The following is a 57,671-nucleotide window of genomic DNA, read 5'->3' on the forward strand; positions in this document are numbered from 1 at the left end:
AAAGATGAAGAAGGAACAAGCAATTGCAGTGGCAAGTGCTTGGAAAACTGGCCCGCATTCACCGCACAAGATTTCGACGTGCCGGAAGGGTTTAACAAAGATAATTTTAGTACGATAACCCGTGAAGATACTGAAGACAAACAAGTGACGTATAAGGGCTATCCGCTTTATTATTTTGTGAAGGATAAGGCAAAAGGTGATGTAAACGGACAGGGCAAGAAAGATGTCTGGTATACCGTGAACAGTGAAACAACCTTCGATAAGGCTGAGGGCGAAAACGCCAGTAGTGAATCAGCTTCCTTACAGATTATGGAAAACGATAAGGTGGGCAACTATTTAGCTGATTCAGAGGGCATGACGCTTTATTACTTTACAAAAGATGAAGAAGGAACAAGCAATTGCAGTGGCAAGTGCTTGGAAAACTGGCCAGCATTCACCACACAAGATTTCGACGTGCCAGAAGGGTTTAACAAAGATAATTTTAGTACGATAACCCGTGAAGATACTGAAGACAAACAAGTGACGTATAAGGGCTATCCGCTTTATTATTTTGTGAAGGATAAGGCAAAAGGCGATGTGAACGGACAGGGTAAGAAAGATGTCTGGTATACCGTAAACAGCGAAACAGCATTTAAGTAAAGGACGGCTTAGAGGAACGATCACCTTATGTGATGGTTCCTTTTCTTCTTCCTAGCTTGTATAATGAGAAAATAACGAAAACATTATAGCAATGCGAATGGAGAGGAGCGCCTGGTCGTTGTGAAAGAGAAAACGGATGCTGAACTGATTAACTTAGTAAATCAAAAATACCGTCCTGCATTGGAAGAGATTTATGAACGATACATAAAACTAATCTATAGTTACGTATATAAATTTAGTAATGGAAACGAAGAAGCCGCCAAAGAGATAGTGCAACTAACTTTCCTAAGACTTTGGACGACGAAAAGTAGTTATGATCCCTCCAAAGGCAAGTTTATTAATTGGTTACTGACAATAGTAAGAAGTGTATGCATTGATCATATCAGGAAAGAGAAAAAGCATGCACTTCCGAATCATCACTATGATACGGATCGAACGCTGGATATGGCTGACCCGGAAGATCAACTAGAAGAAATGCTGCAAGATACGGAAATTTCCAAAGCCAAAAACAGATTATCTGCTACACAAAGAAGATTAATTAATCTGTTATATTGGCAAGGATATTCACTCACAGAAATAGCAGAGATGGAAAACGCACCGGTGGGAACCATTAAAAGCAGGCTGCATCAGTCGCTAAAACAATTAAAGAAACACCTGGAACTGGAGGGGTCATAAATGGAAAGGGAATGTGAAAACCTACTTTCATATATGGCAGGTACACTTAATGAAATAGATAAAGAGAGATTTGAAGCACACTTGAAGCAGTGTGAAGCATGCATGAAGGAATACGAAGAACTTAGCGATTCGTGGGAAGCATTGCAATTCGATTTTGAGGAACAGGAAGTACCGGAAACGCTAAAAGCAGAAGTCTTTGATTTTGTATTTGGTGAGGAGCAAAAAGAGGAGAAAACTACCATAAAAGACAGATTAAAAGTATGGGGTGTTTCGCTGAAGAAACAATTCACTCCTCTATCAGCAAGCCTGGTTATTATTCTGTTCGCCATTACATCTGTATTGACTTATACAAATGTTCAATCAGCAAATGAACAGCCAACCACACCTAATCAACCAGCTGAAATTATGGATTCATTAAATTTGACGTCGGCCAATGGACAGATGAGTAATGCAGGCGGTTATGCGTACATTGTTCAAGAGGAAAAAACAAAAAAACTGGTTGTTCATGTGAATGGATTGCCAAAGTTAAAAGGTTCGCAAATTTATCAGGTTTGGCTGCTAAAAGATGGGGAACGCTTGAATGCTGGTATTTTTAATACGAATGAATCAGGCTCAGGCGTTTTAACGTACGCTTTATCGGAAAAAGAGGTGTTTGACCAAATCGGCATCACTGTGGAACCAGATCGGGATAACACTGAGCCTGAAGGAAAGAAAGTTGTCGGTTCGTGAAAGGCGAAGACTCATGCGCTTTTATGTTTAGCCGGTAATCCAAATCCTTTGATTAACAATATCAACAGGGAACATACAGGGAAGAACAGCTGAAGAGTGTTTCGTTTAAAATGCAGTGTGATGCGATGCGCACTGCATTTTTCCTTTTATCAAGGTCTGGATTCTGTTTCCCAGAAAATAAGCGCTCCTATTGCCGATGAGTTACTGAACAAAGCGGAATTTCCCAGCAAAAGGCACTCATAGGGTCGATGAGTTACCGAATAAAGCGAAAATTACCTGCAATAAGCACTCATACCACTGTTGAATTACCTACCAAATCTAAACTAACTTGGAAAGGGTCCTTCATAGCACTAAGGAGTTACCGTACAAAAAGGGACTTCCTTAAATATAGTTGACATTTGATTTGATTCTACATAACATGAACACATGCTGATATATGCATCTAATAGGTATATACTTTGGAATAGGAAACGAAAAGGGAGGGTATTTTATGGAAGAAAGCAAAAAAGGTACAAACGCTGACATAAACGCAGACTTAGATGAAGAGACGCTGTTTGTTGTTTCCCAAACCTTTAAAGCGCTTGGTGATCCGACAAGAATTCGAATTCTCCATTTACTTTTTCATAATGAATATGCCGTCAATGGAATTGCAGAGAAACTGAACCTTAGACAATCCACTGTTTCCCATCAGTTGCGGTTCTTGAAAAATTTACGATTAGTTAAACACCGCAGGGAAGGCACCACGTTGTATTATTCGCATGACGATGAGCATGTGATGGATATGTTAAAACAAACAATAGACCATGCTTGTCATAGTTAATATGTGACAATAAACGAAAAAAGAAATCATTTGTTTCTTCAATATGAGTATATGAGCATACACAACCAGAAACAAATGCGTTGAGGAGGTAACAAAATGGGACACGATCACGACCACGACCACTCCCATCATGCCAATAAGAAAGCGTTAATGATAAGTTTTATTATTATTACGGGTTATATGGTGATCGAAGCGATAGGAGGATTTATTACCAATAGTCTCGCTTTGTTATCGGATGCCGGTCATATGTTAAGCGATTCCGTATCACTGGGTGTTGGTCTTTTAGCCTTTACGGTAGGGGAAAAAGTAGCTGATTACAGTAAAACATATGGCTACAAACGATTTGAAATATTGGCAGCCGTGTTTAATGGCGTGACCCTTGTGCTCATTTCGCTATACATTTTTTATGAGGCTTACAAACGCTTTTTAAATCCGCCTGAAGTCGCCTCGACCGGAATGTTAGTGATCGGGTTTATTGGATTATTGGTCAATATTGTTGTCGCATGGATGCTGCATCGAGGCGATACAGAAGAAAACTTGAATTTAAGAGCAGCCTTCCTGCATGTTTTAGGTGATTTGCTCGGTTCAGTCGGGGCCATTACCGCTGCCTTATTAATTATGTTCTTTAACTGGGGATTTGCTGACCCGCTAGCCAGTGTTATTGTCGCAATTCTTGTATTAATAAGTGGTTGGCGAGTGACGAAAGAAGCGGTACATGTGCTGATGGAAGGAACTCCGAAAAATGTGGACTTGGACGATATTATCCATACGGTGGAAAATACAAATGGCATCAGAAGCATCCATGATTTGCACGTCTGGTCCATTACAAGCGGGGAAAATGCACTTTCCTGTCATGCCGTCGTCGATGGTGATTTGTCCATCCAGGAAAGTCAAAAACTATTACAAACGATTGAACATGATTTGGAACATAAAGGCATCGGCCATGTAACCATTCAGATGGAGAACCAAGAACATCCCCATGATGACTCGCTAATGTGTCAGAATGATCAAAACGCATCCGCTCACGACCATGACCATTAGCATTGAATAAATCAAAAAAGGTAAGCATGCCTGTAATGATGTGCTTAACTTTTTCTTATTACGACGTACGACGTTCGCTGTCTTCTCGGTTATTTCTCAAAAACATATAGAACGATGCACTGAAAATAACGATGTATCCAATGACACTCCAAATATCTGGAATCTGTCCGAATAGGAAAATGCTGATAAGCGCCGAATACACGACCGTTGAGTAGAAGAAAATCGAAATTTCCTTTGCCGGTGCATACTTGTAGGCAACCGTGATCCCGAATTGCCCCACCGTGGCAAAAATCCCCGCTGCGAGCAGATAAACCCACTGTTGCCAATGCATTGGTTCATAAAAAATGATGACAAACGGCAGCAATACCATGGTCGTGAAAAAAGAAAAATAAAATACAACGGTATAATATTGCTCCTTGTCGCCGAGTACCCTCAGGACCGTATACGCTCCTGCAGCGAAAACCGCTGAAAAGATCCCGGCAATATAAGGAATGGTTTGGAGGGAAAATTCCGGCTTAATAATGAAAAGCGTTCCAATAAAAGCTATCACGATTGCAACGGTTTGAAACAGTCGTGCACGTTCTTTTAAAAAAATGGCTGCAAAAACGATGGTTAAAAACGGGCTCATTTTATTCAACATGTCGGCATCGGATAAAACAAGATGATCGATGGCATAGAAATATAATACAATTCCGGCCGCGCCCAAGGACGAACGCAGCAGGAGATATGTTTGATTTTCCTTTTTGCCAAACAAGCGTTCCTTGTAGTGTAAAACAAACCCAAATGCAATCATCATTGAGACCGCGTTGCGGAACAACGTTTTTTGGACGGTTGGAATATCCCCGGAAAGTTTAACAAATGCTGCCATAAGGGAAAATCCAAATGCCGATACCAATAATAATATGATGCCTTTATTCCGGTTGTTCATATGATCCTCCCATTACGTCTTTTGTTGTGTCATCTCTTATCATAGTCCGTTGTTGTGTGCTATAGTTTGTTGGTGATGTTCCTGGTTGACAAGAAACGGAACGATCATTGGCACAGTGATAATAATGATGACAAGCCTTGATACTTGTATCGCAGCAACAATACTGGCATCGAGATCCAAAAGCGCTGCTACTGAAGCCATTTGCGCCGCACCAGCTGGAACAATAGCAAGCAAACTTGTTGTGAAATCCAATGGTGTCATCAAATAAAAAATAAAGGTTGTGATAAAAGTCAATACAAAAAAGGCCGTCAATATTCCCAAACTGGTCCAGCCGATACGTTTAAATTCTGCTACGGACTCCCGGTCAAAACGAGCACCGATAATGACCCCCAGCATAGCCATTCCTCCGCCAACCATGACGTCAGGCATTGAAGGTAATGGAACAGCGAAAGAATGGACTAAAAACCCGAGCATGATAGAATAGATAAACGAAGCAACCGGTATTTTCCATTTAATCGCGAGTGCTAGTGCTGTCATAACAATCAACGTATATGCTACAAGGGCCCCCCACATGGGTATGGTGTTCCCTTCTGTTGCTTCCAGGCCGCTGTTCTTGACCACCTGTGTATCTAGCAGAGGTGAAATATACCCGGCGATAATGGGGATAGTAGTCACCAGCATCATGATCCGAACACTTTGAAAGGCAGCAACAATACTCAGTTTTGCTTTGTACTCTCTGCTCAGGGCAATCATAACGGACGCTCCTGCTGGTAAACAGCAAAACAAGGCGGTTATCGCATCAAGGTTGGAGAACCGATGCAGAAATTTAGCCAAAAAAAAGCAAGCAACAAAAAGTGTCACAAGGCTTACAAGCTGTGGCAACAAAAAGCCGGCCACGTCCTTAAACATGTCAATCTTGATGGATAAACTGATACTGACGCCGATAATGGCAAGGGCTGTGTCAAAGAGAAGCGGCGGAAACGTTATGTCAGCTATGAAAAGACGGTAAATAGCTCCGACAGCAATGGCTCCTAATAGCCAACCAGCAGGTACGTGTAAAAGTTCGAACAGATAGCCATTTAAAAAGCCGACCAAGATTACTACAACGTTTTGCATAAAAAATCACCTTGTTGTCTGATATACGTTCAATGACTGAGCAGATAATACGAAAAAGTATAGCACATAACCATGGTACTGGACGAATAATTAATTGCCAAGAAAGAAGGTCACGCCCTGCTGGTTGAAAAGAAACAAATTCAAAAGCTGTTTCATATAATCATAAAAAAGAGGTGATAAATATGTTGGAAAAAGATGAACGTATGTTTGCGATGCTGATCTATTTGATCAGTATATTCTTCCCCGTTCTTGGTCCATTACTGATTTGGTTGTTTAAACGCGATGAATCCGATTTTGTTGATTATCATGGAAAAGAATATTTTAATTTCTTAATATCGTTTACGGTTTATTCCATCATTAGCGGTATTCTGGTTCTATTAGTAATTGGCTTTATATTACTACCTATTATAATCATTTTAGCATTTGTATTTACCATCATCGCATTACTTAAAGCTAATAATGGTGTTCGCTACCGCATACCACTTGTGTTTCGGATTATTAAATGAAGCAAAAGAGCATTTTTAAGCGTTCACTTGCAGCTGTGCTAATACGTATTATTCATCATCTATGCATGTTTCGTTTCAATTCTATGTATAGGAAGTCCCCGGCCATTGAATGCTGCCGGGGAAGGCTACTTGTTTTTTAATAGCCACCACGGGTGAATTCCGGCCTTCTAACATTTAAACGCTTCATCTTATTACGTTGTGCCGCTTGGGTCATCGTGATCCGATCGGAAGGCTGACAGATCTTTATTATGTCGCAGCAGGTCGATGAATATTTGCAGGGCCTTCGTTTGGAACGGGGAAGTTGTAATAATGGAAAATTGTCTCCGGAAAGGCAATCCTGATACTGGAACAACGGTCAGATCATCATGTTGCAGTTCTTTTTGGATAGCCCATTGGGATAATAAACTGATTCCTAACCCAGCTTCAACAGCTTCCTTGATCGGCTGGGTACTGCCAATGTTCATAATCTTGTCGGGTGCAATGTCATTTTGTTGAAATACACTATCTGCTGCCTCTCTAGTTCCGGATCCATATTCTCGAAGTACCCACGTTGTTTTTTCCAGATCTTTCATTGATATGACATCATTCCTCACCATCAACGGATGATTCGGTGCCGCAACAACAACCATATCATCCTCTGCAAATGGTTCTATCTGCATGTGCTCTTCATCTTTTAAGTGCCCCTCGACAATGCCTACATCCAGTTGATGCCGCTTGACTGCATCAGCTATTTCAGTTGTGTTGCCAATGATAACGGTAGGGCTTATATTCGGGTATGCCTCGTTCAATTTCGCAATAATATGCGGGAGCACGTATTCGCCAAACGTATAGCTTGCCCCAATTGAGAGTGGCCCGCTGGCTTTGTTAGTTAAATCATCTACTAAATTTTGCATTCTCGTGTACAATCCGATGATTTCTTTGGCATGATGATACACCATTTCCCCAGCTTTATTGAGCTGTACATATTTGCTTGTCCGCTCCAGCAGGCGTACTCCCATAGTCTCTTCAAAAAGTCGAATGTACTGACTCACCGCGGGTTGTGTCATATGCAATGTTTCTGCTGCTCTGGAAAAATTCTGCTTTTCTGCCACTGTGACAAAAACATGTAAATGTTGGTCCATATTATCTTCACCACAATTTATCATTTTCTTTCGTTTATTATATCATGTTTTATAACTAATAAGCATAAAATGCATGACCAGGATTTATCGGTTAACGAATTAAGGGGTAGATATTTAAAATATTGTCGGATTTTGAAAAAGATTGTTCCATTTGTTGTCGATTTCTTTTATAATATATTTAAAAGGAAAATGGGAGACTGATAGAAAATGAAGCGAATTTACCTCGGGATATCAGTTTTTGTTCTTCTTCTCCTGCTCATTGTTGCGATTATACCGCTTTCCTCCAAGGCAACGGACAGTGAAAAAACATTACAAGCAAACCCGAACACCGAAAGACAGACGACCGTAACCTCTATAGACACGGAAAAGAAAATGCAGCGTTTCACCTATGATGCCGGTTTGGACTTTACATATCCTGATGCAGTCAGAGGTGTTTATGTCACTGGTCCATCAGCAGGCGGGCAGCGATTTGATACTCTCCTGAATTTGGTTGAGAATTCAAAGCTGAATGCTATGGTGATTGATATTAAAGAGGATCATGGCAATTTGACCATCAGTGTCCCGGATGATTCGCCTTATAAGGATATAGCCACTAACTATATAGATGAACCCAGAAAAATGCTTGAAGTGCTGGAGGAAAAAGGCATTTATCCGATTGCACGAATCGTTGTTTTTAAAGATTCTGTTCTGGCCGAAAAGCGGCCGGATCTATCATTCACTGAAAACGGACACGTATGGACGAATAATAAAGGAGACTCATTTGTTAATCCCTTTCAAAAAGAAGTATGGGAATATAACCTTGGCATAGCCAAAAAAGCGGCCGAACTTGGGTTTCAGGAAATTCAGTTTGATTATGTCCGTTTTCCCGAAGGTTTTGAACACTATGATGATGAACTGAATTACAACAAAGGCGATTACAAAAACGAAAATTTAAGTAATGAGAAACGCCGAGTGAAAGCTGTTACCGATTTTGTCCAGTATGCCCAAAAGGAGCTGGATTATTACGACATTGATGTCGCTGTCGATATTTTTGGTTATACGGCGACAGTTAAGCGTGCTCCTGGAATCGGACAAAATTTCCCTAAGATAGCCAGCAATGTGGATGTTATCTCTTCCATGATTTACCCGAGTCACTGGACATCTTACTTTGGCATTGACTTCCCTGACAAGGAACCTTACAAGACCGTCGCAGAATATGCTAAAGTTGAAAACGATATGCTCGATGAATTGGATAATCCGCCGACATCACGGCCATGGTTGCAGGATTTTGAGGCGCCGTGGCTGTACAGCGGTGCACCAACGCAGTACGGGAAAGCAGAAGTGGAAGCACAGATTAAAGCGTTGAATGAAAAAGGCATCAATGAATTTCTGATTTGGAATGCCGGCAACGTATACACGGAAAATGTGGATTATACACCACTCGATTGATATCGTTGGTTCATTTGCATGCAGGTAGTGGTCCATCAACAACTTCCGGAAAGGCCAAAATCAGTAAAAACCAGATATCTTTGAATAAATGCTGGTTTTTCCATTCATACTAATATTATATCACGTTTATCACGCATTAAAGGGCTGTTGTAATCCCCGCCTTAGCTCATTAATAAGGTGACATGAACGTTCGCTTTTATTGGGTGGGGGACAGCGACAACATTTTTCATCCATTTTCATTCTTGTGACGTTTAATGAAAAAATGTTCAGGGTATATAATAATGGCTATTAACGTGGTTCAATGCGAACATTTTGTGAACACATGAATAATTTTTACCAACTTTTTTAATATAGCCTCTACCTTTTGATTGACAATTGTAGTATAATTTTATATATAGACAATTTAAACTTATTTTAATGTAATAATAAGTTGGTAACAGTTCATGAAATGACTATATACTTATGAGAATGAGGAGTGAAGTTACATGGTAACACTTTATACCTCACCCAGCTGTACATCTTGCAGAAAAGCTAAAGCATGGCTGGAAGAGCATGATATACCATTTGAAGAGCGCAATATCTTTTCGGAACCATTAACACTTGATGAAATTAAGGAAGTACTTCGCATGACAGAAGACGGCACCGATGAGATTATATCAACACGCTCAAAAGTATTTCAAAAACTGGATGTTCATATAGATCAATTGCCTATGAAAGACTTATTTCGGTTGATTCAGCAGAATCCTGGATTGCTGCGCCGGCCGATTATTTTGGATAAGAAACGACTGCAGGTTGGCTATAATGAAGATGAAATCCGTCGCTTTTTGCCGAGAACAGTCAGAACCTTCCAATTGCGTGAAGCTCAGCGTCTCGTCAACTAATTATGCTGGTTTCCATTATAAACATCAAAAACGTAGATCCTTTTATCAACTGAGATCTGCGTTTTTCCTATATAAAAGCCTGTATACCACCTATTATGTTGTCTAAATCGATTTTTGAAAAATGGGATGGTCCATTTTTCTTTGAACTAGTGACAACAGAAGAAAAATGGGTTAAAATTAGAAATTAACCATTAAAATAGGCAAATAAATTTTCAAGAATTCCAAGTTCGTAATATAATAAAATTACAAGTCCTTGAATGGTTATGAATATGCTTTACAGGGAAATTATAAACAGACATAAAAATGCTGTCTCTTCCACCATTTGGATTTGACTTTAAGAGTCCGGATTCTTTATATGAAGGGGGAGAAAAAGGATGGAAATAGAACGGATTAATGAGAATACGGTGAAATTTTATATTTCATACGTTGATATGGAGGATCGCGGATTCCAACGTGAGGAAATCTGGTATAATCGTGAACGAGGCGAACAGCTATTTTGGCAAATGATGGAAGAACTTAATTATAAAGAAGACTTTACAGTTGATGGCCCATTATGGATTCAGGTTCAGGCATTGGAAAAAGGATTGGAGATTGTTGTGACAAAAGCACAAATCTCCAATGATGGTGAAAATATTGAGCTCCCAACGGAAAATGGTAAGACTGTCGATATCTCGGTTGATGAAAGCCTTGATGACATGGTTGACGACAAATTCGAATCGGATAAACAAGCAAACACAGTAAAAGATGAGAATGACGATGGCATGTTATCGCTGATTGTTCGTTTTACCGATTTTGAAGATATCATTCAACTGAGCCATTACCTTGATACCAGTGAAACAACATTAGAAAATACCTTATTCCATTACAATGATGCTTATTATCTGTATATTGGTTTTCCGGAAGAGGATGATGACAGGCAGGAAGACTTGCTTAGTCAGATTTTTGAATTCGGCAATGACTCGGATACAACCATTCATTTTCTTGAAGAATATGGAAAGCGAGTTATGCAGGAAAATGTGTTTGACCAAATCCGGACCTACTTCCCTGCAACGATTAGACGCTCTGAATAAGGGTGTCTTTTTTTTGGTTTTTAGACTATTTTTAGATCATTTGTACAGAAACAAAAGCGTAACCAGCACTGGTTACGCTTTTGTTTTGGGAAAAGAAGGTGCAATAAATCATTATGCATTCTGTTCATCCCGCAATGTAACTTAATTTAAGTTTTACTTTATGGTGACCATTGGTTATTCACGATCGCGACCAGCTTTCGTTTCCCATTATAGTTTTGAAATACAAGTGTTAGACTCCGCCAGTCCATTTCGGTGTCTGCTGACCCGTCATTGTAAAATTCAACCGTTTCTGCACTGGGGTACATGTCGAGAATCGTATTCCGTGTGTTTCCGCGCTGTTTGATTTCGTTGATGCTTATAGTATCAGCGGAATCAGGCGTGAACAGCTGCGGACGGACGTATTCCTCGATGTAATCATTGGGCGTCATTTCAATTGGGCTTCCCTTGCCAGCTTTTATCCCCCATGTATAGGTATCTTCCTGATCGAGCAAACCGGGAATATCGTGTTTGGGGATCGTGACGTCATCGGCAGAAACAGAAACGTGTGGTGAAAACCGCAGTCCTTTTTCAGGATGTACAAAAGACATGAGCTTGTTCATATTTTTTTGCATCAGCAAATCAATAATTCGGTAAGCTTGTTTCCGAGTAGATAATTGTTTGCCAGTTGCATATTTTTCCGTGAAAAAGACATCTGTAAACGCCTTCAGCTCACCATCGCCTGTCCGGTAATAGGTTCCATTAATGTTGATAGCTGCTTCATCGCCGAATTGGATATCGGCCATTTTGTCGCCCTCATTATCATAAAGTGTAATCGATTGTGACAATGCCTTACTTCTTGTATCTGTCTCCACCAGCTCTATTGATTCCGTTGCTTCGTGGAATGCTTGCAGGATTTGATTGCTGTCTGAAACGTAGTCATTTGTCCCATCTGTTCCGGCAATTTTGGCGATATCACCGCTGATGATTTCTGAAAAAGATTGCATAGTCATTCGCTGCTGGCTGTTGATGAATGTTATGGCCAGCAGAAAGACAATGAAGCAGGCTGCAGCAGTACCAGCAATGGCCGAGTATCTTCGGAATGTGCCTGGCTTTTTATCATTCATAATGGTTTGTTTGATTTCCTGATGTTTATCCTGGCTTACACTTGGCTTTGGCATGGACGAAAGATGATGATCCACCCAACTGTTATTTTGCTTTGTCATGGGTATCCCACCCCCTTAAGGTATTATTCAGTGCAATGCGGGCGCGGTGTTGGGTTAATCGGACCTTGTTTTCACTCCATTTAAGAATATCGGCCGTTTCATTAATGGACAATTCCTTAATGCCTCGTAATATAAGCACATCCTGATAATTGGCTTTAAGTGTCCGTATTGCCTGATAGATTATACGGTATTCTTCCTTCTCAGCAAATATGGATTGCGGTGATTGATTTGTCTCTGGTTCTTTAGTCTTCTCAAGCGGAATATGGTCTTTCCATTTCCGTGCTTTTTGCCTTCTTATTTCATCGATTGCTACATTTCGTGCAACACTGAACAGCCACGTCTTCGGGCCGGACTTTTTCTGATAGCTGTGAAATCGTTTCAATGCTTTAATGAACACTTCCTGGAGCAAGTCCTCGGCCTCATGGGGACCGACGCGGTAAATTAAAAAATGGTAAATATCATTGCCATATTCATCAAACCAAACAGCCACCGTCTGTCGTTCATCCATGTGCATCACCTCCAATAACCGCTGTTGATTAGACGAATGCATTTAAAAAATATTTCAATGTATCGTGACATAAAAAAGGAATTAATCCAATTTTGGCGAATAAATACCGTGGAGGTGATTTTTCGATGCTGCAAGCGAAAATAAAAGATGGAACGTTTGTGACATTAGCAACCAAGACGAGACAGGAAATATCGTTACTAAGAACGAGGGAGACATTTTTTTGCCCGGTATGCAGTCAGCCAGTTATTGCCAAAGCAGGGACAAAAGTTATTCCGCATTTTGCCCACGAAGCAAAAACAGACTGCCCATCACAGGAAGGCGGAGAAGGGTCCTACCATGAAAAGGGAAAATTGCTGCTGTATCAGTGGTTGAAAAAACAAGGGCTCGACGTCCGACTCGAATTTTATATTTCGGAAATAATGCAGCGACCGGATATACTGCTACAGCTGAACCATAGGATGATTGCGATAGAATATCAATGTGCCCGAATTCCAACGGAGCTCATTGCTGAACGAAGCCGCGGCTACTACCGAGCGGGAATCATACCTATTTGGATTTTAGGAGCCAATACGTTCCGCAGACATGGCCGACAACAATTAAAAGTGGACTCGTTCCACCTTCCATTCATTCATCAATTTTCTGCTGAATTTCCGCGCACGCTATATTTCTTCTGTCCGGAAACCCACCAAGTGCTATTTTTTCAAGATATTTATTTTACAACATTACGTACAATCACAGGTAACCTATCTATCCGCAAATTAGAGAAAATGATTTTCACGGATTTATTTCCTGTTTTCCGATTCACCCAACAAGAACTTTTTCATATTTGGCAGCAAAAAAAGCGAACATTTCGTCTGTATACGCCGGGGCGTTTGTACGGCAGGGAGATGGTATGGCAGCAATGGCTGTATACGAGACGCGCCAACAGGCAAACGCTTCCGTCACCGATTTATTTGCCGATATCTTCCCAGCACTTGATGAAAACACCACCTTGGGATTGGCAAAGTCGTCTTTTTTTAGATATCATCACACCACTTGAGGCTGGCTCAGCGTTTTCATATCAAATCTGCATTCATATGCTTCGCAACCATTTTCATGCACCGTCGTTATTTCCACTTATGCTTGAATCAGAAAATCCGATTCGTGAATACTTTTATCTGCTCGAAATTTTGCAGCTGATTCGTAAAACGTCTGCAGACCATTATATCAAACAGAATGAATGGTCTTTTTATGACCATATAGAGGAGGCGTTGGATGGTGATGCTCGTATGATTGAGCAGATTATGAAGCAAAATGGTGGCATGATTCATGGATGATTCGTCATACTAAAGAAATGGAAGGATTTTTTGGAAAGTATATTGAATAAGTGAAAAGAAAACGAATGACAGGAGGAATAAATAGTGGTCAAAACAGCAAAAGAACTGCCAAATCGAAATGAGATTCCGGAGGAGCGCAAATGGAAACTGGAAGATATTTTTAAAACGGATGACGACTGGGAAGAGGAACGGAAGGCACTTGAAAACGATCTGCCATCTATTACCGCCTATCAAGGCAGTATTGCCGATTCAGCACAGAATCTCTATGATGTTCTTGTGTTGCAGGATCAGCTGGCTGAGCGCCTTGGGAGATTGTTTACATATGCCCACATGCGCAATGACGAAGATACCACGAATTCGACGTATCAAGCGCTGAATGAAAAAGCAGAAAGCCTTCTGACTCAGGCATCCAGTTCGATGAGTTTTATCGTTCCGGAGATTCTAGCAATGGATGATGCTAAGGTGCAGGAATTTGTTAAGGAAAAAGACGAATTATCATTTTACAACAAGGTTCTGAATGACATTAGCCGTCAGCGCCCACACGTATTAAGCGAAAAGGAAGAAGCATTGTTAGCAGAAGCGTCTGAGCCGATGGGAAGCGCATCTAATACGTTCAGCATGCTGAATAATGCTGATTTGACGTTTCCAACGATAACGAATGAAGATGGGGAAGAAGTGGATTTGACACATGGCCGCTACATCGGATTTCTTCAGTCTAAAGACCGCAATGTACGTAAAGCCGCGTTCCAGGCGATGTATGAGACGTATGGCAAATTCATCAACACATTCGCCTCCACATTGACAGGAACCGTCAAAGCCGATAATTTTGAAGCTAAAGTACGAAATTACGATTCCGCGCGTCAAGCCGCACTGGACAGCAATCATATTCCAGAGCAGGTTTATGACAATCTGGTGGAAGCCGTCAACGAAAAATTGCCGCTCATGCATCGATATATCCGCCTCCGCAAACAAGTGCTCGGTCTGGATGAATTGCATATGTATGATATATACACACCACTAGTCAAAGATGCCGACATGCATATTCCATATGAAGAGGCACAAGAGCATGTGCTGGAAGCCTTGAAACCGTTAGGCGATGATTATGTCAATATCCTGAAAAAAGGGTTTTCAAGCCGCTGGATTGATGTGGAGGAGAATAAAGGCAAACGAAGCGGTGCTTATTCATCCGGTGCATATGGGACACATCCATACATTCTGCTTAACTGGCAAGATAAGCTGGAAGATTTGTTCACACTGTCTCATGAACTTGGCCATTCCTTGCACAGTTACTATACACACCAGTCACAGGCTTTCCGTTATGGAAATTACTCCATTTTTGTAGCTGAGGTAGCATCAACGACAAATGAAGCGTTGTTGAACGACTATTTGCTGAACCAAGTGGACGATGAAAAGCAGAAGTTGTATTTGCTAAATCATTTTCTGGAGGGGTTCCGTGGCACGGTGTTCCGCCAGACGATGTTCGCCGAATTTGAACATGATATTCATAAACGGGCGCAAAACGGGGAAGCGTTGACAGCCGATAAACTGACGGAGATTTATTATAACCTGAACAAGAAATACTTTGGCGATGATATTGTTTGCGATGAAGAAATCGGTAAGGAATGGGCCAGGATCCCGCATTTTTACATGAACTATTACGTTTATCAGTATGCGACCGGCTATTCCGCTGCGACAGCGCTTGCCAGCCGGATTCTTAGCGGGGAACAAGGTGCGGTTGAAGACTACCTGAACTTCCTGAAAGCCGGTAGCAGTGATTATCCGATTGACATTCTGAAAAAAGCTGGTGTTGATATGACATCGAAAGACCCGATTTTAGCGGCCTTTGATGTGTTTGAAGAAAAACTGAATGAAATGGAAGACCTTCTATTAAAATAAAACAGTTGAAAAACAGGCTGTCACTCTGAGTGGTGACAGCCTGTTTTGTGACGTATGTGCTTTTGTTCAACCACGGAATCTTCCGCGGTAGGCGTTCCGATGGGTAAAGAAATAAACTGTCAGATAGATGGATAAGAACAGTGCCGGTAATGTGACAAAAAGTGGTATCAGTTGCATAAGCCCGAATAAGTTTAGGAATGCAACGACTAAAGTTAGCAGTAAAAAGAAAAATGGGAGTATGTCCCGCATAGAATCACCTCTCCCTATATATGTCAGTTACTGAGACGCCTTGGAAAAACCTATGGTCAACCGGTAGGTACAACGAACAAATGGTCCATATGTTTTATGATCAGTGTATGTGACAAACTTGTTTCTTAGAAGTGTGACATTTTTGTGAAAGTGTGAACAAATGGTTGTGAAAAGCAATGGCACTTGTTATGATAATAATGTGAGATAAGTCACAAACAAAACCCCTTTGTTTTGATTATGAAACTTTCTCCCATCCCCCTTTGTTTGTTTAGAGATGGAAAAAAGATGTGCGCAGCCCCGCACATCTTTTTTTATTTGCATTCCATAGGGTTATACAGTTGCTATTCTCCAATGTATTCCCAGTATGCATCATATTTCACAGGTGTTTTTTTAATGGCTTGCTGCAGTTTTAATTTTTTTAATTCCTTTTCGGTCTTGGCTTTGGTCCAATCGTAAACAACAGAAATTTCTTTTGTGCCGACAACTTGATAATAGCGGATAAATCGTTCGAGTGGAGGTTTGCATGATGGAACGGGTTCCCGTTGTAAAATTTGTTTCAATATCATAACATAGATGTCGTAAGGGTAAAGGCCGGAAATTTTAATACCCTGCTCCTCAGTATCCTGATTAAAAAATACGATTGTTGGAATGTAGTCCACTTCCATTTCCTGCGTCAACTTCAGGTCGGATTGAAATGCTTTTTTGGCTGTATCCGAGTAAAGATCGTCCCGGAATTCCTGGATATCTAGCCGAGCATTTTCAGCGCATTTCAGGAGTACGGTTTCATCGGATATATCCTGTTTTTTTAGGAATGCACTCTCTTGTACTTTTCGCAAAAACATTTTCCCTGCTTTTTTCCCTTGCAATTCCGCCGCTTTAATAGCGAGGGACGCGATCCATGGAGAACGTATGGGGTTATCAATCCATATATCACCGTCACAAGGCATGCCCGTGCGTGAAGCTGTTTTTTCCCATATTTCCTTCAAACGTTTTGGTTTATCAAATACATCTTTATTCAAGGTGTTTAGTTGTCCGCTTAAAATAGGTTGCAGTCTGAAAAAGCGACCATATTCAGTGGACAGTTTTTTAAGATAGGGTTCCAATGACCAGCATTCCGGACAAAGCGGATCAATAAAAACATAAACTTCCACTGGTTTTTGCATGAAATCGATGTAGTTATACGTTGACGATGTGTCTGTGTTATTGAAACGGGCAAGCTCAGGCTGATTCCAACGCACATCGATTCTCCTTTCTTGCCATGTATTCAAAAAGTGTCTGCGCCTATATACGGCATTGCTTGTGCATGCCGGTCTTTGTCTGACTGCTTTCAGAAATATAATTCGTTAATCTGGTGTGTTCATCATGTGTTGTGCCAGCATGGTTAACTTTTCAAATATAGCTGAACGATATGGTTCGTCTATGCCTGATTCAGTAAGTGCTGCGTCCATGCAACTAAGCCATGCATCCCGACGTTCCGGGGTGATTTCAAAAGGGAGGTGCCGTCGTTTCATCATGGGATGGCCTCGGTCTTCTGTATACCACCTTGGCCCGCCGAAAAGTTGTGTCAGAAACAGTCGTTGTTTTCTAGCTGTTTCTGTCAGGTCATCCGGGAAAATAGGCGTCAGTTTTGGGTGGTTTCCGACATGTTGATAAAATGCAGTCACTAATGTATCCACCACGTTAAAGCCACCAATAGCTTCGTAAATGGTTCCGGTTTTTGTCATTGCGTATTCACTCCCCCGGGTGGTTGTATATATTCTAGCAACGTAGTATGGGAAGCGCAACTAATCCGATTGTTCGTCCGATGCTGCCGTAAAGAAACGGCGGATTTTATTCGGTGTATTTCGCTGTTCAATCTGATAGTCATCAAGCAACTGCTGCATTGTGTTCAGGCCGGCTTGTTCAGATTCGGCTTCCAATTCAAGTTCATAGTCCGTCGTTTGAAGATACGTGTTCACATCCAGTACGAGCAATACATCCCCGTATACCAGTTCACGGCGATAGGTTGTCAGACTGCCGTAATACAAAAGGTCAGCAGCAGCTATTCCTTTATCAGCTATTTGTTTCAGTATTCCGTCAGCATTGGTGGGGTTTCCGGACAACCAGCTGTCTGCCTGTTGCTTGGTCAAATGGTCATGGGTTTCCAGTAATCCCGTGGTATGCGGTTCTTTCAGGGTCATCGTATAATCGCCGTTTTTTTCACGAATGCGCAGGGCACATCCCTGTTCTTTTAACGAAAAATTCGCTGTTTCAAAATAATGATTTGTTTGTGTCTGTCCCTCTTTCGGGAAAGGAAGGGTATTTAATAGTTGATCGAATTCATCCGCGGTGAGCATGTTTTTATATTCAATTTCAATTTCTTGTGTCATCAGTATGCCTCCATTTGTTCAGGACAATCAGCAACGGCCTTGTGAAGCCCAATGCTATTGATTTATTATGGCGAATGATACACAATTATGCAAAGAAAAACCTGTTCATGTGTTATTATGAGAATAGGAAGAGACGAGACAGGTGGTGAAAACATGAATTGGGAGGCTGTGCTTGCTCCTTATGCCCAAGCAGTAGAAGAACTAAAAATAAAATTGAAAGGAATCCGTAAACAATATGAGTATGAATCCAAACATTCTCCCATTGAATTCATAACCGGCCGTGTCAAACCGGTAAAAAGTATCCTGGAAAAAACAGAACTGAGAAATATTCCTTTGGACGGGGTCGAGGAACTTCCGGACATAGCAGGGGTGCGTGTTGTCTGTCCTTTCGTAGATGATATTTATGCCATTGTTAACATGATTCGTTCCCGTAAAGATTTGACCATCGCTGAAGAAAAAGATTATATCACCCATAAGAAAGCTAGTGGCTACCGGTCTTATCACATCATCATTGAGTACCCTGTTGAAACGATTCATGGAGTGAAAATGGTTTTGGCGGAGGTGCAAATCCGTACCCTCGCTATGAATTTCTGGGCGACAAATGAGCATTCGCTGAATTATAAATATAAAGGCCAAATTCCTTCTGCTATACAATCACGTCTGCAGCGTGCGGCAGAAGCAGCTTTCAGGCTGGATGAAGAAATGTCAGCTATTAAAAATGAGGTTTTGGAAGCAAAACGGATATTCCATCGAAAGTAGGGGGGCGGATTGTGAAATTTGCAATCGTATCAAAAGGTGATGAACGATCGAATAAAATACAAGCGACAATGAAGCAATATTTGACGGATTTTAAATTGGAATACAATGAAACAAATCCGGATCTGGTCATTTCCGTTGGAGGTGACGGAACCTTTCTGGAGGCTTTTCATAAATATATTCATTGCCTCGAATCAACAGCGTTTATCGGTGTTCATACCGGCCATTTAGGTTTTTATGCCGACTGGGTCCCGAGCGAGGTGGAAAAGTTGATTATTGAAATCGCTAAAACGCCTTTCCAGATTGTTGAGTATCCACTTCTGGAAGTTACCATCCGTGGAAAAGATGGTAAAGAAGAAGATCGGTTTTTAGCCATGAATGAAGCCACTATTAAAACAGCCGAGGGGTCTGTCGTTTTTGATGTGGAGATCAAGGGATCCCACTTTGAGACATTCCGGGGAGATGGGTTATGCATATCTACCCCATCCGGAAGCACGGCCTACAACAAAGCGTTGGGCGGAGGCATTATCCATCCGTCGATTGAAGCCATCCAGTTGACAGAAATGGCGTCGATCAACAACCGGGTTTTTCGAACGATTGGATCGCCACTTATATTGCCGAAGCACCATACATGCATGCTGAAACCGCTCGGGAATGAACGGACATTTCTCATTGCACTTGATCATTTCAGCAAAAACTATGCGAACGTAAAATCGATTCAATGCCGGGTTGCCACTGAACGTGTTCGTTTTGCACGCTTCCGACGATTCCCATTCTGGGACCGGGTCCGTGATTCGTTTGTAGCGGACGAAGGGGAATAAAATGAAGAGGCAGGTGCACGCGCATTGCATTGGGTTATCACAAAACAACATGACGGACAGGCCGTTGGTCATTATTTGCAGCACGAGTTATCATTTTCGAAAAGGCTGATCAAGCACATTATTCATGGCGGCGGTGATATCCGGGTCAATCAACAAAGGCAGACGCTGCGCTGCACGCTGCATGAAGGAGATGCTTTGACCGTCACGTTCCCGGCTGAACGAAAAGGTTCCCACATGGTACCGGAAACAATGCCGCTTGATATCGTCTATGAAGATGATGCCGTTCTCATTCTTCATAAACCGGCGGGGATCGCCTCTATACCATCGCGATTGCACTCATCTGGAACAATTGCCAACGGTGTGCTGGCCCATTATGAGAAGCAAGGTCTTCCGTATACGTTTCATGTTGTGACCAGACTGGACCGGCAGACGTCTGGTTTGATGCTGATTGCGAAGCATCGCTGGAGCCATTCAATGTTGTCGCATATGCAAAAAAAGGGATCTATATGGCGGGCATATTATGCTGTTATTGAAGGAAATCCGGAACAAGAAAAAGGTTCCATATGCAAACCAATTGGGCGCAAGAAAGACTCTATTATAGAACGAACGGTTACAACGGATGGCAAACATGCCGAAACGCATTATGAAGTGGTGGACACTTCATCCAGCCATACGCTTGTGGATGTTCGTCTGGAAACAGGGCGGACCCATCAAATACGTGTTCATTTTTCTCATATGGGTCATCCATTGGCAGGGGATGACTTGTATGGCGGATCGACAGACCGGGTTATCCGGCAGGCACTGCATTGCCATCAACTGCAGTTTGACCACCCGATCACAGGGGCACCGATGTGTTTTACCGCAGCCATTCCTTCTGATATTAGCCAGCTGATGCAGACAACATAACATACTGAAAAAGCCACACGATAATGGCGTGTGGCTTTTTCAGGAGGTCTACGGTTGTTCGCCGGTTGATATTTTCATAATTCGGTTGATAAATCTCAAATTTGGTCGATAAATAAGAAGTCCGGTTGATATCCCTACAATCCGGTCTATAAAATCCCTGATTCGGTTGATATTCTCATAATCTGGTCGATAAATTCTAAATCCCGGTTGATATTCTTGTCACCTCTTGCCTCATTAATCATACCACTTGGTTTCTTCAAACATATATTCTTTCGTACGTGAGTGAACATTGAGTACAATCCCGATTGCCAGCAAATATGATAGGGTCGAGCTTCCGCCATAGCTCAAAAATGGAAGCGGGATACCAGTGATCGGAAGCAGCTGAACGGACATGCCGATGTTTTGAAAAATTTGATACGCAAACATGGCAATGATTCCTGTGACAAGGTAACTCCCATAACGGTCATTACTTTGCAGTGCAATATGAATTAGCCGGTAAATCAGTAGGAAAAAAAGAGTGATGACGATGCTTGAGCCGATAAATCCAAACTGCTCCGCAATGGAGGTGAATATCATATCGGTATGTTGTTCAGGTACGTCTACTTCCATGTCACTGATGCCTTTGCCGATCAGTTGGCCGGATCCGATAGCAAGCATAGCTTTAATTAGTTGATAGCCGTCATCCTGGTTTTTATCTGGGTTAAGCCAACCAGTAAATCGGCCGGTCACATGGTCAAATCCCGATTTATCCAGAAATGCACTTACAGCGTCCGGGAAAAATATCCACGCCGCAAATCCTAGCAATCCTGCAGCAATAGCCGCAAGAAAAAGGGCGAACAGAATGTGCCACCGGATGCCGGAGACGAGTATCATGCTGGCGGTGATTGCCCCAAGAACGAGAAATGTGCCAAAATCCGGCTGCGTCATTATAAAAAACATAGGAGGTGCGGCCAGCGCACTGATTTTCAAAAGAAGCAACACATCCGTTTTCATCGTCTTGTCGCTATATTTTTGGTTATGCTTGAAAATGATATGAGCAAGCATCATTATAAGAATGATCTTCATAAATTCACTGGGCTGGACTGTCCCTATAACCGGAATTTGGAACCAGGATACGGATCCCTTTACTTCAGGGACAATGCCGGGTGGAAATTTCAAAAATAACATCACTAGTGACAGCACACCAATGCTGTATAAAACCCAGGTAATTTGGTGGAAGCGATCATAGTCGATCAGCATAATGGCTGTAATGACGACACTGCCACCGACATACCATTTAGTCTGTTGTAACCAAAAATGGATTTCATCAAACTTTGGCGGCAAATTGGGCTCCATCAAATATAGTGTGGATATACTGATAAGACAAAGAAGGATTAAAATGGATAGTAACGTATAGTCTATATTAAGAGTTGATCTATTTTTCATGGGTTTTTAACCTTACTTTCTGCGTAGTCTCGTTTGCTTTTAAACGTTTGGTACAGGGGTTCCTGTTCGGTAAGTAGAGGTAAATTGATTTCCCCAGTATCTTCAGTTTACATGATACAACTCAATAATTTAAGTGCTGTGTTGAAAAATGATTAACGTTTAAGGAAATTTACATGAAATGGTATAATGTGGCCGTGAGGAAGGAAGGACGTGATGTTGTTGGAAAACACAGATGTGAACAAAAGTCAATGGGAGGATCTTCATACATATATTGACAATGATGAAATGGAACCGTTCCGTGACGAATTTCTGTCGATGCATCCATATGATCAATCCCTGTTTTTTGAAAAGCAACAGGAATATGTCCGACAGCATATTTATACATACTTGTCTCCAAATGAAACAGCCGATATCATGGAACATATTGAACTGGTGGATATCAAACCGTTCATAACAGAAATGGATCCGCGATTTGCTGCGATGGTTATTGGGGAAATGGCAACGGATGATGCGGTCGATATTCTGAATGAACTGGACAAAGATGTCGTTGTCAGTTTGTTGACGATGATGGATGCAAAGGACGCTGATGAGATCAAAGAGCTGCTGCATTACGAGGAGAAAACTGCCGGCAGTATCATGACGACAGAGTTTGTCGCTGTTCATCAGACAAAAACGGTTAAAGATACGATGAATTTCCTCAAAGCAGAAGCGCCGGATGCTGAAACTATTTACTATTTATACGTCATTGATGCGGATAAACATTTGGTCGGGGTCGTTTCACTGAGAGACTTAATTGTCGCAGAAGAGGATGTTCGCATTTCTGATGTGATGAATGAAAATGTATTTGCTGTATCGGTTGGAAAAGATCAGGAAGAGGTATCGCAAATGATGCGTGATTATGACTTTCTGGCTTTGCCTGTCGTTGATTTTCAACATCATTTACTCGGAATTATAACATTTGATGATATTTTGGACGTGATGGACGAAGAAGCAACTGACGACTATTCCAAGTTGGCTGGTGTGACCGATACAGATCGTCCTCAGGATGGAGCTTTTGCTGCAGCAAAAAAACGTCTTCCATGGCTCGTCATTCTATCATTTTTAGGCATGCTGACAGCAAGTTTGATTAACCAATTTGAGAAAACACTTGATCAGATGGCCGTTCTGGCTATTTTTATTCCGCTGATTGCCGGAATGAGTGGCAATACGGGAACACAAGCTCTTGCGGTTGCTGTGCGGGGACTGGCGACAGGAAATTTCAGCAAAGAAGGGAAATGGAAACTTATTCTGCGTGAGGCTTCAACAGGGATGATCACCGGTGCTGTCTGTGGAACGGTCATTACGGCTATCGTTTATGTATGGCAGGGAGATTTTTTCCTTGGATTATTGGTGGGTGTATCCATTATGGCGACATTGATTGTAGCCACATTATCCGGGGCCTTGGTGCCTATTTTTATGGATAAGCTTCAAATTGATCCGGCGGTTGCATCAGGACCATTCATTACGACGATCAACGATATCATTTCCATTCTAATATATTTTGGCCTGGCAACGGCATTCATGCAACTTCTCATATAGAAAATCCTGGGATTTATAGGCAAACACACATTCATAAGCCCATTCATACACTAACGTAACGAATGGATACAAAGGAGTGTGTGGAAATGGGAAACAAAAAAAGTGCCAACAGTCCATTGTTGTATATTCAACAGCCGACGACCCGAACACCGGAAGCACCGATGCAAAGCAGTTATAAAACACCAAAAAAGTCAGATACAAAAAACCAATCCATGACAACGAAAAGTTCTGTCAAACGATCAGGCGGCCGGAATTCCTTTTTTGAGCAAGAAAAGGTTGAAAATAAACATCCGGCTGATACTGCAGGGCCGGCTGATCCACAAGCGAACGATGATGATAACATAGAGGAAAAAGATGCATCCCACAATGACACAACAAGCGAACACCGGAAGCAATTTAAAGATATGTCGCTTCAGGAGCGCGTTGAATATTTTCTGAACAGACCGGCACACGTTCCTCCAATGCGCTGTGAAATTAAGACGAATGAACGACGTTATCGCGGAATCATAACCGATTATCAGGACGAAACCGTCTACGTGCGCGTAGGAAGGCGTTCCACCCCGACTGCTATTTCATTTAGTGAGATTCATGATATACAAATGGTTGGGTTTTAACGACATCCGTCCATCCATTAAGAAAAAAGGTGCTCCGGGTTGACCGGAGCACCTTTATGATAGGTCGTTAAAATGCGTTTATTGCTGGCAGGCATGTGACATGGCAGAAGCAATTTGAATCAACGGTGATGCAAATGCCGGTTGCACGTAGATTACTGGTATCCTGGTCAACCGGATTATCCGGATTTCTGCTCGTGTCACCCGGGTCACGAAGCAATTCTACGACAGCACAGCAGTCATCATCCACCCGTTTGACCCGGAAGTAGAAGCTGGCCATCATGTCACCAATGTTATCCGGGTTGGCACCGAATCCTTTGAATGGTTCACAGTTGTCTTCACAGTACAGGATAACAGGCACGGTGTCCAGCCCGTTTCCTTGATCGGTGTCACCAAGCAGATCGTTTATTGATTTTTCACAGCTGGTGGTGCAGCAATTCTCAACGACATCGTTTTGCGCGTTAGCAATTTCCTTTAGAATATCACAGACGCAGTTGCCTGTTTCATGATATTTTCCACAACCCATGAATAAATACCCCTTTCATTAGGTGATTGACGTAGTGTCCCTAACAGGGTATGTGCTGATACGAATAAAGTGTGGGCAGGCGTCATGATGGATAAATATTATTTTTACAGATAGAGCCAAAATTAAAAGGGTGGAATAATTATGTTGTGATCCTGGTATAAAAGAAAGGAGAAAACTGTTTCATTGAATGGGCAGTCTTCTCCGGCAATTGTTCCAAAATGGGGACGTCACTTATCGTTGTCTCTTATATTATATGTCATGGCAAACAGATGCTGTTGATCCGGCTGCCATTCCGCATAAGATACATCGTCAACGGCGGAGATGTTTTGCAGGTGTAATGTTTGGACAAGCCATTCTTCAGTCAGTTTAGCTTCTTTCAGGTTATCCCAAACAATTTCGCCATCGCTGATTAATGTTTTGGCGATTTTTACTGGTGCGGGCGGGACGTTTAGATCTGATTTGGTCGGGGTCTGATAATCCGATTTTTTCAAAACGGACACCTTCCCATCCGTCTCCAGCACTGCGTATTCCACTTCTTCCAAAGAAAATACATCTTTTTCCCGCAGTAAATGTTGTAGTTGATCGATATCCAATCGATTTTTTTTCAGTTCATCATACATAAGTTGCCCCTTATAAATAGCCATTGATGGCTTTCCTTCAAGAAACCCCCTGCTTCCTTTGTAGCGCTGGGAAATTTTTTCGATAATGTACAATAATAATCCCCATAATACAATGACAAACGTCATCTCGGTAATTCCGGCCTTTTTTTCAAACAATGCATTCCCGACAAATTCACCGAGAATAATGGCAGAAATGAAATCAAACGGCGTCAGTGCGTTAAGCTGTGATTTCCCGAGAAATTTCACAAGAAAAAATAGGGCAATGAACCCAAATACGGTATCTATAAACATAAAAAAATACTCGTTCAATGCATTTTCCCCCTTTTGATACAGTCCTTAGCATAACCAAAACAGGGATAACAATGCATTGTGTGAAAAATAATGTAATCAATTAGGGCATCAGTCAAGGGCGTTTTGTCGTATATGGCTGATCCACGCACTCCTATGAATGCGTAATAAAAAAGATATCCCCTTTGCTTTAAAGGGATACCTCTGTCACGCTAATGATTTGGTCATGGTCACATGAGGAATGCCTGCATCCATGAACTCATCTGATACCACTTCATAGCCAAGCCGTTTATATAAGGAGACGGCTCGAATCTGAGCATTTAAGGTCGCTGTTTGGAATCCTTTTTGTTTAATGGTGTCTTCCATGGCCCGAATGATTTGCGAACCGTGCGATTTGCCACGCTGATGCTGAACAACACAAATGCGTTCCAGCTTTCCGTAGCTATCGGTGAAGCGTACACGGGATGCAGCAATCGGTTCATTATCTTCATAGCCGACTAAATGGATAGCTTTGTTGTCGTATTCATCCATTTCCAACTCCAAAGGAACGCGTTGTTCTTCAATGAATACGATGGAGCGAACGCTATACGCATCTTCTTGTTCTTTAGCTGTCGCAGCTTGTTTAATGTTCATACATATTCCTTCCCGAATACAAAGGTTTCGTATACAGTCCAAATGCCATTGTCCAGTTGATAAACAAGGTTGAATCGGTCAATGGTATCCCGTATTTGAATATCTTTCATACTGATGCTGCCGTAAACGTCGGAGTACTCATCATCAGTCAATTCTTGTGCAATGGTAATGTGCGGCACAAATGAGTAGGTCCGTTCACCGGGGAATTTTTCCGTATGCATGTTATCGGATAGATCATATAATTGTTGAGTCGGCTCCACTTTTAAATAAATGGTATTGGTAACCGGTGCAAACGTACTTACTTTATTGATGCTGATAGCAATTGGATCTGTCTGATTGGCGATGTGTTTCAGCTCTGTCACTAGTTCCTCAATTTTTTGATCGTTTGCTTCAAATTCCTCTTTTAGCGTCAAATGCGGCGGAACTAGAGCATAATGCGGGTCATAGCGTTTTCTGTAGGAATTAATTTCATCTTGAACAGGTTTGGTTGGAAAAGCAACAATACCATATTTCATACAAAGCCTCCTTATATTAATGGTTATTCGGTAGAAACAATATAGCTTTTATTATAACAAAAAAAGGCTTGCATTAGAAAGTGAAACGGTTGAGAGTTTTGTGAATTCAATTAAAAAGGGCTGCGAAAGCGTGTTTCAAATCGTCTTGCCAATATTTCCATGTATGGTTTCCATGTTCTAGCTCGTGATAAACACTTGGCAATCCTTTTTTCTTGATGTGTTCGTGCAATTGGCGGTTTGGTGTAAGAAAATCAGCCTGTCCGCCATCGGTCGTATGAACCGTCGTTTCATCGGTTCCAATGGTATGATAAGTGGAAACAGGATGCAGTGTTTGGGCTTTCGTTACTGTGTCAAGGACGGTGTCATCGACATAAGGAGACTGCATAATGACATTACCAAACGTTTTCGGATATTTCAGAGCAGTCATTAAAGCCAGTGTCCCCGCCAGCGAATCACCAATCAAGGCACGGGAATGCCCCACTTGGCTGGAGGGAAGCCGCTCGTCCAGAAAGGGCACAACTTCTTGTACAAGAAATGACATGTACGCCTTCTGCTGACTGCCATTTGGATGGTACTTTTGTTGTCGGTCATACTTGTCCTGATAATGGATACCAATAAGAATAGTGTTTTCCATGTCTCCATTCTCATGCAACCGGTCACTCAGTGTTGCAGCCCGTCCAAGCTGATAATAATCATCACCATCTTGCATGATGGCAAGGCGATATGTATCAAGAGAGGAAACACTTTCCGGTACATATATTTTTAACAACATGGTTTCTTCTAAATAATGACTGTCCAATCGTTCGTCCATCATTTTTCCTTTGCGTCCGATGATAGTCACCTCATTACTGTTATTTTTTTCTTTTTCATTGTATCATGTTTGTCGCTAAGTCGTTAATGTGGGCAGATTTGTTGTTTTTGGAAATGATTTTTAAGGATAGTTCTCAGCTCTGTTATCAAAACTATGGATTGGGGACTTATCTTTTAAAAAGGAGTGCTGGAGAATGAACAATGTAATGACATCAGTCATGGCTGTTGGTGCTGCAGGGGCAGCCATTTATGGTATTCGCAAAGGGATGCAGAATGGAACATTTCAGCGTATGCCGCAATCGATTTCCAATATGATGAATAACAACCAGATGCAAAACAATGCTAAACAGCAGTCAGCTGGGGGGAATATGCCCACTCAGCAATTTACAAGCCAAATGAAAAACAGCACTACGGGATCACAGAACAAACAGCAACAAATGGGTTACCAAATGACATCCCAGTAAGTAGGAAGAGATGGCTTTTTGTAGCCATCTCTTCATTTACCTATAATTCATGTCCTAGGTGTATATACTATTTGAAAAACCACACATGCAGGTGAGTTGGCTCATGTTGTTATTTATCGGGAAAATCATTATCCTTTATTTTTTTACAATCAGCATTATCAGGCTAATGGGGAAGTCTGCATTTGCTCAATTAACAGCACATGATCTCGCAGGGATATTTTTTGTTATTTCCATAGCCGCCGGTCCAGTTGTTACAGAAAGCTTTTTAAAAACAATTGTCGGTCTTACCCTGGTTGGCTTGATACATGTCGGGTTTTCCAAGTTGATGTTGGTCAATTGGATTAATCGAATTTTTATCGGTAAACCCACGATTGTCATTAAGCATGGCAAATTGATTAAAGCCAATTTGAAATGGTCCACATTATCACTGGCGGAAATTTTGTCAGAAGTACGCGAAAAAGGCTATCCGGACATTACATTAATTGAACATGCGTTAATTGAACCAAATGGTGCTATCAGTGTCATACCCAAACAGAATTCCGCACCCGTAACCCCTGCACAAATGGGGATGAAAATGGATTATCAAGGGGTTCCGATTTCCGTGGTCGTTGAAGGACGTATCCAGCACAAAAATCTGTCTCTTGCCAATCTTGATGAACAGACTCTTAGGAACAAGCTCGATCAAGAGGGATATCCGGATTTGCAAAATATTTTTTACGCTGCTGTCCGTGATCATGATCATTCGCTTACGATTGATACAGGGGACGGAGAACGTGTATAACGATGCGTCGCTTTTTTAGCTGTGTAAAAAAGGAGGACAAAATATATTGACATATGCTAATGAATGGGGTATAGTAATACTTGTCGATAAAAAATTAATCAAAACGATTCCGTAGCTCAGCTGGGAGAGCGCATGCTTGACAGGCATGAGGTCGGTGGTTCGAGCCCACTCGGAATCATAATTGGCATCATATCAACGTTTAAAAGGTTATATAAGTAGTATTTTGTTATCTGGTTGCAGATATAATTGCTACTATTCAAATTAGTCACTTCACATCTAAAGATGGGAGGTGGCTTTTTTTTGTTGTTAAAGTTTGCTCTACAAGAGTTTATTGAAGATAGGGAATTTCAAAATTTATCGGAAACGACGCTAACAAGTTACAAGGATACATTTAAACAATTTGAAGAATTTTGCACATCTAAAGAAATTGTCAATGTCAATGATGTAACGACAAACACCATCAAAAGTTATATCAATCATTGCCGTAAATTAGGAAATAATACAACTAGCACAAACAGCAAACTTAGGCGGTTGAAGGCGTTATTCAATCATCTAGTAAATGAAGAAGTAATAAAAACAAATCCTGCTTCTAAATTATCGTCATCAAAAGAGGATATAAAAATTGAAGTATTTAGTGATAATCAGGTTAAACAAATGCTTAACTATTATAGACGTATCAAGAAACGTGAGAAGTCATTTTTTGCGTATAGGGATTACACAATAATTGTTGTATTACTGTCTACTGGTCTTAGGCAAACGGAACTTACCCATTTGAAATGGGCAAACATTGACTTTAACTATTACACCTTGAAGGTATTTGGTAAATCAAGAAAAATTGAAACAATACCGTTGACCGAGAAGTTAGTTAAAGAATTGGCAAGTTACAAAGTGTATTGTGAGCAGACGTTTGGCAAGGACAATTTAAACGATTATGTATTTACCAATCGTCAAAATAAACCACTATCTGCTAATGCTGTACAGAATGTATTTAAGCGATTATCCAAAATAATGAACTTTAAAGATGTTAGATTAAGTAGTCACACATTCAGACACACGTTCTGTCAAAGATGTATTCAGTCAGGAATGAGTACGTTTGCTGTCCAAAAATTAATGCGCCATTCGTCAATTTCAACGACTGAACGTTATGCGGCTATGTGGGGCAATGATTTAGCGGAACAGAATGATAAATACAATCCATTAAATAATTTAGAGGTGTAAAGGAGAGAATCAAATGGAAGTACAAAATGAAAATGGCAGAATCAAAGTGGAAGCAAGTTATGATGAAATGGCAAACATCATCTATGCGCTAGATATGTTTAATGCAACCAATGACAATCAAACAACAAAAGATTTAGCATTCCAATTACACAATCCAATGGTTGTTAAAAAATAAGCCAAAATAAATAGGGCTAATGTTGTTCACAGCAACACTAACCCCTTAAAACTAAATAGAAACTACCTAAAACCTGTAACCTTATAATACCAAAAAAAACAGGGTATTACAAGGCGTATTTAGTAATGTCTTTTTTAGGTTGTTTCTTTGGTGGACTTGCCAACTTACACCAATCAAAAATAAACTGGAAAGGTATAGGACTGAGCCGATGCAATTAAATCAGTATAGGTGACAATGAACGGTTTCTCTATTACGTTCGTCACTGAAGGGTGAAAGCCACCTTAAAACGCTGATTGTTAGGACAGTTTGAGGTAAATGTACCTGCAAGATATTCCATAAGTACCTTTTAGGGAAACCACTAGGGCAAATTGACGTGAGTAGGAATATTGAGATTATTAATCTCACAACAATAGAGTTTATATACGGATACCATATCGTGATATACGATAATAATTATTAAAGTTGTCTTGTCTTTTGTTCATCTGATAATTATTTTTTATCTTTTGAACATAGGCAAGGCAACTTTTTGGCCGTTGTCCATTCGTTCAACCGATAATAGCCAAAACCCAATTCTGAATCAAGGGAGAAATACTCTTTGCAAATTTTGGTAAAATGGAAAAATTTGTGGTACAATAATATTATAATAAATTAAATGGTTGGAGGTTATTGAATCATGTGGACATTGTTTGTGGTTTTATCAGTGGTTATAATTTTGTTTTTAGTATTTTTAACAGATTATTTACCTAAACATCAAGCCAGAATTGTAAAAATATCAAGTATAATTGGTGTGCCAATTTGTATGTTGCTTTTTGTTTCGATTATTCCATCAAATGATTATGATAGTGATAATTACTACGATACAGAAGATCCTGAAGATATGACAGAAGAACAGTTTGAAGATTTCATGGAATGGAAATTGGAAAAAGATAATAACGAAAATAAAATGTTTGAATAATTGTTTAAGTCACCTAAAAGGTGGCTTATTTTTATGTTTATTTTAAGAAGGAGCGGTGGTGTTAAAAATCATTATACTAATCATAGTATACAGAATATTCTTGACAATTGATTTAATCGGTAGTATTATAGAATTAGGTCAAAGATAGTCAAAGTCAAAATCAAAACAGATTAAAGGAGAGATTTAAGAATGGAATTTAATAATGAGTTGGCAATGTTGGAAGTACCAAAGATCAATGAGGTTGTTGAAAAATTTAGTAACGGTGACATTAATTGGACACAACAACAGTTTGAAAGTTTCCTAGAAGGAATCAAAGTTGACCAAGTAGCAAAGAATTTTCAGGATGATTACTTATATCATGATGTTGTAGGGAATATGTTTAGTGTGGATGAATGGGAAGATATGGATTCACAAGAAGTGTACGATGAACTTAAACTTAACTATCCAGAGTGGTTAGAAGGAATATTAGTAGATGTAGGGTATGAAGAAGAAGCAAATGAACTATCCAAAGAAATTGAACAAAATATGATGACACTTATTTAAAGGTTAGGGATTATACCCTTTCCTTTTTTATGTTGAGGAATTTTTGATGTTTAAGACCGAAAAACTAGCGAAATAGAATGGTATTTATCTTAATAGAATAGAATAACGTTCGATTCTGGTAAATCTTTGTAATCCTTGTGTGTCAATTGATTTGAAGTTTGTATATTTTTGCCATAACAGCAAAAACATTGATTTAAAAATAATATTTATAAAAATTGAACCGTCTCTAAGGGAGAAAAAGCGAGAAAATGGAAATCCTTTAAAGCCCACCATATCAACATTTATTTAAAAATGGTAATTATATAAGTTACATAAACGTTGCCATTACTGTATTTTGTTGAGGTTAAAAAATAACACCATATAGGAGAATAATGTTCGATTCTTAAAAATCTTTGTATCCTTTGTCTGCCAACTGATTTGAAGTTTGGATATTTTTACCATAACAGCAAAAACACTGATATGACAACATTGTTTCTAAAAATTGGATTGCCTCTAAGGGAGACAAATGTGAAGTGATAGAAATCGTGAGAAGTACCATTACATCAACATTGATAAAAGTCAACATACTTTCATTGTTGTCGTGGCAGTGTTTAGTAGTTATGCCATGAAGGAAGATGTGGACAATAAGTGATATTTATCTTATTAGGTGCTATCACAAAAATAATTGCCACGATAAGCGTACTTCAACCACTGTCATATTAGTATTCTTACAGTGCCCAAGTAGAGGGGAAGCATGTAACGACTTTTAACCTGATATTTTTCTTAATAGGTGTATATGATGTTGTAACGATTTAGAAAAATAGAAAAATCCCAAACCCCTTGACATACAAGGGATACAGCGTTTATTGGTATAAGAGTTAATAATGGAAGGGAAGCAAAATGTTAGTATTAGCATTTAGAAGATACCTAAAAATACTTTATACAAGGTACTTTTAGATGTTACCAGTACACATGTATATATGGAGAGAAGATGAAAACCTAACGCAATAGACCCTTATTTATCTTAGTAGGGTGTAAGCATGTAGCGAAATGGAAAAATCCTAAACTTATTGACACACAAGGGTTATAGAAGTTGCTAGTATAAGAGTTAATAATGGAAGGGAAATAATATTGATATATGTTATAGGATAAGTCACTCTATATAGATAGGGTATCTGCTTTAAATATTTAAGGTAATTACACGAAAAAAGTGGTAAAAAATATTCCAAAAGTGCATATAAGGGATGGGGAACTTTAAATATTTAAAAGAGATTAGTACAATCTCTAGCATATTTAAGCATTAATAATACCTAGTTTTACCAGTTTATTTATTACGTCAGAACTTCATGTTTTGACTTCCGTTTTTTGATGGGTAGTCGGTTATCGGCTACCTTTTTTTCTGTTTTTTTATTCATAAATATGAGTATTTTAAAAATTTTTTATTCATAAATATGAACGAGTATATATAATCACTTTTATCTTTAATTGGGGGTGATTGCATGGAATTTTTGACACAAATACCGATTGAAACATGGATGTCACAAGGCGTATTCGCTGTTTTATTTGTATTTTTATTGTTAGATACAAGGAAAGAAGCAAAAAAACGTGAAGATAAATTAAACGAGCAAATTAATAATCAGAATCAGGTACAAGGCAAGATAGTACAGACGTTGGAAAGGTTAGAAACAAAAATATCAAGTTTGACGAACAATAAGGGGGATAAGTAGTTATGGCAGAGATTACAGCAGATGCTTATACGTTACTAAAAAAGCATATAGTAGAAAACTGGACAAGAGTTATATTATTTGATGACAAAGACAATAATATTGTTACCATAGACAGTACCGATAGTCGTTTTAGTTGGATTCATGCAACGAAACAAATGACATTGGGATACGATAGCGTGGGTAATCCAATGAAAGAAGATGTACCAGATTCGCAAACACTGAAATTAGAAATTGTTTTAACAGGTTCAGACAGCGACGTTAGTTTAGATACAACATTTGCCAAAATTGAATTGAATGAAATAACTGGTTCATCCTATGAAAATCCAAGTGACAAAGTTGTATCAACTGAAACATTCACTAACTTCACGATTTCCAAAGATGGCGACAAATTGACTGTGACCCACGAAATTGAAGTACCCCAAGTTAAGTAAAGGGGGGTGTAGTAAATGGCAACCTTAATAAAAACACCCCAAGATTTAGATAATATAAGAAATGATTTATCGGGTACATATGAGTTAGCAAATGACATTGATATGAGTGGCTTTGGTGACTTAACACCATTAAGTAATATAGATAATCGTTTCACTGGTTCTTTTGATGGTAAAGGGCATGTTATTCGTAATCTAACTATTAATAGTACCACAGATTATGTTGGTCTATTCGGTATAGACAATGGTTCAACTATTAAAAATGTTGGATTGTTGAATGTAATTGTATCAAATACAGGCAGTCATACAGGTGCGTTAATTGGTCGATTATACGGAACAGTTGACAAATGCTATTCAAAAGGAACAGTTGATGGTGCTGATAATACAGGTGGTCTAATTGGTTCTGCATATGGTGGAATTACAAATGACAGTTATTCTCATGCAAATGTGACAGGTAATAAATATGTTGGTGGATTCATTGGTCATGGCGGTGCTGGTTATTCAAACGCAGAATTATATAGATGTTATTCAATGGGAACAGTATCAGGAACAAGTGATGTTGGTGCATTTATAGGTTATTATGATGGTACAACCATGAAGAACGCCTATTATAATTCAGATGTTTATTCCACAGACCCTAAAGCAACAGGATTGACAACAACACAGATAGGTCAAAAGTCATCTTATACAGATTGGGATTTCACAAATACATGGTTGATGGATGGAGAACCTTATCTACGAGTTTTAGGTAAACCAACAACACCATCTAAAGAAGAAAGCAGAACCACTATATCATACACCAATCCAATTTATTCCAGTATTAGTATTGACTTACCACCACAATCTGAAAATGTAACGGTAAATACATTCGTAAGTAAGGTCACAGCCAACACAAACGTTGCACAAATAACAAATAAAAATGTCTCGACCTATGTATCCTCAATCCATTCTAAAGCCACACAGGACGCTGTATCACCAAATACAGATACTCGTAATGTAACAGGATATATTAGCCCAATTCAATCAAATGTCATTACAGATACCTTTTCACTAAATAAGGGTAATCTTAATGTAACAAGTTATATAAATCCGATTCAAGCAAATGTCAATGCTGTATTCAATCGAGGGGAAATATCGGTTAATAGAAACGTATCAAGCCATATCAATCCAATAGTAACTGATGTAATCACACCAATAGACAGTTTACCTATGATTGGTCATATCAGTATAATTAAGAATTTTTCAAATACTGAAATACATACCAATCCAACCAATACAACTTTTGTTGTAAATCCATCGTATAGCGAGGTGGTGAAGTGATATATCAAGGTGACACAGTACGGTTAAAATGTAACTTTAAGTCGTTGAATGGTCAAGCAATAGACCCTAGTAATCCTACTTTGACATTGTATGACGATACGCAAAAACAAATTAAACAGATTACATTAGATGACACCAATAAGCAAGATAAAGGTGTCTATTTTTATGACTACACTGTACCCGATGACAAACAAGAAGTGATATTCGAGTTTCGAGGGGAACATAATAAAAATCCAGTTGTAGTCAGGGATAGTATTGATATTGGGTTTGTTTAGTTTAAATGTCCTTTAAATGTAGATGTTTGTTGGCTCGTTTACATTAAAGGTATTTTAAAAGTTAAATTAAAAAAGGAGAGATTTACAAATGGCAGAAGAAAATCCAGAACAACAAGAACAACAAGGACAAGGCAATCAGGAACAGGAGCAAGAGCAAGTGGAAACAGTCAATAAGGCAGATTATGACAAGGTTGTAGCAGAACGTGATGACTTGTTGCAGTACAAGCCACATGAGCCATCGGAAGAAGAACAACAATTCCAACAGCAGAAACAAGAGTTGTTCGACGAAAAGGTTAATTTGCAGTTGGAAAAGAATGGGCTATCTAATTTTAAAGATGTAATCAAGGTAAATGATGAAGATGAATTGAATAATACAATTAAGTCATTAAATAAAATTGTCAAACAAGTCAAGTTGGATTCGGGCTATGTGCCTGAACAACATGCCAAAGATGATGAGTATTCAAAATTTGAAAAAAATGGTAACACAGAAGGTATGATTGGAACTAAGTTAGCAAAATTGTTCAAGTAATGGGAAATATTTCCCAAAATATATAAAACTATAACTAAAACTAATAGAAAAGGATGATTAATATATGTTTACGAATAGTAACTTTACACCGGCAGAACAGGTGTCACTTAGTAATGAGATTGCAAAGGTAGGCGTACAATCTACACCATTTACAAGTATGTTGATGCAGAAAGGTAACATTGAAAGGGCAAATTCTACGATTTATAGTTTCATTGAAAAGGTTCTCGATAATACGGACGATATTACACAAGAAGAAGGCGCAGATGCTACTAATTTTTATTCAAGTAATCGGAAAGAACTTAACAATATTATGGAAATCTTTAGTAAAGGCGTATCTATCAGTGGTTCAGCACAAGCAATGAAACAAGGTCAACTATCCCAAGAGGTAAATGACCGTCTTACCGAACTCAAGATTGCTATGGAAAAGAAGTTAATTACGGGCAAAAAGCAGGATGGCTCTACTGGCAAGCGTAAAATGTCTGGTCTGATTGAGTTTGCCGATTCCAGTAACGCTGTATCTACAACTGGAAATATTAAGGAACAAACAATCAAAGATGCCATGCAGAAGTTGTGGAATAAAGATTTGATGGAAGGCGAATATTATGCACTAGTAAACGCAGACGTAAAAGAAAATATTGACAAGATTTACGAAAATAATTACAATTACGTCCACCAAACCACAAATTTTGGGGCATTGGCTAATTCAGTGAATACCAACTACGGTACGGTACACTTCCTTTTAAGTAAGCATGTACCTGCTAACAAGGCAGTATTCTTTAATTCTGCCTATACTGATTTGGCATATCTTCGTGAGCCATCTTTTCAACCATTGGCTAAAAATGGTGATAGTAACCGTGCATTGGTTGTTGCTGAATCTACACTTAAAGTTGCAAGTCCGAAAGCCGTATCCGTTGTAACAACTAACACCAAAGCATAGTAATCACATAAATATTAGAGGGTATCCGATTGGGTATCCTCTTTTTAATTTAATTATCGTGGTATCTACCACGTTAAAAAGTGTAAATCCAAAAAAGGAGAAAAGAAAATGGAAGAAAAGGAGTTGTATCTATTAAAGCGTAGACGCAAAGGAATCGGTCAGAAGTACCTATCACAAGAATTATCTTGTAACCAATCTCTAATAAGTAAATTCGAGAAAGATAAATGTACAATGTCCGATTACAGGATAAGGAAATACAAAGAGATAATAGATAATTAATTTTTACAAATAATCAAAAAACGGAGGTGAAAATGTGAAGGATACAACATAATTGTCCACTTCTTTGACCGTTTTAGTAAATCAATCGCAATGCTAAAACATTATGGTCTTAGAGTGGCAGGAAGAAAAATGTTCCCAAAATGAGGAAAATGAATAACCCCCCTATATTAGGGGGATAGCCGAATAATTGGAAGTGGAAGATTAGTTTCTTTCACATGTAACAGATGAAAAAAGAATTAAGAGATAAGATGCCTGAATGGTGTTTTGCGCCCGAGCGCAATTATTCAACAGTTTTAACAAATGATATAGATAGTTTAGTAGGTTGTGCCATTGAACATGAAGTAAATGGCAATCAGATAAATTATTTTTATGACTTTGACAATATATATAAACAAGACAAAAATGTCCGAAAGCCATCACTAGGGATTGATTTAGCATTGACATATGGTAAATGTTGGGATAATCATGTCACACGCATACAACATGATAGCCATGTCAATCCGCAATCGGCAAATGTAAATTCAATCCTAAATATATCAGGTAACAATTATTTTGATAAATATGCAGGAAGTACCGCATTATTAATGTGGTCTTTTTACGGATTGCCATTGCCACCAACAAAATTAGGCAAGATGTTGTTATTATCTATTGATAGTGCATTCTTAGGACACTATGACGACAAATTCAAAGACGTACATAACAAATATTTAAGGTTATTAGGATTTGAAGAATTGATAACCATTCTCAATGAAACAGATAAGCAAGATTATTATGATTTGATACGTAAATATAAGTTAAATTCAGACATTAAAATTAATGAAGATGGCTATTTACAGACAGAACTTCCATTTGAAGTGCTGTCAGAGGGCTTAAATTTGCAATTAGATTTACCTAGTCGACCATTCCATTTGCAAAATGAATATGAGAGCAAATATGGTACGGTGACTGGCAACGAATCAGGTAAGTTGAAGCCGAATGTAGTCAGTTTCGCATTGACGAATCGAAAATTTTACAAATACACAGTAAAAATATAAAGGGGAAATTTGAAGATGACTATTAGAAATGAAGATTTATTTTATTGTTATTCTAAAAATTTGAGTGACCATATTTATCATTATACAGGTGGTCACAACGGTGGAATTGTTCCATTGACAGTGGCAATCAATCCAAAGAGTGGGAACACATTCTCACTTTATGCGAAGTCACCTGAATTACAAAAGGCGTTAGACGCTTACAAGAATCAAAATGAGTAATTCCCATTGCAAAATTTTGTGTGTATAGGTATGACATTAGTAGTTATAATATACACCGTTGCAGAATCTTGTATATTTAGGGATAACTTAAAAGCAATCATATCAAGGGTTTTGGGAATTTGGCATATAAAAGTGTGTAAAATTTCTACTTTTCCCTTGACTCCATTGCAGAATTATGTATAATGAGGGATAGGAAAGTAGTTATCCATTGCAGAATTATGTGTACACAGGGATTTATATGTAAAAGTATAAAAAAGTATCTAAATCCCTTTTATGGCAATGGTTTTGGCTATTCAGGTTAAAGAACCCCATTGCAGAATTTTGTATTTTTAGGGGTAACAGAAGGAAATCCACTGCAAAAAAATGTACACATAGGGATATAATTAATTTTAAGTAATAATATTAATAAATTTAAAGTAATATTTCGCGGTGTAAATTTACCATTTAACCGCTTTAACTTTTAACTCTTAAAGATTAAGTTCAAAGTCAAGTTCAAGTTCAAATTCATTCTTGTACATTGATTATTTGTTATTAGTTACATATCTATAAATTTAAAAAGAAGGAGAATCCGTAAAATGAAATTTGATAATTATGCATTACCGAGTATTAAAATCAAATCAAATTGGTTTGATGGGAAAGATAATATGTTTAAGAAAATTGGTAAAGAAGAAGGTTTAAATTTATACTTACAATTATTTAGGTTTAGGTTACATCAAGGTAAATATGATGAACATGTGTTTCGTGTAACAATTGGTGAGTTAAAAGAGTTTACAAAGATGAATTGTAAAACTAAGTTGAGAAATAATCAAGTATTCGATTTGTTAAAGAAAATGTCTAGGGCAGGTATTATTGAATTACATAAACCTGTACGGTGGAATTATTTAGTTGATGAAAATGATAAAATTAAACCTGATACATTAATTGTGTTAAAAGCAATAGATGTTCCGCATACTTATAAAGGTGCTGATAAAAATGGCGTTAGTATTGACAGTCCGACGACGGACAATGATTACTATATAACGATTAATTTTAATACAATTGATTATATATATAACGACCTTTCTTTAACGTCTAAAGAGGTATCTGTTTATTTGTTAATGTTGAAGTTGTCTAATAACAGTGAACACAAAGCGAATATCAATATTAATAAAATAGAAAATTGGTTAGGTTACAGCGACGATACAATAACTAATATACTTATTACTTTAAATGAGAATTATTTACTTGCAACCCATACCAAAAAAAATGGTAAAAAGATTAATTTTGAACATGTTCCGTTGCGTTCATATAGTCGAATTGAAACGTTTAAGAGGGATGCAGATGAAATTATTCAAAAGTTTTTAAAACGCTATGGCAAAGCCGAGAATAAGGAATACAATCCATTTGATGATATTGAAGAAGATATTGATTCGGAAAATTGGGGTTCAAGTCCTAATGGATACGATCAAGAAACAGGTGAAATTAAATTTGATTTAACTCAGTCCTAGATAATGTCTAGGGCTTTTTTTATATACAACTAATCTAAAAAGGGGAATCGATTAATGGAAAATCAGAACGTATTTAAGTTGAAGCAAGATCAAAAAAGTTTAAATGAAAAAGTGGATAATATTGAAAACATGTTAATGCAGAATATCGAGCAAACGGCCATTGTCAATGACGAATGTAAACAAATAAGTAAACAAATTAAAGAAATCAGTAACAAGTTGGAATCAGTGGTAGGTGAGAATCATGAATGAGTTGGAAAAATATTTAAAAAGTATAAATTGGAAGAAAGAGCAATATTTTCGTTGGAAGTTCAACCTGTTTTACGATAAAAGCAAACCTGAAAAAACAGAAGAAGAATTGATGAAGAAAACAGAAGTCCGTACCATGAATAGTTTCTATAATTGGGAAAAAAGTTCCGAGTATAAAGCATTATTAAATCTGTATATGGATTATCGTGCAACGCAGGATTTTGAAGAAATTTATGATTTGATTAGTCAACGTGCTAAAGAACAAGGGAACGAAAAAGATATTAAACTATTCTTGCAGTTAAAGAAGGAAATAAAAGATAACAGAAAAATTGTTAAAGAGATATTCGAGAAACAGGATGATGATGATGAGGTCGAGGATGACGACTTAGAAATATAGAATCGAAAAAGGTGATTAAATGGCAGTAACTAAAAAGCAAAAATTACAAAAGATATTTAATTCGTTTGAGTTGTTTGCTAAGAATTTTATTTACATTGTAAATACGCAAAATCAGGAACAACAGATGACGTTAAACCTTGCACAGCAGGAAATAAATGATTTGATGAAGGATAACCGTTATCTCATTATTAATAAAGCCAGACGTGCCGGAATAAGTACCATGATGTTGGCTAAAGCAATTTTTCAGGCGTGTACACAGCCAAACAGTAACATTTTGATCGTGTCTTATGAGGGTGACAGTGCAAAGGCACTTTTTAACCAGTTAAAATTTATGAATGACAATCTGCCGAGGGATAAATATCCTAATTTGTTTCCTGAAACGAAAAGGGATAATAAACAAGAATTACTTTTAACTAATGGTAGTAGAGTTGTAAGTACGGTAGCAGGGTACAAGGATATTGGACGTGGAATGTCAATTAGTTGGGCGCACTTGTCGGAATATGCCTTTTACAGCAATCAGAAAGAACAGTTATTGTCCATTGAGCAAGCATTGATAGATAAAGGAAGAATTTCCATAGAAACAACCAGTAACGGTATATCGAACCATTATTATAGGTTGTATAATCAAGCCAAACGTGGCAATTCAAAGTACAAGAATTATTTCATTCCATGGTTTCACCCTTTCTATCGTGAAAGTAAAAAAGGGGAATATGACGAAGCAGAAGCATGGTATAAAGCACAAACTGGCGACAGATTACGTTACAAGGATTTGAATGAAGAACAAAGGCGATTATATGAGCAAAATGCCAATTTAAGGCAGTTAATGTGGCGAGAATATAAGTTACAGGACATGAAATTGGAAGATTTCTTCCAAGAATATCCAAGTAATGACATGGAATCGTTTATTAGTACAAATAAATCGGTGTTTGACCAAAATAAGGTATTAGAACGACTTAAATATGTTATGCCAGATATTCCATTGAATGAATTAAGTGATGTTCCTGGTAGTTTGCAAAGATACATAGGCAAAGAGTTAAAGATATTTCATGAATACAATCCTAAGAAATATTACTATGCAGGCGTGGACGTATCGCATGGTGGTGGCGGTGATTCAAGCACATGTACAATCATAGATGACGAAGGTGTGGAATGTGCAAGTTTTGGATCAAATAAATTGCCCGTGTACCAGTTTGCTGATGTATTACATGAATTGTTGATGTGGTATGGACAGCCATTTACAGCGATTGAACGTAATAACGTTGGTATAGTCCTATTAGAGAAGATGCGTGAAGAATACCATTACCAGAATCTATATAAGGAAAAACTATTCGACCAGAAGGGTAAACGTAAGAGCCAGTTAGGTTTTACCCAAACTGTTTCGTCAAAACCAGTTCTTTTAGAGAAATTTAAGGAAAACTTTGAACGTGGATATATCCTATTGAATGATGTGGAAAGTTTAGAGCAAATGCAGATATATCAGAATTTAGGTGGACAGAAAATGGGGAATAAACAAGGCGAGCAGAATCATGATGATAAGGTTATCAGTTGTTCATTGGCTAATTTGGCTAAAGACCAAAACAAGTGGTATATATAAAGCCGACATTTTTTCGGTATTAGAAAGGGATGATAAGGTGGAGTTACAAGAATATATCCGTAACCGATATGATGGACAGTTTAAAAAGTTCATGCAAGAAGAAGTTAATTCTGTTCCTGCACAACAGCACATACGGGAAATTGTTGATATTAAAGAGTATCTAGGCAAGAATCAGCATAAGATTAATACACGTCCTAATGAAATGTTTAATGGTAAACAGATAGAAGTAGAACGTGTTACATTAAACTATGCTAAACAAATTATTAATTTTAGTGTTAATTTTCTGTTAGGTAAGAATCCAGTCCAATTGGCGGGCAAAGAGAATGTTATTAATGAATTGAATAAGGTGTACAAGAAAGGCAAATACCACAAGATTGATTATCGTGTGTTGAGTGACATTGTGCGCTACGGGGAATCGTTTGAATATGTTTATGTTAAAGATGGGAATATATTCAGTCAGACAATAGATCCCAGTGAAGCATATCCAGTGTATGACCCTGAAACTAATGAAATGCTTTCTTTTGTTCAATACTATCATAGTGACTATACAGATTATTATATTGTGTTTACTGATGATATTGTGGCTAAGTACAGTAACATAGGTGGCGAGGATATACGATTGATTGAACAGCGTCCTAATAATACTGGCTTGCCTATTCATTATAAGACAGAAAATGAAATGGATAGCACACGTGGACACGCAGAGATAAATGACTTCATTGATATTATTGACAGTATGGAGCATTTACTTAGTAAAGCAGTCGATGGCTATTACAGACATATCATGGGAACTCCGGTTCTTACTGGTCAATCGTTGACTAATGCAGAATTGCCGAAGCATGGTGCTGCAGGAGCGCATGGCTTACGATTAGATGATGATGGTGACTTTAAATATGTAACGAATCCATTCGATCATCAAGCATTTAAGGAATTGTATGGAACGTTGAAGAATGCTTTAGGTGATATTGCCAGTATGCCTAATGTGTTATTGAATGGTAGTAGTACAATTAGTAATGTTGGTGACGTGGCTATTGAGAGTATATTTTATTTAAGTTTAATTAAGGCAAACATGAATAGTAAAATACTAACAGATGGCTTTGAACAGCGTATAGAGAAAATGAGGAATGTATTGGCTATGCAGGGTATTGAGTTTAGTGATGATGATTTTGAGGAAACTAATTTTGTATTTAGTCCAGATATGCCGAAAGACGATAGCCAGATGATTGAGAATATTGAGAAGTTGAAAGAGATTGGTGTAATTAGTACGGAGAGTGCGTTGGATAATGTAAGTTTCTTGGATAAGGTAAGTGAGATGGAGAGATTGGCTAGTCAAGGTGCAGATGATGGTGTAGGAAATACGGATGATGATAATGGTGATGGCTAATATTTGCAGGGATACATGTGGCGTTCTGTTGTAGTAGATAATACTATGTGTAGAGTTGTATAAGAATGTTAATGTGATAGGAAATAATTGGGAAATAAAAATGTCAGAAATTTTTCGCTGTTACAATAGTAATTGAAAGTAATTATCAATTATACATAATAAATGATACAAGAGCCAGATACACACTTTAGCAAATTAAAGTAAGGATATAATGAAGTATCGGACATAATATACAAAATTATATACATGTCTAATTACATAAAATATTCTAACAATTTATATAAGCATTGATATGATAGGATTATGTGTGTTGCATAAAACTATGTATAATCGATAATTATGCTATTTCCTTTCATAACTGTCATATCAGTAATTATATTTTATTATTATTTACATAATGTGTATTATGTAAACCTATTATTGTATATTTATAAGTTTTATATAAGAATAATTATAGATGTGTAGGATTATATAACGAACCGACCCCCGAATTATTGTTCTGTTCCATAGCAAACCAAATGTTGTACGCACGGGGGTGAAAAAATAAAGGGATTCCACCAATTTATTTATAACACTTTTTTCCATGTTCTTTCTTTGGTAATATTTAAACAAAGGAATTATTTCCTTGTAAATTTAGGAACTATATTTATTACAAAAGGGGGAATATGGAAAATGAGTAAAAATAACAAAGTAGCCAACGGTTTATACTTAATTGGGGTATTTGTAATGATAGCAGGATTTCTAGGTGGATTAATTTTAGGTGATACGGAAATAGAAGGTCTATATGGAAGTTATTCAGAATTTACTTGGTCAATATTTATTGGTTCTACCATTTCAGGAATTTTATCAGGAGCAATATTTATTGGTTTAAGTGAAATCATTGATTTGTTACAAGAAACGGTTAGCAATTCAAAAGTTGAAAATCAAAATGATAACGTATCGTGAAATAATCACATCTTTAAATATCCTAATTAGCAGGAATTATGGCCTATACTTAAATCAAAAAGGGGAATATGGATTATGAAGAAAGTTTTACTGGTTTTAATGGTTGGGCTTACTATTGTCTTAGTTGGTTGTAATGATGAAGCAAAGGCAGATGAACATGTGAGTCAAGCAGATGAATATAGGGAAAATGGAAAATTAGATGATGCTATTTCATTATATCAAAAGGCATTAGACCTAAAAGAAGATGAAACAACTAGAAAAAAACTTAATGAGACAGAAACGGAAAAAGAAACGGTTGAAGGTATGCAAACTGTGTTAAATACATTTGATGAAGTAAATACATACTATTTACAAGATAATGAAAACATTAGTCCTAAAAAAATTGAAGAAGCGGTGGATAAACTTCGTACTGCTGTTGGCAAAGTGGAAAAGTTAGATGCCACAAAAGAAACTGAAATTAGTACATTTCTCAAGGATTTCAAAGAAACTTCAGGTATTTCCGTGATCAGAGAATATGTAGAAAGTAATTTTACTGATGATGGAGACACAATGGAAACTATGGGATTCTTAGATGAAGATGTTCAAGAGGTAAACGAACTTAATGCTTCATTTTTTAGTACAATGGGAAATTACATTGAAGATATAGCGGATACGGAATTACCTAGCAAATATCAATAACAATCCTTACTATCCTATCCGTTCAAGGTATTTTTTATCAAAATGAGCAGGAAATTATATCCCTTTGTCGAATTAAGTAGACAAAGGGGGTGTGATGAATGAGTTTTTCTGAAGATGAGATTATAACAGAAATGAGTTCAGGGAAAGTATATACTGAAAAAGAGGTATTGTCATTTATAGAATTTCATAATGGCAATGTTATTATCACTGATGTGAGGCAGTTACATGAAAATGGAGATAAGAAATTTAAAGTTACCAATATAGTTGAAGGTTATCTCCATTATAGGGAAGATAGTCGTCCAACACCAAATTATAATAAATATTATATTATGAATAGGACTTATGAGTGAAATTTTATTAAGAAACTGTTAAGACATCCAATAGGGTGTCTTTTTTATTATCCAAAATTAAAAGGAAGGTGATTGTATGAATAACATCCAACGCTTGGAAATGGAGACGAAATCTATATCCTTAAATCAATCGGAATTAATCGTATATTTACAAGAAAATAATCTACAACCACATACAGAGTACAACGCCCAATCTGCAACAAATAAACGTAATATTTTCAAATCAGCACTATCCGTCTTAGAGTCCGTAGCCAATTCACCTGATACACTCAAAAATATTAAGCATGAAGATATGTCTGTTTCAGATTTTGCCACTAATATTCAAAACAGAATAGACCAACTCGATCACAAAATTAGAACACTTAAAACGGATGAACAAGCCCAATTTAACTCTAATACATTCATGTTATTCGATAAATAAGATGGCAAATTGAATTATGTATATCCCAAAAGGGTATGATTTTTAAACTTAAATAAGAAAGTAGGTGATTATTTGTTAGAAGAATCCTTTGCACAATTACTAAATCAATTTGCTGTACCAGTAAAACTGAACGATGAAACGAATACACGAAAAGCCATTATAAGTTCTCAAAATGTGTCTGATTCAATTCCAAACTTTGATGATAAAACAATCCATAGTAATTTTAAAATACAACGTGGCGATATTATCCACTTTAACAATGTGAAATATCTTATTATTACTGATGTTCAAGCCAAACGCACATACGAATATAAGGCAACTATGCGTCCTATGACCAATACATTTGAATTTACATATACCACAGAAGGCGAGTATCATTATGATCGTTTAGGCAACAAAGTATGGGACGTTGAACCAAAGGAAGTTACCGAACCTGTATCATGTATTGCACATCAAGAAGGAAGCCCCACAATAGAAGGTAGTCAGATACGTTTACCAGAAGAACGGATAGAGGTAATCATGCCTGATGACAATGCCAGTAGCCAGATCAAAATGGATTCCAAACATACAATCAAAAATAGTAATTATAAAGTCGTCAATATTAATTTACTTCAATCAGGTCTACGCATATTCACTATGGAATGGACAACTAAATAGAATAGCCGCTTTACAAATCACTGCAATCGGTGTACTAATGAAATTAGTTAAATAAATTAGTGAAGTGGCTAACGATTTTAAACAATTGATATACTAATATATATGTTGATTCCGTTTATTTTACTACCTTGACAGGCATGAGGTCGGTGGTTCGAGCCCACTCGGAATCATTAATAATCAGGCGTTATACCTTATGAAAAGAGGTTTAATGCCTATTTTTTATCCTGCGACTCTACACAGATTTCACATTTATGATCTTCACAATAAAACGCTTTTATTGCTGTGTGCATTGTTTTCGTTTTCAAGGAAACCCTGTTAAAGGGTGATGACGATGAAAGCAAATGAATCTGAAACAAAGACGTTTGATCGGGCTCTGGATGAGATCCTTCATTTGTATAATAATTTGGAGAATGATGAGCCGCTTGTTCAATTTGAAGCCGATGTGGAAGAACATATCGAACGAGCCAAAGCGACATATGGCAACGATGTGGTTTATGAAAAAATCAATACTGTGATTCGAGCGATGCTATCTTGGTTGGATCTGGACGATACGCACTCTGGTAAAAATGGGGGAGAGGAAATGGAGGCTTCTGAGACATTCCGAGAAGATAAGGGCGCGGATTGATTGTTTCTGCCTAAAGTGTTACTTTCCCGCCATACGTCTGCAAACGCGTCTAAACAACATTATAATTCAAAAGGATAAACCTTCCGCCGGTTTAACCGATATTTTTCGGTGAACGGGCGGATTTTTATTTGTTCCCGAGCTTGGTTCAACAAGTGCCCCCTATATAAAAGGCAATATCCGGTTTTGTTTATGGATGAGGGCGCCATTGTTGAGGAAGGCCAACCGGAACAGCTATTTTTTCTTATCCGCAATCAAACCGAACATCGGAATTTTTAAATAAAATTCTATAAATCACTGATTTTTTGCAAACACTGTCATAGCACCGTTTGAAACGGAGATGATTATCATCTGATTACTAATGAATGGGTTTACGATTCAATATTTGAAAGCATTTTTGATGTATGCCATGTTTAATAAGTGAGAGAAGGAGTGAACCCATTTAATCATGTTATATGCCATTTAAAACAAATTGCGTTATCAAACATTTCTGTTTATTATTAATCTAACATTGATTTTTCAATAACTTTGGAGGTGGAATCATCTTAAACAGCGGTAATAGTGTCATGACTAAACCTAAGAAGACTGAAACAGGTTTGCATTTTCGCAGGCCGGCAAAAGATGATGGATCAGGTGTTTGGGAACTGGTGAAGCGTACGGGTGTTCTCGATTTGAATTCATCCTACAGTTATCTTATGTGGTGTGAAATTTTTTCGGACACATCTGTTGTGGTAGAAAGGGAAGAGCAAATCGTTGGATTCATTTCGGGTTTCATTCATCCGGATCAACCGGATACACTTTTTGTCTGGCAAGTGGCTGTTGATGAATCGGAACGCGGTCAGGGACTCGCGACGAGAATGTTGTACCAATTGCTGAACCGTGAAAACTGTGAGGATATTCATTCGGTGGAAGCAACCGTATCACCATCCAATTCGGCGTCACAGCAGCTGTTTCTCGGTCTTGCAAGAAAAATGCTTACCAAATGTGTTATTCATGACTATTTTACATCCGATGACTTTCCTGGAGAAGGTCATGAAGATGAGCATTTGTTTAAGATTGGACCAATACAAAAAGAAAAAATTTTAGCGGAAGGGTGACATTTTGACGATAACAGTATTGAATAACCATGATAAAATGAAAACCTTTGAAGAAATGGAATCGTCTGTACGGAGCTATAGTCGGGGTTGGCCGGTCGTATTCGAAAAGGCTAAGGGCTACACCCTTTGGGATACCGACGGGAATGCATATATTGATTTCTTTGCTGGTGCCGGTGCACTGAATTATGGGCACAATAACGACACCATGCAGGAAAAAATGATTGATTACATCCGGCGCGACGGCATCATCCATAGTCTTGACATGGGGTCGACGACACGGGAGTCATTTTTGGAACGCTTCCGGGATGTGATTCTTAAACCGCGTAATCTTGATTATAAAGTCATGTTCCCCGGGCCAACCGGAACGAATACAGTGGAAAGCGCATTGAAGATTGCCCGGAAAGTGACTGGACGTGACAGTGTTATCAGTTTCACCAATGCATTTCATGGTATGACGATCGGTTCTCTTTCTGTGACTGGGAATTCATTTAAACGTCATGGGGCAGGTGTTCCACTTCATCATTCGGTTTCCATGCCATTTGATGATTACGTGGAGGACCAGGATACCATCGCTTTTCTGGAGCGGTTTTTAGAAGATAACGGAAGTGGTGTAGAGCTGCCGGCAGCCATTATTCTGGAAACTGTCCAGGGAGAAGGTGGCATCAATGCGGCTGGAATGAATTGGCTCAAAAAGGTAGCCGACCTCTGCAAACGCTGGGACATTCTGCTTATAGTGGATGACGTTCAGGCGGGTTGTGGTAGAACTGGTACGTTCTTTAGCTTTGAACCAGCAGGGATCGAACCGGATATCGTCTGCCTTTCCAAATCTATCGGCGGTGTCGGATTACCAATGGCGATCACATTGATTAAACCGGAATACGATCAATGGGATCCTGGTGAACATAATGGAACCTTTCGCGGAAATAACCTTGCCTTTCTGGCGGCACAAGAGGCATTGACCTATTGGGAAACCGATGAATTCAGTCAAGCTATTCAGGAAAAAGGCAAGCTGCTCGGTCATACCATTCAAGGCCTAGTTGACAAATATCCCGCTCTTGACGCAGAAGCCCGTGGAAGAGGCCTGATGCAAGGCATCGCAGTCGGTAAACCCGAATTGACCGATACCATTTGTGGAGAGGCATTTCAACGCGGGCTGATTGTGGAAACGTCCGGACCGGAAGATGAGGTTATTAAATTCCTCCCACCACTGAATATAGATAAAAAAGGGCTCGAACAAGGACTTTCAATACTCGAAGACAGCATAAAAGCTGTTCTGGATAAATAAACGATTTAAAGTAATAGAGAGGTGCTGGAATATGATCGTAAAATCACTGGAAGACCTTATGGGAACAGAAGATGAAACGTCTGATGAAAACTGGAGCAGCCGCAGATTTATCTTAAAAAAAGATAACGTCGGCTTCAGTTTGAATGATACTATTATAGGTGCAGGCACCGATAATTATTTCTGGTATAAAAATCATATAGAAGCGGTCTATTGCATTGAAGGCGAAGGTACAATAGAAAAACTGGAGACCGGTGATGTATACGATATTAAACCCGGTACCATGTATCTGCTGGATGAACATGATAAGCACCGCTTGCAGGCTAGGACGCAAATGCGTATGGTGTGTGTCTTTAATCCACCACTTGTTGGGACGGAGACACATAATGAAGAAGGGTATTACCCACTTCTAACAGAATAGAAGATAGCCATTTTACCCCTCGAATGTTGCTCATCGTTCGGGGGGATTTTTTCAAGAATTTCGTGGGCCATCTGTTGACTTACTATGGTTTGGGGGGTTGATCATTGAATCTCGATCATTTAAGAGTGTTTCACGTTTTGGCAAGTAACAATAACTTTTCCAAAACATCGAATGTTCTCCATATGTCTCAATCGAGTGTAAGTAAGCAGATTCGGCATTTGGAAAACGAATTAAATACGAAACTGTTTGACAGAACAACAAAAAAAGTTCAGCTGACGTCTGAGGGAAAAATTTTGTTGGAATCCGCCGAAAGAATATTTAAAGAAATAAATCATGCAAGAAATAAGTTAGCATCGCTTTGGGAGACGGTTCACGGAGACTTATTCATCGGTGCCAGCTTAACTTTGGGTGAACATATTCTGCCCTATATATTAGGAGACTATCAACAACAATATCCGAATGTCCATTTAGATATGAAAGTGGATAATTCGGAACATATTATTGAAAAACTGAGAAATAAACAAATCCACCTTGCGTTTATTCAATCGTCCTCGTATTATCCGGAATTTACGCAACAGCTTTTTTTGGAAGATGAACTCGTTATTATTGCTCCTCATAAATTTATCTATCCAGAGTTTGATTCTATCGATGACTATATTACGCCACAAATGCTTTTAACATTACCAATGATTATCAGAGAAGAGGGTTCAGGCACAAGACAAGTAATAGAAGAACAATTACGAAACAATCGGCTTGCCCCCAATCAACTGAATGTCCTATTGGAGATGGAAAATACGGAATCGATTAAAGCTGCTGTTGAATCGGGCTTAGGTATCTCTATTATTTCAAAGGTTTCGGTTCAAAAAGAATTACGTTTGAACACGCTTCGAAAGTTGTCCGTTAATGGTCTCCACTTAAAGAGAAACTTTTATTCGGTCTATGACGACCAAAATCTATCATTGCCATCCAATTCCTTCCTTTCATTTATTCATAATTATTATAACTGAATAGACCATTTATCAAGAAACCTCCAATATATGGGGGTTTTAATGTGTTTATAAAAAATATTGATTCAAATGTGTCATAAATCAAATTATTTATCAGAATATGAGAAATTATCGCAAAACATTGACTTCTTACCCCCTTACTGATTAAATTAAATTAGTGAAATCACATTTTCGCGAAGATGATGGTCACTCTCTTATTCATACAATCCAAATCATTTTATGGAAGGTACAACAATGTTAGGGGAGGATAAACATGCAAATGGATAAAAAGATTCAAACGGATGAGGAGGCCGCTTCTGCAACCATTTCAATGATGATTGACAAGGCACGGGCAGCAATGGATCAGATATATGATTATAGTCAGGAACAAGTTGATGAGCTGGTCCAGGCTGTAGCGTGGGCCATTTATAAACCCGGTAATACCGAGGAGCTGGCACAGATTGCTCTTCAGGATACTGGTCTTGGTCGCTATGATGATAAAGTCACGAAGAAAAGACGTAAAACGATGGGAACGCTTTACGATTTAAAAGATGAAAAATCGGTCGGAATCATTAATCAGGATGAAGCCACGGGGATTACGGAAATTGCCAAACCTGTTGGCGTTGTTGGAGCTGTCGTACCGTCAACAAATCCAGGTGCTACCCCAGCAAATATCGCTATGATGGCTTTGAAGGGGCGTAATGCTATTATCATTGCACCTTCACCCAAAGGTCTGTCAACAGCTCAATTGCTTCTGACGTATATTCATCAGGAATTGGAAAAAATAGGTGCACCGCTAGATCTCGTTCAAGTATTACCTGAGCCTGTAAATAAAGCGAAAACAATTGGATTGATGAAACAATCGGACTTTTTGACCGTCACCGGTTCAAGAAACAATGTGCGGTTGGGACAGACAAGTGGCACTCCGAATGTTTGTGTCAGCGAAGGAAATGTTGTATCGATTGTTGATGCAACGGCAGATATTCAAAGTGCGGCCCACAAAATATTTCTAAGTAAAACATTTGATAACGCTACCAGCTGTTCCAATGATAATTCGGTAGTTATTGAGGCGTCGGTTTATGATGACATGATCCGTGCTTTGCAAAAAGAAGGCGGTTATCTTTGCAATCAGTCGGAAAAAGACGATCTGCAAGCTGCGATTTGGACGGATGGAAAGCGGAATTCCAGGACTGTTGCCAAAGATGCGGATGTGATTGCTCAAGCTGCCGGCTTGCAAAATAAGGAAGCAAATGAAGCAACATTTTTTATGGTTGAAGAAACAGGTGTAGGCGCGGATTATCCGTTTTCAGGCGAAAAATTGGCGGTTGTTTTAACGGTCTATAAAGCCAATGATTTTACGGATGCCATTGACATTACCAAAAATATTTTAAACTATCATGGTCGTGGACACTCGTGCGGACTTCATACATCTGATAAAGCACATGTTGAAAGAATTGGCTTGGAAATGGATGTGAGTAGGTTGTTGATCAATCAGGTGCAGGTGTCCGGAAATGGTGGAAGCTTTGATAATGGCCTGAACTTTACACTTTCCATGGGAGGTGGAACATGGGCAGGTAATAACACGTGTGATAATTTATCTTATAAACATTTTCTCAATACAACAAAGGTTTCGGAAGTTATTCCTGAAGTAGTACCGACGGAGGAAGAATTGTGGGGAACATACTGGGAAAAATATGGGCGTGACTAAGGAGTTGAAACTATGAAATTATTTGAGCATCAAGCAAAAGCGTTATTTGAAGGCGCTAACATTCCTGTTCCGAATCGTGCTGTAATAAAAAACAGATCTGAACTTGATGATGCGATAAGTCAAGTTGGTTTGCCGTGCGTGATTAAGGCGCAGGTATTACATGGTGGAAGAGGGAAAGCAGGACTCATAAAGGTTGCCGAAGAAAAGGAAGAAGCAAAAGAAAAGGTAACTGACGTGATAGAACGGGCTGAGAATACACCTGATCTGTTAATTGAAGAGGCTGTTGCCATCGCGAACGAATTCTATGTTTCTATGACGGCAGACCCATCGACAGGAAGTGTCATGATGATGGGGAGTGCTGAAGGCGGCATTGATATTGAAGAAGTTGCCAGAACCATGCCTGAGAAAATAATAAAGACAAATGTAAACGTTAACGAAGGATTGTTACCATATCAAGCACGCGAATTTTTGTTTGATTTAGGAATAGAGAAGAAAATGATTGGTCAGGGTACAAAGCTACTCTTGAATCTATATGATGTGTATCGGAAACATGACGCTGAATTAGTGGAAATAAACCCTTTAATGGTGACCGAAGAAGGAAATTTTGTTGCCGGTGATGGAAAGATTACGATTGATGATAATGCCCTTTTCCGGCATCCGCAGTTTTCCTTAACACGAGAGCATTTTGATGATGATGTTCAGTATGCTGCTGCAATCGAGGGTATTCCATATCTTCAGTTTTCAGGAGACATCGGCTTAATGTGTGCTGGGGCTGGTTTAACTAATGCTGTGTATGACCTGGTCAATGATCATGGTGGAAGTGTTGCCAGTTATTTGGAATTTGGCGGGCCAAATTATCACAAAGCCGTCAAGTCAATGGAGCTTATTATGCAAAATGAAATAAAGGTGTTGTTGGTTGTTACATTTGGCACGATTGCAAGAGCGGATGTCATGGCGCAGGGGTTGGTCGACGCTATTAAAGAACACAAACCGGAATTCCCTATTGTGACTGCGATACGAGGAACAGGAGAAGAAGCGGCCCATGACATATTAAGAGACTTTGGTCTTGAACCACTATCAGATACAGAAGAAGCCGTGAAGAAAGCCATCAAGCTAACGGGAGGTGTCCCTACACAATGAGTATTATTTTAGATGAACAGACACGTGTTTTAGTGCAAGGGATTACAGGCAACGAAGGACGATTTTGGACGCAGCATATGATGGACTGTGGTACGAACGTCGTTGCCGGTGTGACACCAGGAAAAGAGGGGCAGATGGTGAGGGATGTCCCTGTCTTTCATACGGTCAAACGGGCGACCGCCACGATGGATGTAGACGCATCGCTGCTTTTTGTTCCTCCACAACTTGCCAAGGACGCAGTATTGGAGGCGTTGAATGCGGGGATAAAAAAGATTGTTGTTTTATGTGATGGCATTCCTCTGCACGATACGTTGCAAATGAGAAAATCTGCCCAGATGGCGGGGGCCATGGTTATAGGTGGGAATACGTCAGGCATTATTTCGATGGGAAAGGCAATGATGGGATTTTTCCCTTATTGGCTCGACCGTGTTTATAAACCGGGAAGGATCGGAATTATGACGAGAAGCGGTTCATTAACCAATGAAGTAACGTCTGAATTGGTAAAAGCGGGTTTTGGTGCTTCTTCTTTGGTTGGAATTGGTGGTGATTCTGTGCCATTAACGCGATTTGCTGAAGTACTGCCATTATTTGAAAATGACCCTGATACGGATGCCGTCGTGATCATTGGTGAGCTTGGTGGAACAATGGAAGAAGAGGTAGCTGAAGCGATGGAAAATGGCATTTTTACAAAGCCTGTCATTTCCTTTCTTGGGGGAAGGACGGCGCCAAAAGGTAAAAAAATGGGGCATGCCGGCGCTATTATAACCGCCGGAAAGGGAACCGTAGAAGATAAAATAGCTGCACTTAATGAGGCTGGGGCATATGTAGCCAAAAAGCCTAGCATGGTTGGCGAACTATTAAAAGACGTTTTTGTGAAACAGAATAATTAGTCTGGGGGAGCGTTAAGGCTCCTTCAGACATGAAAATCTATAATGATGCGAATAAATGAAAGCGCTTTACAATCCTAGGTGAGAACAAAAATCACTTAACCTCAGGGGGCAGTTTTTGATGGGAAGGCGAAAATTAAGTATCAGTAATAAGGTGTTATTACTGCTATGTGGCTTGTACTTCATCGCATATGTGGATCGCGTTAATATCGCAACGGCTGCACCATTTATTGAAGACGACCTCAATCTTTCCTCATCACAAATGGGTTTCATCTTATCCGCATTTGCGTATCCTTATTGTTTTTTGCAAATTGTCGGCGGATGGGCCGGTGATAGACTAGGCCCGCGTAAAATGTTGTCTGTCATAGGAACAGTTGTCGCTGGGACCACGGCACTAACCGGTGCTATTTCAGGAATGTGGTCTGCCATGCTTGCACGTTTGGGACTTGGTGTTGGAGAAGGGGCTGCTTTTCCAACTGCTACCAAAGCCATGACTAAGTGGCTGCCCAGGGAAAAATGGGCATTCGCTCAGGGGGCTACCCACGCATCTTCCCGATTAGGTAATGCGATAACGCCTCCGTTGATTGCCGCCATTATCGTTTCGCTGGGTTGGCGTTCCTCCTTTTTAATTATGGGTGTTGTTAGTGTTATCTGGGTACTCGTGTGGCTTTGGTATTTTCGTGATAATCCCAAAAACCACCCTAAAATAACGAACGAGGAATTAGAACAATTACCACAACAAACGGATACGAAAGGGCAAACAGAGAAGAAGATTGTCCCCTGGAAAAAGTTGAGCAAACGCATTTTACCTATTACGTTGATTGACTTTTGTTATGGGTGGTCATTGTGGGTTTATTTAACATGGTTGCCCTCCTTTTTATATACAGCATACCAAATAGATATCGAAAAATCCGCTCTGTTTACTGCCGGTATCCTGTTTGCGGGCGTTATAGGTGATACATTCGGAGGTGGGTTATCTGATAAGATTTATAAGAAAACCAATAATCTCAAGTTCGCTCGAAAATCAGTAGTCGTCTCGGGATTAGCCGGATCGTTTATCTTTTTATTACCCGCACTATTTGTCCATAATTTAGTGTTAATTTCCATTTCGCTCAGTGTTGCCTTCTTCTTTTTGGAATTGTGTAACGCTAATCTATGGGCTATGCCAATGGATATTGCACCGGATTATTCGGGTACAGCCAGTGGAATGATGAATACCGGATTTGGAATTGCGGGAATGGTTTCTCCTCTTCTATTTGGGTTTTTGATTGATGTAACGGGTAATTGGCAAGTTCCTTTCAGTGCTTCTATTGGTCTTTTGTTTGTGGGTATTATCGTGACATTGTTTATTGATCCTTCTAAAAAGTTAAATGTGAACGATGAGGATAGAATGAATTCGGCAACTTCTGAATGATTACCATGAAAACTACCTTCGTCGATTTGATGGAGGTGGTTTTTCATGCATCCTCTAACATATGGTGGACGGATTGCTTGTTACAAGAGATAATGTCAGTATAAATGAAACATCTATTATTGAATACCGAGGAGGACAAGCAATGAAAAGCATTGTTATCAGCCAATCAGAAGGTCAGAATAAGCTGGAGATGGACGAACAGCCTAGACCGGAAGCAAATGAAAATGATTTATTGATTAAAGTAAAAATGGCCGCTGTTAATCGGACGGATATCCTTATTAAGGAAACGAATACGAGTTATGGATCAAATCCGATTCCAGGGGTAGAGGTAGCAGGCACAGTGGTTGAAGCGGACAGTGACCATTCTTTTGCTGTCGGAGACCGAGTTATGGGGCTTGTAAATCGAGGTGGTTATGCTGAGTACGCTGTAATGCCTGCCGATCGTGCGATGAAGATCCCGGAATCGCTATCATTCAAGGAAGGTGCAGCCATCCCCGAAGTATTTTTGACGGCTTATCAGACACTATTTTGGATTGGCAAGCTGCAAAAGAATGATACCGTTCTTATTCATGCCGGTGCCAGTGGTGTGGGAACGGCTGCTATCCAACTGGCTAAACAATTAACCGGCGCAAAGATAATCGTTACTGCCGGCACAGAACGAAAACTGCAATTTTGTTCGGAGCTTGGCGCTGACGTCACCATCAATTATAAAAAACAGCCGTTTGACAAAGCCGTCCTGGAAGCAACGGATAATCAAGGTGCGGATCTGATTCTTGATTTCATCGGTGCATCCTACTGGGACAAAAATCTGACAAGCATCAAAACGGATGGCCGCTGGGTTCTTATCGGTGTTATGGGAGGGAGCAAGCTTGAAAACATGAATTTAATGAGCCTTATGTCCAAGCGTATCCAGCTGACTGGAACAATGCTCACCCCACGGAGCGACGCGTATAAAGCTGAATTAAGCAGGGAGTTTGCTGAGGAAGTACTGCCCTATTTGGAACAAGGCAGTATACACCCGGTACTGGACAACACATTTTTGATTGACGACATCCACGAAGCTCACCAACATATGAAAGAAAACAAAAATATTGGAAAAATCATCCTGG

63 protein-coding genes, 1 tRNA gene and 2 pseudogenes (2 of these 66 only partly in view) are annotated in these 57,671 nt (G+C 39.0%); 52 read left to right on the forward strand and 14 right to left on the reverse strand.

Going from position 1 to position 57,671, the window contains the following annotated elements; all coding sequences use genetic code 11:
* The 6 genes and pseudogenes from ACZ5Q7_RS08495 to ACZ5Q7_RS08520 all read left to right on the forward strand — a co-directional run.
* Positions 1–261: pseudogene (locus tag ACZ5Q7_RS08495) on the forward strand (hypothetical protein); its annotated part reaches 228 nt to the left of the window's first position; the annotation flags it as partial.
* A 27-nt stretch (positions 262–288) separates the two neighbouring features.
* Positions 289–639 (forward strand): annotated as a pseudogene (locus ACZ5Q7_RS08500) (COG4315 family predicted lipoprotein); the annotation flags it as partial.
* A gap of 120 nt (positions 640–759) precedes the next feature.
* On the forward strand, positions 760–1,314 hold the full coding sequence (locus ACZ5Q7_RS08505; protein WP_343751209.1) for an RNA polymerase sigma factor: 555 nt from the start codon (positions 760–762) through the stop codon (positions 1,312–1,314).
* Positions 1,315–2,043: an anti-sigma factor gene (locus ACZ5Q7_RS08510; protein ID WP_343751208.1), complete on the forward strand. Its 729-nt coding sequence runs from the start codon at positions 1,315–1,317 to the stop codon at positions 2,041–2,043.
* Between the two features lie 490 nt (positions 2,044–2,533).
* Complete coding sequence (locus ACZ5Q7_RS08515) at positions 2,534–2,863, forward strand: ArsR/SmtB family transcription factor (RefSeq protein WP_343751207.1); 330 nt, start codon at positions 2,534–2,536, stop codon at positions 2,861–2,863.
* A gap of 96 nt (positions 2,864–2,959) precedes the next feature.
* Positions 2,960–3,904: a cation diffusion facilitator family transporter gene (locus tag ACZ5Q7_RS08520; protein ID WP_343751206.1), complete on the forward strand. Its 945-nt coding sequence runs from the start codon at positions 2,960–2,962 to the stop codon at positions 3,902–3,904.
* A 58-nt stretch (positions 3,905–3,962) separates the two neighbouring features.
* On the opposite strand, the gene ACZ5Q7_RS08525 is transcribed toward ACZ5Q7_RS08520, so the two are convergent.
* Both ACZ5Q7_RS08525 and ACZ5Q7_RS08530 read right to left on the reverse strand, forming a co-directional pair.
* Positions 3,963–4,832 carry a DMT family transporter gene (locus ACZ5Q7_RS08525; RefSeq protein ID WP_343751205.1) on the reverse strand — a complete coding sequence of 290 codons (870 nt, stop codon included), beginning with the start codon at positions 4,830–4,832 and terminating at the stop codon, positions 3,963–3,965.
* Positions 4,833–4,871: 39 nt separating this feature from the next.
* Positions 4,872–5,948, reverse strand: coding sequence for an AbrB family transcriptional regulator (locus ACZ5Q7_RS08530; RefSeq protein WP_343751203.1), 1,077 nt, complete (start codon positions 5,946–5,948; stop codon positions 4,872–4,874).
* 182 nt (positions 5,949–6,130) lie between these two features.
* Between ACZ5Q7_RS08530 and ACZ5Q7_RS08535 the strand changes: the two genes are divergently transcribed.
* A complete protein-coding gene (locus ACZ5Q7_RS08535; RefSeq protein ID WP_343751201.1) occupies positions 6,131–6,454 on the forward strand; it encodes a DUF4870 domain-containing protein in 324 nt (107 codons plus the stop codon).
* 191 nt (positions 6,455–6,645) lie between these two features.
* On the opposite strand, the gene ACZ5Q7_RS08540 is transcribed toward ACZ5Q7_RS08535, so the two are convergent.
* The gene (locus tag ACZ5Q7_RS08540; RefSeq protein WP_343751200.1) at positions 6,646–7,575 is read right to left on the reverse strand and encodes a LysR family transcriptional regulator; all 930 of its coding nucleotides are present in this window, start codon (positions 7,573–7,575) and stop codon (positions 6,646–6,648) included.
* A gap of 207 nt (positions 7,576–7,782) precedes the next feature.
* On the opposite strand from ACZ5Q7_RS08540, the gene ACZ5Q7_RS08545 reads away from it, so the two are divergent.
* The 3 genes from ACZ5Q7_RS08545 (at position 7,783) to mecA (ending at position 10,954) form a co-directional block, all read left to right on the forward strand.
* Positions 7,783–9,003, forward strand: coding sequence for a putative glycoside hydrolase (locus tag ACZ5Q7_RS08545; RefSeq protein WP_343751199.1), 1,221 nt, complete (start codon positions 7,783–7,785; stop codon positions 9,001–9,003).
* A 485-nt stretch (positions 9,004–9,488) separates the two neighbouring features.
* Positions 9,489–9,884: a transcriptional regulator SpxA gene (gene spxA / locus ACZ5Q7_RS08550; protein ID WP_343751198.1), complete on the forward strand. Its 396-nt coding sequence runs from the start codon at positions 9,489–9,491 to the stop codon at positions 9,882–9,884.
* A gap of 374 nt (positions 9,885–10,258) precedes the next feature.
* Complete coding sequence (gene mecA / locus ACZ5Q7_RS08555) at positions 10,259–10,954, forward strand: adaptor protein MecA (RefSeq protein WP_343751197.1); 696 nt, start codon at positions 10,259–10,261, stop codon at positions 10,952–10,954.
* Between the two features lie 158 nt (positions 10,955–11,112).
* On the opposite strand, the gene ACZ5Q7_RS08560 is transcribed toward mecA, so the two are convergent.
* A complete protein-coding gene (locus ACZ5Q7_RS08560; RefSeq protein ID WP_343751195.1) occupies positions 11,113–12,156 on the reverse strand; it encodes a hypothetical protein in 1,044 nt (347 codons plus the stop codon).
* Positions 12,140–12,664: an RNA polymerase sigma factor gene (locus tag ACZ5Q7_RS08565; protein WP_343751193.1), complete on the reverse strand. Its 525-nt coding sequence runs from the start codon at positions 12,662–12,664 to the stop codon at positions 12,140–12,142. Before ACZ5Q7_RS08565 ends, ACZ5Q7_RS08560 begins: the two co-directional genes overlap by 17 nt.
* A gap of 125 nt (positions 12,665–12,789) precedes the next feature.
* Here ACZ5Q7_RS08565 and ACZ5Q7_RS08570 point away from each other — a divergent pair, with 125 nt between their 5' ends.
* Together ACZ5Q7_RS08570 and pepF are read left to right on the forward strand one after the other, a co-directional pair.
* Positions 12,790–13,980, forward strand: a complete 1,191-nt coding sequence (locus tag ACZ5Q7_RS08570) for a competence protein CoiA (protein WP_343751191.1) — start codon at positions 12,790–12,792, stop codon at positions 13,978–13,980.
* 84 nt (positions 13,981–14,064) lie between these two features.
* Positions 14,065–15,876 (forward strand): oligoendopeptidase F, encoded by a 1,812-nt coding sequence (pepF, locus tag ACZ5Q7_RS08575; protein WP_343751189.1) that lies wholly within the window; start codon positions 14,065–14,067, stop codon positions 15,874–15,876.
* A 590-nt stretch (positions 15,877–16,466) separates the two neighbouring features.
* Here pepF and ACZ5Q7_RS08580 read toward each other — a convergent pair.
* From ACZ5Q7_RS08580 to ACZ5Q7_RS08590, 3 genes are all read right to left on the reverse strand, one after another.
* Entirely contained in the window at positions 16,467–17,363 is an 897-nt protein-coding gene (locus ACZ5Q7_RS08580) for a ClpXP adapter SpxH family protein (RefSeq protein ID WP_343751188.1), read from the reverse strand.
* 105 nt (positions 17,364–17,468) lie between these two features.
* Positions 17,469–17,849 carry a globin domain-containing protein gene (locus ACZ5Q7_RS08585; RefSeq protein ID WP_343751186.1) on the reverse strand — a complete coding sequence of 127 codons (381 nt, stop codon included), beginning with the start codon at positions 17,847–17,849 and terminating at the stop codon, positions 17,469–17,471.
* 60 nt (positions 17,850–17,909) lie between these two features.
* Positions 17,910–18,494, reverse strand: coding sequence for a CYTH domain-containing protein (locus ACZ5Q7_RS08590; protein WP_343751184.1), 585 nt, complete (start codon positions 18,492–18,494; stop codon positions 17,910–17,912).
* A 153-nt stretch (positions 18,495–18,647) separates the two neighbouring features.
* Here ACZ5Q7_RS08590 and yjbM point away from each other — a divergent pair, with 153 nt between their 5' ends.
* Genes yjbM through ACZ5Q7_RS08605 form a run of 3 tightly spaced genes read left to right on the forward strand, consistent with a single transcriptional unit; the run spans position 18,648 to position 20,977 of the window.
* Positions 18,648–19,253, forward strand: a complete 606-nt coding sequence (gene yjbM / locus ACZ5Q7_RS08595) for a GTP diphosphokinase (protein WP_343751182.1) — start codon at positions 18,648–18,650, stop codon at positions 19,251–19,253.
* An 11-nt stretch (positions 19,254–19,264) separates the two neighbouring features.
* Positions 19,265–20,071 carry an NAD kinase gene (locus ACZ5Q7_RS08600; RefSeq protein WP_343751180.1) on the forward strand — a complete coding sequence of 269 codons (807 nt, stop codon included), beginning with the start codon at positions 19,265–19,267 and terminating at the stop codon, positions 20,069–20,071.
* Positions 20,072–20,095: 24 nt separating this feature from the next.
* The gene (locus tag ACZ5Q7_RS08605; RefSeq protein WP_343751178.1) at positions 20,096–20,977 is read left to right on the forward strand and encodes an RluA family pseudouridine synthase; all 882 of its coding nucleotides are present in this window, start codon (positions 20,096–20,098) and stop codon (positions 20,975–20,977) included.
* 234 nt (positions 20,978–21,211) lie between these two features.
* On the opposite strand, the gene ACZ5Q7_RS08610 is transcribed toward ACZ5Q7_RS08605, so the two are convergent.
* Entirely contained in the window at positions 21,212–22,402 is a 1,191-nt protein-coding gene (locus ACZ5Q7_RS08610; protein ID WP_343751176.1) for an FtsW/RodA/SpoVE family cell cycle protein, read from the reverse strand.
* Between the two features lie 213 nt (positions 22,403–22,615).
* Here ACZ5Q7_RS08610 and mgtE point away from each other — a divergent pair, with 213 nt between their 5' ends.
* Both mgtE and ACZ5Q7_RS08620 read left to right on the forward strand, forming a co-directional pair.
* Positions 22,616–23,980: a magnesium transporter gene (mgtE, locus tag ACZ5Q7_RS08615; protein ID WP_343751250.1), complete on the forward strand. Its 1,365-nt coding sequence runs from the start codon at positions 22,616–22,618 to the stop codon at positions 23,978–23,980.
* Between the two features lie 86 nt (positions 23,981–24,066).
* On the forward strand, positions 24,067–24,594 hold the full coding sequence (locus ACZ5Q7_RS08620; RefSeq protein ID WP_343751175.1) for a CotO family spore coat protein: 528 nt from the start codon (positions 24,067–24,069) through the stop codon (positions 24,592–24,594).
* A 67-nt stretch (positions 24,595–24,661) separates the two neighbouring features.
* Here ACZ5Q7_RS08620 and ACZ5Q7_RS08625 read toward each other — a convergent pair whose 3' ends face one another.
* The 5 genes from ACZ5Q7_RS08625 to ACZ5Q7_RS08645 all read right to left on the reverse strand — a co-directional run bounded on the left by ACZ5Q7_RS08625 (position 24,662) and on the right by ACZ5Q7_RS08645 (position 28,014).
* Positions 24,662–25,117, reverse strand: a complete 456-nt coding sequence (locus ACZ5Q7_RS08625; RefSeq protein ID WP_343751173.1) for a CotY/CotZ family spore coat protein — start codon at positions 25,115–25,117, stop codon at positions 24,662–24,664.
* Between the two features lie 227 nt (positions 25,118–25,344).
* Entirely contained in the window at positions 25,345–26,046 is a 702-nt protein-coding gene (locus tag ACZ5Q7_RS08630; protein WP_343751171.1) for a DUF421 domain-containing protein, read from the reverse strand.
* Positions 26,047–26,232: 186 nt separating this feature from the next.
* Complete coding sequence (locus ACZ5Q7_RS08635; protein WP_343751169.1) at positions 26,233–26,658, reverse strand: GNAT family N-acetyltransferase; 426 nt, start codon at positions 26,656–26,658, stop codon at positions 26,233–26,235.
* Complete coding sequence (locus ACZ5Q7_RS08640; RefSeq protein ID WP_343751168.1) at positions 26,655–27,173, reverse strand: YjcG family protein; 519 nt, start codon at positions 27,171–27,173, stop codon at positions 26,655–26,657. The genes ACZ5Q7_RS08635 and ACZ5Q7_RS08640 overlap by 4 nt, the downstream gene beginning before the upstream one ends.
* Before the next feature lie 106 nt (positions 27,174–27,279).
* On the reverse strand, positions 27,280–28,014 hold the full coding sequence (locus ACZ5Q7_RS08645; RefSeq protein WP_425542340.1) for an alpha/beta hydrolase: 735 nt from the start codon (positions 28,012–28,014) through the stop codon (positions 27,280–27,282).
* A 163-nt stretch (positions 28,015–28,177) separates the two neighbouring features.
* Here ACZ5Q7_RS08645 and ACZ5Q7_RS08650 point away from each other — a divergent pair, with 163 nt between their 5' ends.
* The 35 genes from ACZ5Q7_RS08650 to ACZ5Q7_RS08820 all read left to right on the forward strand — a co-directional run.
* A complete protein-coding gene (locus tag ACZ5Q7_RS08650; RefSeq protein ID WP_343751165.1) occupies positions 28,178–28,447 on the forward strand; it encodes a hypothetical protein in 270 nt (89 codons plus the stop codon).
* 103 nt (positions 28,448–28,550) lie between these two features.
* Positions 28,551–29,228, forward strand: a complete 678-nt coding sequence (locus ACZ5Q7_RS08655; RefSeq protein ID WP_343751163.1) for a DUF421 domain-containing protein — start codon at positions 28,551–28,553, stop codon at positions 29,226–29,228.
* Positions 29,229–29,333: 105 nt separating this feature from the next.
* Positions 29,334–29,406: transfer RNA gene (locus ACZ5Q7_RS08660), tRNA-Val, on the forward strand.
* 122 nt (positions 29,407–29,528) lie between these two features.
* Positions 29,529–30,446: a tyrosine-type recombinase/integrase gene (locus ACZ5Q7_RS08665; protein WP_343751161.1), complete on the forward strand. Its 918-nt coding sequence runs from the start codon at positions 29,529–29,531 to the stop codon at positions 30,444–30,446.
* A 13-nt stretch (positions 30,447–30,459) separates the two neighbouring features.
* Complete coding sequence (locus tag ACZ5Q7_RS08670) at positions 30,460–30,621, forward strand: hypothetical protein (RefSeq protein ID WP_343751159.1); 162 nt, start codon at positions 30,460–30,462, stop codon at positions 30,619–30,621.
* A gap of 673 nt (positions 30,622–31,294) precedes the next feature.
* Positions 31,295–31,576 carry a hypothetical protein gene (locus ACZ5Q7_RS08675; protein ID WP_343751157.1) on the forward strand — a complete coding sequence of 94 codons (282 nt, stop codon included), beginning with the start codon at positions 31,295–31,297 and terminating at the stop codon, positions 31,574–31,576.
* A gap of 189 nt (positions 31,577–31,765) precedes the next feature.
* Positions 31,766–32,119 (forward strand): hypothetical protein, encoded by a 354-nt coding sequence (locus ACZ5Q7_RS08680; protein ID WP_343751155.1) that lies wholly within the window; start codon positions 31,766–31,768, stop codon positions 32,117–32,119.
* Positions 32,120–33,597: 1,478 nt separating this feature from the next.
* The gene (locus tag ACZ5Q7_RS08685; protein ID WP_343751152.1) at positions 33,598–33,825 is read left to right on the forward strand and encodes a BhlA/UviB family holin-like peptide; all 228 of its coding nucleotides are present in this window, start codon (positions 33,598–33,600) and stop codon (positions 33,823–33,825) included.
* Between the two features lie 2 nt (positions 33,826–33,827).
* Positions 33,828–34,256 carry a hypothetical protein gene (locus ACZ5Q7_RS08690; RefSeq protein ID WP_343751150.1) on the forward strand — a complete coding sequence of 143 codons (429 nt, stop codon included), beginning with the start codon at positions 33,828–33,830 and terminating at the stop codon, positions 34,254–34,256.
* A gap of 15 nt (positions 34,257–34,271) precedes the next feature.
* Positions 34,272–35,573: a M26 family metallopeptidase gene (locus ACZ5Q7_RS08695; RefSeq protein WP_343751148.1), complete on the forward strand. Its 1,302-nt coding sequence runs from the start codon at positions 34,272–34,274 to the stop codon at positions 35,571–35,573.
* Complete coding sequence (locus ACZ5Q7_RS08700) at positions 35,570–35,848, forward strand: hypothetical protein (RefSeq protein ID WP_343751145.1); 279 nt, start codon at positions 35,570–35,572, stop codon at positions 35,846–35,848. Before ACZ5Q7_RS08695 ends, ACZ5Q7_RS08700 begins: the two co-directional genes overlap by 4 nt.
* 88 nt (positions 35,849–35,936) lie before the next feature.
* Entirely contained in the window at positions 35,937–36,377 is a 441-nt protein-coding gene (locus ACZ5Q7_RS08705) for a hypothetical protein (protein WP_343751142.1), read from the forward strand.
* Between the two features lie 64 nt (positions 36,378–36,441).
* Positions 36,442–37,314 (forward strand): SU10 major capsid protein, encoded by an 873-nt coding sequence (locus tag ACZ5Q7_RS08710; protein WP_343751140.1) that lies wholly within the window; start codon positions 36,442–36,444, stop codon positions 37,312–37,314.
* A 503-nt stretch (positions 37,315–37,817) separates the two neighbouring features.
* Entirely contained in the window at positions 37,818–38,627 is an 810-nt protein-coding gene (locus ACZ5Q7_RS08715) for a hypothetical protein (RefSeq protein ID WP_343751138.1), read from the forward strand.
* A 15-nt stretch (positions 38,628–38,642) separates the two neighbouring features.
* A complete protein-coding gene (locus tag ACZ5Q7_RS08720; RefSeq protein WP_343751136.1) occupies positions 38,643–38,846 on the forward strand; it encodes a hypothetical protein in 204 nt (67 codons plus the stop codon).
* Positions 38,847–39,421: 575 nt separating this feature from the next.
* Entirely contained in the window at positions 39,422–40,333 is a 912-nt protein-coding gene (locus ACZ5Q7_RS08725; protein WP_343751135.1) for a hypothetical protein, read from the forward strand.
* 54 nt (positions 40,334–40,387) lie between these two features.
* Positions 40,388–40,582: a hypothetical protein gene (locus tag ACZ5Q7_RS08730; protein ID WP_343751134.1), complete on the forward strand. Its 195-nt coding sequence runs from the start codon at positions 40,388–40,390 to the stop codon at positions 40,580–40,582.
* Complete coding sequence (locus ACZ5Q7_RS08735) at positions 40,575–40,976, forward strand: hypothetical protein (protein WP_343751133.1); 402 nt, start codon at positions 40,575–40,577, stop codon at positions 40,974–40,976. Before ACZ5Q7_RS08730 ends, ACZ5Q7_RS08735 begins: the two co-directional genes overlap by 8 nt.
* 19 nt (positions 40,977–40,995) lie before the next feature.
* Positions 40,996–42,570, forward strand: coding sequence for a DNA packaging protein (locus tag ACZ5Q7_RS08740; protein WP_343751132.1), 1,575 nt, complete (start codon positions 40,996–40,998; stop codon positions 42,568–42,570).
* Between the two features lie 37 nt (positions 42,571–42,607).
* Positions 42,608–43,954: a phage portal protein gene (locus ACZ5Q7_RS08745; RefSeq protein ID WP_343751131.1), complete on the forward strand. Its 1,347-nt coding sequence runs from the start codon at positions 42,608–42,610 to the stop codon at positions 43,952–43,954.
* Positions 43,955–44,626: 672 nt separating this feature from the next.
* Positions 44,627–44,899 (forward strand): hypothetical protein, encoded by a 273-nt coding sequence (locus ACZ5Q7_RS08750; protein ID WP_343751130.1) that lies wholly within the window; start codon positions 44,627–44,629, stop codon positions 44,897–44,899.
* A gap of 75 nt (positions 44,900–44,974) precedes the next feature.
* Positions 44,975–45,577: a tetratricopeptide repeat protein gene (locus tag ACZ5Q7_RS08755; protein ID WP_343751129.1), complete on the forward strand. Its 603-nt coding sequence runs from the start codon at positions 44,975–44,977 to the stop codon at positions 45,575–45,577.
* 98 nt (positions 45,578–45,675) lie between these two features.
* The gene (locus tag ACZ5Q7_RS08760) at positions 45,676–45,927 is read left to right on the forward strand and encodes a hypothetical protein (RefSeq protein ID WP_343751128.1); all 252 of its coding nucleotides are present in this window, start codon (positions 45,676–45,678) and stop codon (positions 45,925–45,927) included.
* A 76-nt stretch (positions 45,928–46,003) separates the two neighbouring features.
* Positions 46,004–46,348: a hypothetical protein gene (locus ACZ5Q7_RS08765; protein WP_343751127.1), complete on the forward strand. Its 345-nt coding sequence runs from the start codon at positions 46,004–46,006 to the stop codon at positions 46,346–46,348.
* A gap of 72 nt (positions 46,349–46,420) precedes the next feature.
* Positions 46,421–47,005, forward strand: coding sequence for a hypothetical protein (locus ACZ5Q7_RS08770; protein WP_343751126.1), 585 nt, complete (start codon positions 46,421–46,423; stop codon positions 47,003–47,005).
* A gap of 331 nt (positions 47,006–47,336) precedes the next feature.
* Positions 47,337–47,630 carry a hypothetical protein gene (locus tag ACZ5Q7_RS08775; protein WP_343751125.1) on the forward strand — a complete coding sequence of 98 codons (294 nt, stop codon included), beginning with the start codon at positions 47,337–47,339 and terminating at the stop codon, positions 47,628–47,630.
* Positions 47,631–48,193: 563 nt separating this feature from the next.
* Positions 48,194–48,724: a diaminobutyrate acetyltransferase gene (gene ectA, locus ACZ5Q7_RS08780; protein WP_343751124.1), complete on the forward strand. Its 531-nt coding sequence runs from the start codon at positions 48,194–48,196 to the stop codon at positions 48,722–48,724.
* Positions 48,725–48,761: 37 nt separating this feature from the next.
* Complete coding sequence (gene ectB, locus ACZ5Q7_RS08785) at positions 48,762–50,009, forward strand: diaminobutyrate--2-oxoglutarate transaminase (RefSeq protein ID WP_343751246.1); 1,248 nt, start codon at positions 48,762–48,764, stop codon at positions 50,007–50,009.
* A gap of 31 nt (positions 50,010–50,040) precedes the next feature.
* Entirely contained in the window at positions 50,041–50,427 is a 387-nt protein-coding gene (locus ACZ5Q7_RS08790) for an ectoine synthase (RefSeq protein WP_343751123.1), read from the forward strand.
* A gap of 104 nt (positions 50,428–50,531) precedes the next feature.
* Positions 50,532–51,434 carry a selenium metabolism-associated LysR family transcriptional regulator gene (locus tag ACZ5Q7_RS08795; protein WP_343751122.1) on the forward strand — a complete coding sequence of 301 codons (903 nt, stop codon included), beginning with the start codon at positions 50,532–50,534 and terminating at the stop codon, positions 51,432–51,434.
* A 253-nt stretch (positions 51,435–51,687) separates the two neighbouring features.
* Positions 51,688–53,121, forward strand: coding sequence for an acylating sulfoacetaldehyde dehydrogenase (sauS, locus tag ACZ5Q7_RS08800; protein ID WP_343751120.1), 1,434 nt, complete (start codon positions 51,688–51,690; stop codon positions 53,119–53,121).
* Positions 53,122–53,133: 12 nt separating this feature from the next.
* Positions 53,134–54,261 carry an ATP-grasp domain-containing protein gene (locus ACZ5Q7_RS08805; RefSeq protein WP_343751119.1) on the forward strand — a complete coding sequence of 376 codons (1,128 nt, stop codon included), beginning with the start codon at positions 53,134–53,136 and terminating at the stop codon, positions 54,259–54,261.
* On the forward strand, positions 54,258–55,151 hold the full coding sequence (sucD, locus tag ACZ5Q7_RS08810) for a succinate--CoA ligase subunit alpha (protein WP_343751118.1): 894 nt from the start codon (positions 54,258–54,260) through the stop codon (positions 55,149–55,151). Before ACZ5Q7_RS08805 ends, sucD begins: the two co-directional genes overlap by 4 nt.
* A gap of 118 nt (positions 55,152–55,269) precedes the next feature.
* Entirely contained in the window at positions 55,270–56,562 is a 1,293-nt protein-coding gene (locus ACZ5Q7_RS08815) for an MFS transporter (RefSeq protein WP_343751117.1), read from the forward strand.
* A gap of 142 nt (positions 56,563–56,704) precedes the next feature.
* A protein-coding gene (locus ACZ5Q7_RS08820; protein ID WP_343751115.1) for an NAD(P)H-quinone oxidoreductase crosses the window boundary here: on the forward strand, positions 56,705–57,671 show its 5' portion. It continues 23 nt past the right edge of the window; only the first 967 of its 990 coding nucleotides appear in the window; it begins with the start codon at positions 56,705–56,707; its stop codon lies beyond the right edge, outside the window.

It is taken from the genome of Lentibacillus halophilus (assembly GCF_055395055.1).

Coding starts and splice junctions, on each gene's coding strand:
- ACZ5Q7_RS08765 (WP_343751127.1), top strand. CDS start 46,004: ATGAATAACATCCAACGCTTGGAAATGGAGACGAAATCTATATCCTTA.
- ACZ5Q7_RS08585 (WP_343751186.1), bottom strand. CDS start 17,849: ATGACAAAAACCGGAACCATTTACGAAGCTATTGGTGGCTTTAACGTG.
- ACZ5Q7_RS08790 (WP_343751123.1), top strand. CDS start 50,041: ATGATCGTAAAATCACTGGAAGACCTTATGGGAACAGAAGATGAAACG.
- ACZ5Q7_RS08640 (WP_343751168.1), bottom strand. CDS start 27,173: ATGAAATATGGTATTGTTGCTTTTCCAACCAAACCTGTTCAAGATGAA.
- ACZ5Q7_RS08710 (WP_343751140.1), top strand. CDS start 36,442: ATGTTTACGAATAGTAACTTTACACCGGCAGAACAGGTGTCACTTAGT.
- ACZ5Q7_RS08705 (WP_343751142.1), top strand. CDS start 35,937: ATGGCAGAAGAAAATCCAGAACAACAAGAACAACAAGGACAAGGCAAT.
- mgtE (WP_343751250.1), top strand. CDS start 22,616: ATGTTGTTGGAAAACACAGATGTGAACAAAAGTCAATGGGAGGATCTT.
- ACZ5Q7_RS08655 (WP_343751163.1), top strand. CDS start 28,551: ATGTTGTTATTTATCGGGAAAATCATTATCCTTTATTTTTTTACAATC.
- mecA (WP_343751197.1), top strand. CDS start 10,259: ATGGAAATAGAACGGATTAATGAGAATACGGTGAAATTTTATATTTCA.
- ACZ5Q7_RS08565 (WP_343751193.1), bottom strand. CDS start 12,664: ATGGATGAACGACAGACGGTGGCTGTTTGGTTTGATGAATATGGCAAT.
- ACZ5Q7_RS08530 (WP_343751203.1), bottom strand. CDS start 5,948: ATGCAAAACGTTGTAGTAATCTTGGTCGGCTTTTTAAATGGCTATCTG.
- ACZ5Q7_RS08720 (WP_343751136.1), top strand. CDS start 38,643: ATGACTATTAGAAATGAAGATTTATTTTATTGTTATTCTAAAAATTTG.
- ACZ5Q7_RS08570 (WP_343751191.1), top strand. CDS start 12,790: ATGCTGCAAGCGAAAATAAAAGATGGAACGTTTGTGACATTAGCAACC.
- ACZ5Q7_RS08685 (WP_343751152.1), top strand. CDS start 33,598: ATGGAATTTTTGACACAAATACCGATTGAAACATGGATGTCACAAGGC.
- ACZ5Q7_RS08520 (WP_343751206.1), top strand. CDS start 2,960: ATGGGACACGATCACGACCACGACCACTCCCATCATGCCAATAAGAAA.
- ACZ5Q7_RS08715 (WP_343751138.1), top strand. CDS start 37,818: ATGAAAAAAGAATTAAGAGATAAGATGCCTGAATGGTGTTTTGCGCCC.
- ACZ5Q7_RS08650 (WP_343751165.1), top strand. CDS start 28,178: ATGAACAATGTAATGACATCAGTCATGGCTGTTGGTGCTGCAGGGGCA.
- ACZ5Q7_RS08750 (WP_343751130.1), top strand. CDS start 44,627: ATGAGTAAAAATAACAAAGTAGCCAACGGTTTATACTTAATTGGGGTA.
- ACZ5Q7_RS08540 (WP_343751200.1), bottom strand. CDS start 7,575: ATGGACCAACATTTACATGTTTTTGTCACAGTGGCAGAAAAGCAGAAT.
- ACZ5Q7_RS08560 (WP_343751195.1), bottom strand. CDS start 12,156: ATGACAAAGCAAAATAACAGTTGGGTGGATCATCATCTTTCGTCCATG.
- ectA (WP_343751124.1), top strand. CDS start 48,194: ATGACTAAACCTAAGAAGACTGAAACAGGTTTGCATTTTCGCAGGCCG.
- ACZ5Q7_RS08675 (WP_343751157.1), top strand. CDS start 31,295: ATGTGGACATTGTTTGTGGTTTTATCAGTGGTTATAATTTTGTTTTTA.
- spxA (WP_343751198.1), top strand. CDS start 9,489: ATGGTAACACTTTATACCTCACCCAGCTGTACATCTTGCAGAAAAGCT.
- sucD (WP_343751118.1), top strand. CDS start 54,258: ATGAGTATTATTTTAGATGAACAGACACGTGTTTTAGTGCAAGGGATT.
- ACZ5Q7_RS08805 (WP_343751119.1), top strand. CDS start 53,134: ATGAAATTATTTGAGCATCAAGCAAAAGCGTTATTTGAAGGCGCTAAC.
- ACZ5Q7_RS08695 (WP_343751148.1), top strand. CDS start 34,272: ATGGCAACCTTAATAAAAACACCCCAAGATTTAGATAATATAAGAAAT.
- ACZ5Q7_RS08625 (WP_343751173.1), bottom strand. CDS start 25,117: ATGGGTTGTGGAAAATATCATGAAACAGGCAACTGCGTCTGTGATATT.
- ectB (WP_343751246.1), top strand. CDS start 48,762: ATGAAAACCTTTGAAGAAATGGAATCGTCTGTACGGAGCTATAGTCGG.
- ACZ5Q7_RS08760 (WP_343751128.1), top strand. CDS start 45,676: ATGAGTTTTTCTGAAGATGAGATTATAACAGAAATGAGTTCAGGGAAA.
- sauS (WP_343751120.1), top strand. CDS start 51,688: ATGCAAATGGATAAAAAGATTCAAACGGATGAGGAGGCCGCTTCTGCA.
- ACZ5Q7_RS08735 (WP_343751133.1), top strand. CDS start 40,575: ATGAATGAGTTGGAAAAATATTTAAAAAGTATAAATTGGAAGAAAGAG.
- ACZ5Q7_RS08515 (WP_343751207.1), top strand. CDS start 2,534: ATGGAAGAAAGCAAAAAAGGTACAAACGCTGACATAAACGCAGACTTA.
- ACZ5Q7_RS08815 (WP_343751117.1), top strand. CDS start 55,270: ATGGGAAGGCGAAAATTAAGTATCAGTAATAAGGTGTTATTACTGCTA.
- ACZ5Q7_RS08535 (WP_343751201.1), top strand. CDS start 6,131: ATGTTGGAAAAAGATGAACGTATGTTTGCGATGCTGATCTATTTGATC.
- ACZ5Q7_RS08635 (WP_343751169.1), bottom strand. CDS start 26,658: ATGAACATTAAACAAGCTGCGACAGCTAAAGAACAAGAAGATGCGTAT.
- ACZ5Q7_RS08740 (WP_343751132.1), top strand. CDS start 40,996: ATGGCAGTAACTAAAAAGCAAAAATTACAAAAGATATTTAATTCGTTT.
- ACZ5Q7_RS08590 (WP_343751184.1), bottom strand. CDS start 18,494: ATGACACAAGAAATTGAAATTGAATATAAAAACATGCTCACCGCGGAT.
- ACZ5Q7_RS08620 (WP_343751175.1), top strand. CDS start 24,067: ATGGGAAACAAAAAAAGTGCCAACAGTCCATTGTTGTATATTCAACAG.
- ACZ5Q7_RS08510 (WP_343751208.1), top strand. CDS start 1,315: ATGGAAAGGGAATGTGAAAACCTACTTTCATATATGGCAGGTACACTT.
- ACZ5Q7_RS08680 (WP_343751155.1), top strand. CDS start 31,766: ATGGAATTTAATAATGAGTTGGCAATGTTGGAAGTACCAAAGATCAAT.
- ACZ5Q7_RS08725 (WP_343751135.1), top strand. CDS start 39,422: ATGAAATTTGATAATTATGCATTACCGAGTATTAAAATCAAATCAAAT.
- ACZ5Q7_RS08690 (WP_343751150.1), top strand. CDS start 33,828: ATGGCAGAGATTACAGCAGATGCTTATACGTTACTAAAAAAGCATATA.
- ACZ5Q7_RS08670 (WP_343751159.1), top strand. CDS start 30,460: ATGGAAGTACAAAATGAAAATGGCAGAATCAAAGTGGAAGCAAGTTAT.
- ACZ5Q7_RS08755 (WP_343751129.1), top strand. CDS start 44,975: ATGAAGAAAGTTTTACTGGTTTTAATGGTTGGGCTTACTATTGTCTTA.
- ACZ5Q7_RS08525 (WP_343751205.1), bottom strand. CDS start 4,832: ATGAACAACCGGAATAAAGGCATCATATTATTATTGGTATCGGCATTT.
- ACZ5Q7_RS08610 (WP_343751176.1), bottom strand. CDS start 22,402: ATGAAAAATAGATCAACTCTTAATATAGACTATACGTTACTATCCATT.
- ACZ5Q7_RS08730 (WP_343751134.1), top strand. CDS start 40,388: ATGGAAAATCAGAACGTATTTAAGTTGAAGCAAGATCAAAAAAGTTTA.
- ACZ5Q7_RS08775 (WP_343751125.1), top strand. CDS start 47,337: ATGAAAGCAAATGAATCTGAAACAAAGACGTTTGATCGGGCTCTGGAT.
- ACZ5Q7_RS08545 (WP_343751199.1), top strand. CDS start 7,783: ATGAAGCGAATTTACCTCGGGATATCAGTTTTTGTTCTTCTTCTCCTG.
- yjbM (WP_343751182.1), top strand. CDS start 18,648: ATGAATTGGGAGGCTGTGCTTGCTCCTTATGCCCAAGCAGTAGAAGAA.